Source organism: Micromonospora sp. NBC_01699 (genome assembly GCF_036250065.1).
GTDB lineage: Bacteria > Actinomycetota > Actinomycetes > Mycobacteriales > Micromonosporaceae > Micromonospora_G.
Genome location: NZ_CP109199.1, coordinates 1,324,110 through 1,380,953, shown reverse-complemented (window position 1 = coordinate 1,380,953; position 56,844 = coordinate 1,324,110). Strand labels below are relative to the sequence as shown.

Annotated in this window: 56 protein-coding genes and 1 riboswitch (2 of these 57 running past the window's edge); of the genes, 17 read left to right on the top strand and 39 right to left on the bottom strand. The window is 71.1% G+C overall.

Features of this window, described 5'->3' with window-relative positions:
* Positions 1-73, bottom strand: partial view of a putative bifunctional diguanylate cyclase/phosphodiesterase gene (locus OG792_RS06245; protein ID WP_442932385.1) — the 5' end (the start) only. It extends 2,231 nt beyond the left edge of the window; the window shows 73 of its 2,304 coding nt (coding positions 1-73); the start codon lies at positions 71-73; its stop codon lies beyond the left edge, outside the window.
* A 209-nt stretch (positions 74-282) separates the two neighbouring features.
* Between OG792_RS06245 and ilvD the strand changes: the two genes are divergently transcribed.
* Positions 283-2,130, top strand: coding sequence for a dihydroxy-acid dehydratase (ilvD, locus tag OG792_RS06240; protein WP_329108214.1), 1,848 nt, complete (start codon positions 283-285; stop codon positions 2,128-2,130).
* 123 nt (positions 2,131-2,253) lie between these two features.
* On the opposite strand, the gene OG792_RS34625 is transcribed toward ilvD, so the two are convergent.
* From OG792_RS34625 to OG792_RS06235, 3 genes are all read right to left on the bottom strand, one after another.
* Complete coding sequence (locus OG792_RS34625; RefSeq protein WP_442932444.1) at positions 2,254-2,403, bottom strand: Imm1 family immunity protein; 150 nt, start codon at positions 2,401-2,403, stop codon at positions 2,254-2,256.
* Between the two features lie 139 nt (positions 2,404-2,542).
* Positions 2,543-2,788, bottom strand: a complete 246-nt coding sequence (locus OG792_RS34620) for a DddA-like double-stranded DNA deaminase toxin (protein ID WP_442932384.1) — start codon at positions 2,786-2,788, stop codon at positions 2,543-2,545.
* A 57-nt stretch (positions 2,789-2,845) separates the two neighbouring features.
* Complete coding sequence (locus tag OG792_RS06235) at positions 2,846-3,595, bottom strand: SDR family oxidoreductase (RefSeq protein ID WP_329108212.1); 750 nt, start codon at positions 3,593-3,595, stop codon at positions 2,846-2,848.
* A gap of 110 nt (positions 3,596-3,705) precedes the next feature.
* Here OG792_RS06235 and OG792_RS06230 point away from each other — a divergent pair, with 110 nt between their 5' ends.
* A complete protein-coding gene (locus OG792_RS06230; protein WP_329108210.1) occupies positions 3,706-4,314 on the top strand; it encodes a TetR/AcrR family transcriptional regulator in 609 nt (202 codons plus the stop codon).
* 12 nt (positions 4,315-4,326) lie between these two features.
* Here OG792_RS06230 and OG792_RS06225 read toward each other — a convergent pair whose 3' ends face one another.
* Positions 4,327-4,779: a MarR family transcriptional regulator gene (locus tag OG792_RS06225; protein WP_329108208.1), complete on the bottom strand. Its 453-nt coding sequence runs from the start codon at positions 4,777-4,779 to the stop codon at positions 4,327-4,329.
* Positions 4,780-4,847: 68 nt separating this feature from the next.
* Here OG792_RS06225 and OG792_RS06220 point away from each other — a divergent pair, with 68 nt between their 5' ends.
* Positions 4,848-5,234, top strand: a complete 387-nt coding sequence (locus OG792_RS06220) for a hypothetical protein (protein WP_329108206.1) — start codon at positions 4,848-4,850, stop codon at positions 5,232-5,234.
* Between the two features lie 49 nt (positions 5,235-5,283).
* Here OG792_RS06220 and OG792_RS06215 read toward each other — a convergent pair whose 3' ends face one another.
* The 6 genes from OG792_RS06215 to OG792_RS06190 form a co-directional block, all read right to left on the bottom strand.
* Positions 5,284-5,862 carry a hypothetical protein gene (locus OG792_RS06215; protein WP_329108204.1) on the bottom strand — a complete coding sequence of 193 codons (579 nt, stop codon included), beginning with the start codon at positions 5,860-5,862 and terminating at the stop codon, positions 5,284-5,286.
* Positions 5,863-6,013: 151 nt separating this feature from the next.
* Positions 6,014-6,187 (bottom strand): hypothetical protein, encoded by a 174-nt coding sequence (locus OG792_RS06210; RefSeq protein WP_329108203.1) that lies wholly within the window; start codon positions 6,185-6,187, stop codon positions 6,014-6,016.
* A gap of 114 nt (positions 6,188-6,301) precedes the next feature.
* Positions 6,302-8,800 (bottom strand): glycoside hydrolase family 2 protein, encoded by a 2,499-nt coding sequence (locus OG792_RS06205; protein WP_329108201.1) that lies wholly within the window; start codon positions 8,798-8,800, stop codon positions 6,302-6,304.
* Positions 8,797-9,702, bottom strand: coding sequence for a carbohydrate ABC transporter permease (locus OG792_RS06200; protein ID WP_329108199.1), 906 nt, complete (start codon positions 9,700-9,702; stop codon positions 8,797-8,799). Before OG792_RS06200 ends, OG792_RS06205 begins: the two co-directional genes overlap by 4 nt.
* Positions 9,699-10,706 (bottom strand): carbohydrate ABC transporter permease, encoded by a 1,008-nt coding sequence (locus OG792_RS06195; protein ID WP_329108197.1) that lies wholly within the window; start codon positions 10,704-10,706, stop codon positions 9,699-9,701. Before OG792_RS06195 ends, OG792_RS06200 begins: the two co-directional genes overlap by 4 nt.
* 20 nt (positions 10,707-10,726) lie before the next feature.
* A complete protein-coding gene (locus tag OG792_RS06190; RefSeq protein WP_329108195.1) occupies positions 10,727-12,013 on the bottom strand; it encodes an ABC transporter substrate-binding protein in 1,287 nt (428 codons plus the stop codon).
* Positions 12,014-12,290: 277 nt separating this feature from the next.
* Here OG792_RS06190 and OG792_RS06185 point away from each other — a divergent pair, with 277 nt between their 5' ends.
* Together OG792_RS06185 and glyA are read left to right on the top strand one after the other, a co-directional pair.
* Complete coding sequence (locus OG792_RS06185; protein ID WP_329108193.1) at positions 12,291-13,310, top strand: LacI family DNA-binding transcriptional regulator; 1,020 nt, start codon at positions 12,291-12,293, stop codon at positions 13,308-13,310.
* Positions 13,311-13,619: 309 nt separating this feature from the next.
* A riboswitch (ZMP/ZTP riboswitch) is annotated at positions 13,620-13,704 on the top strand.
* Positions 13,705-13,814: 110 nt separating this feature from the next.
* Entirely contained in the window at positions 13,815-15,083 is a 1,269-nt protein-coding gene (glyA, locus tag OG792_RS06180) for a serine hydroxymethyltransferase (RefSeq protein ID WP_329108191.1), read from the top strand.
* A 108-nt stretch (positions 15,084-15,191) separates the two neighbouring features.
* Here the strand turns inward: glyA and OG792_RS06175 are convergent, their stop codons facing one another.
* Positions 15,192-16,064, bottom strand: a complete 873-nt coding sequence (locus tag OG792_RS06175; protein ID WP_329108189.1) for an EAL domain-containing protein — start codon at positions 16,062-16,064, stop codon at positions 15,192-15,194.
* A gap of 212 nt (positions 16,065-16,276) precedes the next feature.
* Between OG792_RS06175 and OG792_RS06170 the strand changes: the two genes are divergently transcribed.
* On the top strand, positions 16,277-16,675 hold the full coding sequence (locus OG792_RS06170) for a PH domain-containing protein (RefSeq protein ID WP_329108187.1): 399 nt from the start codon (positions 16,277-16,279) through the stop codon (positions 16,673-16,675).
* A gap of 34 nt (positions 16,676-16,709) precedes the next feature.
* Here OG792_RS06170 and OG792_RS06165 read toward each other — a convergent pair whose 3' ends face one another.
* Entirely contained in the window at positions 16,710-17,636 is a 927-nt protein-coding gene (locus OG792_RS06165) for a 2-hydroxyacid dehydrogenase (protein WP_329108185.1), read from the bottom strand.
* Positions 17,637-17,664: 28 nt separating this feature from the next.
* A complete protein-coding gene (locus OG792_RS06160) occupies positions 17,665-19,254 on the bottom strand; it encodes a hypothetical protein (RefSeq protein WP_329108183.1) in 1,590 nt (529 codons plus the stop codon).
* A 124-nt stretch (positions 19,255-19,378) separates the two neighbouring features.
* Between OG792_RS06160 and OG792_RS06155 the strand changes: the two genes are divergently transcribed.
* Complete coding sequence (locus OG792_RS06155) at positions 19,379-20,566, top strand: PQQ-dependent sugar dehydrogenase (RefSeq protein WP_329108181.1); 1,188 nt, start codon at positions 19,379-19,381, stop codon at positions 20,564-20,566.
* 85 nt (positions 20,567-20,651) lie between these two features.
* Complete coding sequence (locus OG792_RS06150) at positions 20,652-22,337, top strand: metallophosphoesterase family protein (RefSeq protein WP_329108179.1); 1,686 nt, start codon at positions 20,652-20,654, stop codon at positions 22,335-22,337.
* A gap of 276 nt (positions 22,338-22,613) precedes the next feature.
* Here OG792_RS06150 and gatB read toward each other — a convergent pair whose 3' ends face one another.
* The 5 genes from gatB to ligA form a co-directional block, all read right to left on the bottom strand.
* Positions 22,614-24,107 (bottom strand): Asp-tRNA(Asn)/Glu-tRNA(Gln) amidotransferase subunit GatB, encoded by a 1,494-nt coding sequence (gatB, locus tag OG792_RS06145; RefSeq protein ID WP_329108177.1) that lies wholly within the window; start codon positions 24,105-24,107, stop codon positions 22,614-22,616.
* 50 nt (positions 24,108-24,157) lie between these two features.
* Positions 24,158-25,633 (bottom strand): Asp-tRNA(Asn)/Glu-tRNA(Gln) amidotransferase subunit GatA, encoded by a 1,476-nt coding sequence (gene gatA / locus OG792_RS06140; protein WP_329108175.1) that lies wholly within the window; start codon positions 25,631-25,633, stop codon positions 24,158-24,160.
* Positions 25,634-25,638: 5 nt separating this feature from the next.
* Positions 25,639-25,938: an Asp-tRNA(Asn)/Glu-tRNA(Gln) amidotransferase subunit GatC gene (gene gatC, locus OG792_RS06135; RefSeq protein ID WP_329108173.1), complete on the bottom strand. Its 300-nt coding sequence runs from the start codon at positions 25,936-25,938 to the stop codon at positions 25,639-25,641.
* A 69-nt stretch (positions 25,939-26,007) separates the two neighbouring features.
* Positions 26,008-28,425, bottom strand: a complete 2,418-nt coding sequence (locus OG792_RS06130) for a putative bifunctional diguanylate cyclase/phosphodiesterase (protein ID WP_329108171.1) — start codon at positions 28,423-28,425, stop codon at positions 26,008-26,010.
* A gap of 176 nt (positions 28,426-28,601) precedes the next feature.
* The gene (gene ligA, locus OG792_RS06125) at positions 28,602-30,752 is read right to left on the bottom strand and encodes an NAD-dependent DNA ligase LigA (protein WP_329108169.1); all 2,151 of its coding nucleotides are present in this window, start codon (positions 30,750-30,752) and stop codon (positions 28,602-28,604) included.
* 203 nt (positions 30,753-30,955) lie between these two features.
* Here ligA and OG792_RS06120 point away from each other — a divergent pair, with 203 nt between their 5' ends.
* Entirely contained in the window at positions 30,956-31,474 is a 519-nt protein-coding gene (locus tag OG792_RS06120) for a type II toxin-antitoxin system PemK/MazF family toxin (RefSeq protein WP_329108167.1), read from the top strand.
* 26 nt (positions 31,475-31,500) lie between these two features.
* Here OG792_RS06120 and OG792_RS06115 read toward each other — a convergent pair whose 3' ends face one another.
* The 11 genes from OG792_RS06115 to OG792_RS06065 form a co-directional block, all read right to left on the bottom strand.
* Positions 31,501-31,794: a hypothetical protein gene (locus tag OG792_RS06115; RefSeq protein WP_329108165.1), complete on the bottom strand. Its 294-nt coding sequence runs from the start codon at positions 31,792-31,794 to the stop codon at positions 31,501-31,503.
* Between the two features lie 294 nt (positions 31,795-32,088).
* Entirely contained in the window at positions 32,089-33,105 is a 1,017-nt protein-coding gene (locus tag OG792_RS06110) for an ADP-ribosylglycohydrolase family protein (protein ID WP_329108163.1), read from the bottom strand.
* Positions 33,106-33,187: 82 nt separating this feature from the next.
* Positions 33,188-33,709, bottom strand: coding sequence for a Pycsar system effector family protein (locus tag OG792_RS06105; protein ID WP_329108161.1), 522 nt, complete (start codon positions 33,707-33,709; stop codon positions 33,188-33,190).
* Between the two features lie 123 nt (positions 33,710-33,832).
* Complete coding sequence (locus OG792_RS06100; RefSeq protein WP_329108159.1) at positions 33,833-34,192, bottom strand: VOC family protein; 360 nt, start codon at positions 34,190-34,192, stop codon at positions 33,833-33,835.
* Positions 34,193-34,436: 244 nt separating this feature from the next.
* The gene (locus OG792_RS06095; protein WP_329108158.1) at positions 34,437-35,444 is read right to left on the bottom strand and encodes a methionine synthase; all 1,008 of its coding nucleotides are present in this window, start codon (positions 35,442-35,444) and stop codon (positions 34,437-34,439) included.
* Positions 35,445-35,475: 31 nt separating this feature from the next.
* A complete protein-coding gene (mnmA, locus tag OG792_RS06090; RefSeq protein WP_329108156.1) occupies positions 35,476-36,549 on the bottom strand; it encodes a tRNA 2-thiouridine(34) synthase MnmA in 1,074 nt (357 codons plus the stop codon).
* 70 nt (positions 36,550-36,619) lie between these two features.
* Positions 36,620-37,798 (bottom strand): cysteine desulfurase family protein, encoded by a 1,179-nt coding sequence (locus tag OG792_RS06085; RefSeq protein ID WP_329108154.1) that lies wholly within the window; start codon positions 37,796-37,798, stop codon positions 36,620-36,622.
* A gap of 245 nt (positions 37,799-38,043) precedes the next feature.
* Complete coding sequence (locus tag OG792_RS06080; protein ID WP_329108152.1) at positions 38,044-39,003, bottom strand: electron transfer flavoprotein subunit alpha/FixB family protein; 960 nt, start codon at positions 39,001-39,003, stop codon at positions 38,044-38,046.
* A gap of 26 nt (positions 39,004-39,029) precedes the next feature.
* Positions 39,030-39,821, bottom strand: coding sequence for an electron transfer flavoprotein subunit beta/FixA family protein (locus OG792_RS06075; protein ID WP_329108150.1), 792 nt, complete (start codon positions 39,819-39,821; stop codon positions 39,030-39,032).
* Positions 39,822-40,021: 200 nt separating this feature from the next.
* Entirely contained in the window at positions 40,022-40,411 is a 390-nt protein-coding gene (locus tag OG792_RS06070) for a hypothetical protein (protein ID WP_329108149.1), read from the bottom strand.
* Positions 40,412-40,443: 32 nt separating this feature from the next.
* Positions 40,444-41,295, bottom strand: coding sequence for a GNAT family N-acetyltransferase (locus OG792_RS06065; protein WP_329108147.1), 852 nt, complete (start codon positions 41,293-41,295; stop codon positions 40,444-40,446).
* A gap of 41 nt (positions 41,296-41,336) precedes the next feature.
* On the opposite strand from OG792_RS06065, the gene OG792_RS06060 reads away from it, so the two are divergent.
* From OG792_RS06060 to OG792_RS06045, 4 genes are all read left to right on the top strand, one after another.
* Complete coding sequence (locus tag OG792_RS06060) at positions 41,337-41,729, top strand: YidH family protein (protein WP_329108146.1); 393 nt, start codon at positions 41,337-41,339, stop codon at positions 41,727-41,729.
* The gene (locus OG792_RS06055; protein WP_329108144.1) at positions 41,726-42,058 is read left to right on the top strand and encodes a DUF202 domain-containing protein; all 333 of its coding nucleotides are present in this window, start codon (positions 41,726-41,728) and stop codon (positions 42,056-42,058) included. Before OG792_RS06060 ends, OG792_RS06055 begins: the two co-directional genes overlap by 4 nt.
* 28 nt (positions 42,059-42,086) lie before the next feature.
* A complete protein-coding gene (locus tag OG792_RS06050) occupies positions 42,087-42,491 on the top strand; it encodes a PLDc N-terminal domain-containing protein (RefSeq protein ID WP_329108142.1) in 405 nt (134 codons plus the stop codon).
* 138 nt (positions 42,492-42,629) lie between these two features.
* Positions 42,630-44,147, top strand: a complete 1,518-nt coding sequence (locus OG792_RS06045) for a DUF6020 family protein (protein ID WP_329108140.1) — start codon at positions 42,630-42,632, stop codon at positions 44,145-44,147.
* Here the strand turns inward: OG792_RS06045 and OG792_RS06040 are convergent.
* The gene (locus OG792_RS06040) at positions 44,130-45,776 is read right to left on the bottom strand and encodes an acetolactate synthase (RefSeq protein ID WP_329108138.1); all 1,647 of its coding nucleotides are present in this window, start codon (positions 45,774-45,776) and stop codon (positions 44,130-44,132) included. The genes OG792_RS06045 and OG792_RS06040 overlap by 18 nt on opposite strands.
* A gap of 93 nt (positions 45,777-45,869) precedes the next feature.
* Entirely contained in the window at positions 45,870-46,643 is a 774-nt protein-coding gene (locus tag OG792_RS06035) for an enoyl-CoA hydratase-related protein (protein ID WP_329108136.1), read from the bottom strand.
* A gap of 92 nt (positions 46,644-46,735) precedes the next feature.
* Here OG792_RS06035 and OG792_RS06030 point away from each other — a divergent pair, with 92 nt between their 5' ends.
* Entirely contained in the window at positions 46,736-47,209 is a 474-nt protein-coding gene (locus OG792_RS06030) for a DUF6232 family protein (protein ID WP_329108134.1), read from the top strand.
* A gap of 57 nt (positions 47,210-47,266) precedes the next feature.
* Here OG792_RS06030 and OG792_RS06025 read toward each other — a convergent pair whose 3' ends face one another.
* Both OG792_RS06025 and OG792_RS06020 read right to left on the bottom strand, forming a co-directional pair.
* Positions 47,267-49,354: a PrsW family intramembrane metalloprotease gene (locus tag OG792_RS06025; protein WP_329108132.1), complete on the bottom strand. Its 2,088-nt coding sequence runs from the start codon at positions 49,352-49,354 to the stop codon at positions 47,267-47,269.
* Positions 49,351-49,908 (bottom strand): hypothetical protein, encoded by a 558-nt coding sequence (locus OG792_RS06020; RefSeq protein WP_329108130.1) that lies wholly within the window; start codon positions 49,906-49,908, stop codon positions 49,351-49,353. The genes OG792_RS06025 and OG792_RS06020 overlap by 4 nt, the downstream gene beginning before the upstream one ends.
* Before the next feature lie 225 nt (positions 49,909-50,133).
* Here OG792_RS06020 and OG792_RS06015 point away from each other — a divergent pair, with 225 nt between their 5' ends.
* Positions 50,134-50,616 carry a DUF6232 family protein gene (locus OG792_RS06015; RefSeq protein ID WP_329108128.1) on the top strand — a complete coding sequence of 161 codons (483 nt, stop codon included), beginning with the start codon at positions 50,134-50,136 and terminating at the stop codon, positions 50,614-50,616.
* Between the two features lie 100 nt (positions 50,617-50,716).
* Positions 50,717-51,421 (top strand): hypothetical protein, encoded by a 705-nt coding sequence (locus OG792_RS06010; RefSeq protein ID WP_329108126.1) that lies wholly within the window; start codon positions 50,717-50,719, stop codon positions 51,419-51,421.
* Between the two features lie 32 nt (positions 51,422-51,453).
* On the opposite strand, the gene OG792_RS06005 is transcribed toward OG792_RS06010, so the two are convergent.
* The 3 genes from OG792_RS06005 to OG792_RS05995 form a co-directional block, all read right to left on the bottom strand.
* Positions 51,454-52,320, bottom strand: a complete 867-nt coding sequence (locus tag OG792_RS06005) for a polysaccharide deacetylase family protein (RefSeq protein WP_329108124.1) — start codon at positions 52,318-52,320, stop codon at positions 51,454-51,456.
* A gap of 64 nt (positions 52,321-52,384) precedes the next feature.
* Positions 52,385-52,792, bottom strand: a complete 408-nt coding sequence (locus OG792_RS06000) for a YccF domain-containing protein (protein WP_329108123.1) — start codon at positions 52,790-52,792, stop codon at positions 52,385-52,387.
* A 22-nt stretch (positions 52,793-52,814) separates the two neighbouring features.
* Positions 52,815-53,732, bottom strand: a complete 918-nt coding sequence (locus tag OG792_RS05995) for a ribokinase (RefSeq protein ID WP_329108121.1) — start codon at positions 53,730-53,732, stop codon at positions 52,815-52,817.
* Between the two features lie 169 nt (positions 53,733-53,901).
* Between OG792_RS05995 and OG792_RS05990 the strand changes: the two genes are divergently transcribed.
* The gene (locus tag OG792_RS05990) at positions 53,902-54,876 is read left to right on the top strand and encodes an LLM class flavin-dependent oxidoreductase (RefSeq protein WP_329108119.1); all 975 of its coding nucleotides are present in this window, start codon (positions 53,902-53,904) and stop codon (positions 54,874-54,876) included.
* Between the two features lie 114 nt (positions 54,877-54,990).
* On the opposite strand, the gene OG792_RS05985 is transcribed toward OG792_RS05990, so the two are convergent.
* The gene (locus OG792_RS05985) at positions 54,991-56,622 is read right to left on the bottom strand and encodes a cellulase family glycosylhydrolase (protein WP_329108118.1); all 1,632 of its coding nucleotides are present in this window, start codon (positions 56,620-56,622) and stop codon (positions 54,991-54,993) included.
* Positions 56,623-56,766: 144 nt separating this feature from the next.
* Positions 56,767-56,844 carry the 3' end of an ABC transporter ATP-binding protein gene (locus OG792_RS05980; RefSeq protein WP_329108116.1) on the bottom strand. The gene runs 849 nt beyond the window's last position, so 78 of the gene's 927 nt are visible here — the last part of the coding sequence; the start codon falls outside the window, past its right edge — the gene reads right to left on this strand; it ends in the stop codon at positions 56,767-56,769.

The following is a 56,844-nucleotide window of genomic DNA, read 5'->3' as shown; positions in this document are numbered from 1 at the left end:
ACACCGACGCACCCGCGACCGTCGCGAGCCCACTCGCCACCGCGACGATCACCACGCCCGAGGGGAGCTGCACCCATCCACTGTGCCGGATACGAACCGTGCCGTGGGGGACGGGGTGTGCAGGATTGACCAGCCGGACGTACCGGATTCTGCCCCGAACCGACCCGGTGGGGCCCCCGGTGGCCCCACCGGCCGCCCGCCGGCCGGTCCGGGGCATCCCGCTTTCTGGACGCGGCGGCGCCGAGCAGGCCGGTGGCGCCGCGACGGTGTAACACTGGTGCAATGCCTGACCTGCGGTCCAAGACCTCCACTCATGGCCGGACGATGGCCGGGGCCCGTGCACTCTGGCGCGCCACCGGGATGACCGACGACGACTTCGGCAAGCCGATCGTGGCCATCGCCAACAGCTTCACCCAGTTCGTACCCGGTCACGTACACCTCAAGGACCTCGGCGGCCTGGTCGCCGACTCGGTGTACGAGGCCGGCGGCGTCGGCCGGGAGTTCAACACCATCGCCGTGGACGACGGGATCGCGATGGGCCACGGCGGCATGCTCTACTCGCTGCCCAGTCGCGAGTTGATCGCCGACGCGGTCGAGTACATGGTCAACGCGCACTGCGCGGACGCCCTGGTCTGCATCTCGAACTGCGACAAGATCACCCCCGGCATGCTGCTGGCGGCGCTCCGGCTCAACATCCCCACCGTCTTCGTCTCCGGCGGCCCGATGGAGGCCGGCAAGACGATCGCGATCGAGGGCATCGTGCACGACAAGATCGACCTGATCGACGCCATGATCGCCTCGTCCAACGACGCGGTCACCGACGCCCAGCTCGGCGAGATCGAACGCTCCGCCTGCCCGACCTGCGGATCCTGCTCCGGCATGTTCACCGCCAACTCGATGAACTGCCTCACCGAGGCGATCGGCCTGGCCCTGCCGGGCAATGGCTCGGTCCTGGCCACCCACGCCGCGCGCAAGGCACTCTTCGAGGAGGCCGGCCGGACCATCGTGGAGATCTCCAAGCGCTGGTACGACGGCGACGACGACTCCGTCCTGCCCCGCTCGGTGGCCTCCCGCGCCGCCTTCGACAACGCCGTCGCGTTGGACGTGGCGATGGGCGGCTCGACCAACACCGTGCTACACCTGCTCGCCGCCGCCCGCGAAGCCGAGCTGGACTTCACCGTCGCCGACATCGACGCCATCTCCCGCCGGGTGCCCTGCCTGGCCAAGGTCGCCCCGAACTCCCCGAAATACCACATGGAGGACGTGCACCGGGCCGGCGGCATCCCGGCGATCATGGGCGAGCTGGACCGCGCCGGCCTGCTCCGCCGCGACGTGCACGCGGTGCACTCCCCCACCCTCGACCAGTGGCTCGCCGACTGGGACATCCGGGGCGGCAGCCCCACCCCCGTGGCGGTCGAGCTGTTCCACGCCGCCCCCGGCGGAGTACGCACCACCGAGGCGTTCTCCACCACCAACCGCTGGGCGACCCTGGACACCGACGCCGCCGACGGCTGCCTGCGGGACCGGGAGCACGCGTACACGGTCGACGGCGGGCTCGCCATCCTGCACGGCAACCTGGCCCCGGAGGGATCCGTGGTCAAGACCGCCGGGGTCGCCGCCGACCGGCTCAGCTTCCGTGGCCCGGCCAAGGTGTACGAGTCGCAGGACGACGCGGTCACCGCGATCCTGGCCAAGGAGGTCGTCGCCGGTGACGTGGTGGTGATCCGGTACGAGGGCCCCAAGGGCGGGCCGGGCATGCAGGAGATGCTCTACCCCACCTCCTTCCTCAAGGGCCGTGGCCTCGGCCGCGACTGCGCGCTGATCACCGACGGCCGGTTCTCCGGCGGCACCTCCGGCCTGTCCATCGGGCACATCTCCCCCGAGGCGGCCGGCGGCGGGCTGATCGCCCTGGTCGAGCCCGGCGACGAGATCGTGATCGACATCCCGACCCGGTCGATCGAGCTGAACGTGCCGGCCGACGTGCTGGACGCCCGACGGGTGGCACAGGAGAAGCGCGACAAGCCGTACACGCCGGTGGACCGGCAGCGCCCGGTGTCGGCGGCGCTGCGCGCGTACGCCTCGATGGCGACCTCGGCCAGCGACGGCGCGTACCGCCGCGTACCGGAGTAGCACGACGAAGCGACAGAACGAAGAACCGGCCCGGACCGCGATGGTCCGGGCCGGTCCTTGTCCTACCCTGTTCAGCTGATCGGGTTCACTCGCCGTCCTGCTCGGCACGCTCCGGAACTCCGTTCACGAGACACCGCCGGCAACCCAGGCCGGGAGGGTGGGTTGCGTCCCGGTGTGAACGCAGTCGTGGGCGGCCCGTCGGGCCTGTTCCGTGGTGACACGGGTGCGCTCGGGTGGCATCTCGGTCCAGTCGCCGTAGAAGTCGAACGCGATCGCTTGTGATGTGAGTGGTAGGTCCGGGTCGAGTGGACGCGGTCGAGCACCGCGTCCAGTTCCTCGGGTGTCGACACCGGGACCTCGTTGCCGCGTTCGGGTTCCTCAGCTGATGGGCCGTCCCATGACACGGTGTAGCTCACGATGCGATGCCCTCTCCGGTGCCGGTGTACACCTTCAGCGGTTTGGTGGTAGTCCCGTCGGACACATATACCGTCAGGCGGCTACCCGGCGGCAACATTCCGGGTGGTGCCTCGTCGCAGCCGATGTACTCGCCTCTGCTCACGCAGCTCGGTTTGTTCACCACCAGTATCGCTTCCCGGGGTGCACCGGGCTTGCGCAGCAGTGCCGCCCTCGACCCACGTCGACGACAAAGACCCGGCATTTCCAGGGCGTACTGCCGAACTACCAGGCTGGCGCGCGTCGATGATGGGCCTCCGAGTCAGATCTGGTTGAGTCCGCCGTCGGCGAACAGTTCGGCGCCGGTGACGAAGCTGGCCTGTTCGGAGGCGAGGAAGAGGACCGCGTTCGCGATCTCCGCCGGCCGGGCCATCCGGCCCAGCGGTACCTGCCCGGCGAGGAAGCCCCGGAGCTGTCCGGCCTGTTCCTCATCGGGGGCCAGGCCGGTGATGCCGGGGGTGTCGGTCGGGCCGGGCGTGATCGTGTTGACCCGAATTCCACGGCCACGCAGCTCGTTGGCCCAGGTACGGGCGAACGACCGGATGGCCGCCTTGGAGGCCGCGTAGACGCCGAACGCCTCGGCGCCACTGGTGGCGGCGGTGGAGCCACTGAGGATGATCGACGCACCATCGTTGAGCAGCGGCAACGCCTTCTGCACGGTGAACAGGGTGCCCTTGACGTTGACGTCGAAGGTCTGGTCGAAGTGCTGCTCGGTGACCTGCTCCAGGGAGGCGAACGCGCCCCCACCCGCGTTGGCGAACAGTACGTCCACCCGGCGTCCCTGCTGCGCCACCGCTTCGTACAGTCGGTCCAGGTCAGCGAGGTCCGACACGTCGCCGGCCAGCGCGGTGACGTCGCCGTCGAGCTGTTCGACGGCCGCGTCGAGCTGCTCCTTGCGCCGTCCGGTGATGAAGACGTGTGCGCCCTCGGTGGCGAACCGCTGAGCCACGGCGAGGCCGATGCCGCTCGTCGCCCCGGTCACGACCGCGGTCTTGCCAGTCAGTTGTCCCATCGAAGTTCCGTCCCGGATCCTGTTCGGTACCGATCGGTACTGAAGTAGACCGTAGCACGCCCCGGCGAAGTTGTGTACCGATCGGTTTTGGGGCGAACTAGGATGGGTGCATGAGCGCTACCCAGCCAACCTCCGTCGGCCGACCCCGTGGCTTCGACGCCGACCGGGCACTCGACCGCGCCCTGGAGGTCTTCTGGCGACAGGGCTACGAGGGAGCCTCACTCCATGACCTCACCGAGGCAATGGAGATCAACAAAACAAGCCTGTACGCCGCGTTCGGCAACAAACGGGACCTCTTCGACAAGGCGCTCGCCCGGTACGCCGAAGTCGACATGGCGTACGCCCGTACCGCGCTCGCCGCACCCACGGCCCGGCAGGTCGCCGAGACCTTTCTCCGCGAAAACGCCAAGGCGGTGACCACCCCGGGGCGGCCCGCCGGCTGCTTCTCCATCCAGAGCGGCCTGGCCTGCGGCCCGGCGAACGCCGACGTGACCGCGACCCTGGCCCGCGCCCGCAAGGCGGGAGAACTGGCCATGCGTGACCGGTTCCAGCGCGCGGTCGACGAGGGCGACCTCTCCCCCACCAACAGCCCGGACGACCTCGCCCGGTACGTCATGACCGTGTCCGAGGGGCTCGCCGTCCACGCCTCCGCCGGCGCCACCCGACAGGACCTGGAGCGCGTGGTCGACCTGGCCCTACGCGCCCTACCCGGCCAGTAGGACGACCACCGCCTATGTCGCGTGGGAGAAGGCCGCCTCGTACCTGAGCAACGTGTCGACGAACGTCCGCTGTTGCGCCGGGCTCAGCGGCATCAGCGCGTGCCGCCACGCATGGGCGCCCGGGGACAGCCAGGCAGCGATGGCGGGGCGGCTCTCCGGGCTGATGTCGATGATGCGCCGGCGACGATCGGCGTCGTCCTCGCGCCGTACCAAGACTCCCTTGCGGCTCAGGTCGCTCACGATCAAGCTCACCGTGGTCGGCGCGACAGCCAGCATTCCGGCCAGTTGAGAGACGGTCAGCGGACCGTCGAGCAGGAGCAGGGACAGCATCGACAGATGCCTCGGCGCCAGATCGAGTGATCGCAGTTGTTCCGGCAACGGCAGGCGTTTGACCCTGCCGACGAGCCTCGGCATCACCAGGAGCAACTCCCTGACCGAGTCGTCCGTGGCGTCAGGCGTTGACATCCGCCCACCTCCCAAATACCTTTGTTATCAAAGATGTTTTGAAGCCAAACTTGTTCACGGAGGATCGTATGCCCCACCTCAGCGTCCACGTCCTGGAGAGCGACCTGGCCGGCCGGGAGACCGCGCTGATCGAGAAACTGACCGATGCGGTTGTCGAGGTCTACGGGGACTGGGCCCGCGGCATCGCGGTCGTGCAATTGATCGGCTTGCCGCCCAACCGATGGGGCATCGGCGGCGTGCCAGCACAAGCGCCCTCGCCCAGCGTTACGTTCGGCATCAGGGAAGCCGCGTTCGGCCGACCCGACGCCGACGAGATCGTCGCCCGCCTCGTCTCCGGAGTCACGGACGCCATCGTCGATGTCTTCGGGGAGCACGTCCGCGCTGGCGTGACGGTCGAGCTGGTGGGCACTCCGGCCGGCCGCACAGGCATTGGCGGCGTCGTCGTGACGTCATAGCAAGTGTTCGACGTACCCTGCATCCACCTCGGCGCATTCGCCGGCCCCGTCATACCGAGGACGAGGCACTTTGTTCAACTTCGGGCCGCCCCCTCATCCACTTGGCCATCTGCCACTCGGAGGGCTCGGACAGGTCGCCAAACTTCACACCGAGATCCTTGCGCACCGCCGTGTAGAAACGGCCTCGTGCTTGACCGGTGGACCCTACAGCCTCGTCCCAGGTAAGATCACTAGCCTCCCCGACGGCCAAGCGCATGAGGCGGAGGGTCCCCTGATGCCACTCCCGCGCAGCCGCGACAACCGCATCGTCGCCCAGCATCAGCACCGCCTCCCACTTCGTCGTACGCTCTTCCTCGGCCAGGATCAGTTCGCCGTCGCTCGTCTCCCCACCAAACCAGAAATTGTCGTGGTAGACGCCGCGCTTCGCGGCGAGACGGACCGCGATCGAGGTAACCCTCTTAATCGCGTGTGCGTAGTCGGAGTAGGCGGCAAACCGCCGCTCATCCCAGCGAACCGACTGTTGCCGACGCCAGCGGCCCCGCTCCTGCGCTGTCGTTGCGACGTATGTGGCCACGGCGCCGACGAGCACACCGACGAGCGCCGGCAACTGAAGCAATAACGGGTGCATGCTGATTCCAATCCGGAGGGCTGCGCCGCACGGTCACTCACCTTGCCAGAGCGACGCAAGTGCTTGCCCCGGTCAGGGGCTACAGATTGACTGGGCCACGATTCCAAGAGGTGGAATCGCGGCCCAGCGTTCCGCCGACAGGTCGGAGGGTCTACGGATCGGGTTTGCCCTTCGTCGTCGTGCCACGCAATACCGGCACCGACCAACCGACAACGCGCTCCCACGTCGTACGCGCGTCCGGTGGCTGACCGGTGTCCAGCCGCGCGAAGGCCGTCAGCAGGTCGACCCAGCAGGACGCCAGGTACAGGGCCAGCGAAAGCGGCATCCCGGCGTACTGGTCGGTCAGTTCGGCCTGCGCGGCAGGACACGGCCACGGCCTGCCGCAGGCGCGGCAGTCGTAGAGCGGCGCCCGAAAGCCATGCTCAAGCTCTCCGTCTTCTCAGACGCCCCAGCGGTCGTTGACGCATCGCAGTACGGGTGAACTGGCCAACGCGGCTCTGTCCAACGGACCAGCGGCGTAGACCTTGAACACGGCCGTCTCGCCTGGCAAGAGGGTGACCAGGGCGTCGTCCACCACGGCGGTCGGATCGAGTCGGTCGGCGGCAAGCACCAGGTCCCGCAGAATCGTCCGAGCGGTCACTCGTACGCGCGTGACGTGGCCGGTGGCGTCGGCCGACGACTCGATCTCCGTGTCGTACGCGGCGGGCGGGTACGCGACATCGCGGTCCTCGGCGAAGAACCAGAAGGTGCGCTCGCCCGTACCGACTGCTTCGGCTAGCAGTAGTTCGTGGCGGGGGCGGTCGGTGGTGGAGAGGTCGGACGGGAGCGGGACGGTGGTTGCCGAGTGGGGCGATACGTCCAGGTCGAGGGCTGTCTTCGCGGCTGGTTCCCCGGCCAGGGTCAGCCGGGTCACGGTTACCGAGGTGCGCCACGGCTCACCCCCGTCGTTGACCGCGACCAGGTTCAACCCACCACCGTCAGCCGGCTGTACGGTCAGCAGCCGGTCGGCGTAGACCCGGCGCAGCGCGTACCAGAGGGGTTTGCGACGGCCGTCGCCGTCGACGGCGGCCCACGAGGTGACCGGCCAGCAGTCGTTGAGCTGCCAGACGATGGTGCCCATGCAGAGTGGGCGCAGGGCCCGGAAGTGTTCCACGCCGAGCGTGATCGCGCGGGCCTGGTTGAGCTGGGTCAGGTAGTGCCAGTCGTCGAAGTCGGCCGGGGCGGGCAGGTGGGCGTCGAGTCCCCGTTGCAGTTTCGCGTCCCCGTCGCGGGCCTTCTGGTGGTGGGCCATGCCGGGCGAGTCGTGGGCCAGGGGTTCGTCGCTCAGCGCCCGGCGCAGCGTCGCGTACGCCGGTGGGGCCTGGTAGCCGAACTCGGCCACGAACCGGGGCCGGTACTCCCGGTACTTCGTGTAGTCCTCCCGGTTCCACACGTCCCAGATGTGCGTGCTGCCGTACGCGGGATCGTTCGGGTGTACGTCGGTGCGCCCCGACCACGGGCTGCCCGGCCAGTACGGTCGGGTCGGATCCAGCTCCGCCACGATCGCCGGCAACAGCTCGAAGTAGTAACCGGCGCCCCAGGTGCGCCCGGCCAGCGGCTCCTGCCAGTTCCAGTCGTGCCAGCCCCAGATGTTCTCGTTGTTGCCGGTCCAGAGCACCAGGCTCGGGTGGCTGGCGAGCCGGACCACCTGCTCACGGGCCTCGGCTTCCACCTCGGCGGCGAACGGTTCCTCCTCCGGGTACGCCGCACAGGCAAACAGGAAGTCCTGCTGGACCAGCAGTCCCAGTTCGTCGGCGAGGTCGTAGAAGTCGTCGGACTCGTACCGGCCGCCGCCCCAGATCCGGAGCAGGTTGACGTTCGCGTCGACAGCCTGGCCGAGCCGGGCGGCGTAACGCTCGCGGGTGACCCGGGTGACGAAGACGTCGTCGGGGATCCAGTTGACGCCGCGTACCAGGATCGGGGTCTCGTTGACCACGATGGTGAACGCCGAGCCGTGTTCGTCCTCGCTGGTGTCGAGCCGGGTCGACCGGAAGCCGATCCGGCGCTGCCAGGTGTCGAGCGCGCTCCCGTCGGCGCCGCGCAGGGTCACGTCGAGCGGGTAGCGGCTCTGTTCGCCGTAACCGCGCGGCCACCACAGCTCCGGGTCGGGCACGTCGACGGTCAGCGTCGTACTCGTAACGCCTGCCGGGATGACCGCTTCGGTGCGTACGCCGGCGATTGCGACACTGACGGTCAGCGGCTCGGCGGTGGCGCGATCGACGGTGACCCGCGCCTGCACCCGGCCGGTGTTGTCGGTGACCGTGACCAGCGGGCGGACCTCGGCCAGCCGGGCGACCGACCAGGTGTGCAGCTCGATCGGCTGCCAGATGCCGGCGGTGACCAGCGTCGGACCCCAGTCCCAACCGAAGTTGCAGGCCATCTTTCGGATGAAGTTGAACGGCTCCGGGTACGCGTTCGGCCGGTCCCCGAGCCGGTCCCGCTGCTCCTGGGCGTAGCGGTACGCCGAGTCGAACCGGACCACGAGGGTGTTCTCCCCCGGCAGCAACAGCGAGCGTACGCCGAACCGGTAGCTCCGGTGCATGTTGGCGGTACGCCCCACCTCGACCCCGTTGAGCTGGATCGTCGCCACCGTGTCCAGCCCACCGCAGACCAGGTCCACCCGCGCCGCCGTCTCGTCGTCCCACTCGAAAGTGGTCCGGTAGACCCAGTCGGTCCGCCCGATCCAGGCCACCGCCAGCTCGTTGGCGTCCAGGTACGGGTCCGGGATCAGCCCGGCGGCCAGCAGGTCGGTGTGCACACAACCGGGGATCGACGCCGGCACCGGCTGGTCCGGCATCGACGTGGGAACCCCGGAATCGGGTACGGGCCGGACCGACCAGCCGTCGTGCAACGGTCGCCGGGTGGGGATCGTCGCCGGCTCGGATGAACGAAACGTCATGACTTGATCGCGCCTTCCATGATTCCTCGAACAATTTGCCGGCCGCCGATGAAGAGCATGATGAGCAACGGGATCGTCGCCACCAGTGCACCGGCCAGGACCCGTCGATAGAGCACGTAGTTTCCGCTGGCCAGGTCGGAGAGGGCCACCATCGAGGTCGGGTAGTCGGTCCCGTTCAGGGTGATCAACGGCCACTGGAAGTCGTTCCAGGTCCCCACGAAGGTGAGCAGCCCGAGTACGGCCAGCGCCGGCCGTACCGCCGGCAGCACGACGCTGGCGTAGATGCGCATGGTGGTGGCGCCGTCGATCCTGGCCGCCTCGACCAGCTCGTCCGGCACCGCCTCCAGGATGAACTGCCGCATGTAGAAGACCCCGAACGCGCTGACCAGGCCGGGCACGATGACGGCGAGCAGGGTCCCGTTCCAACCGATTTTGCCCATCACTATGTAGAGCGCGACCACGCCGAGCTGGTTCGGCACGGTCAGGGTGAGAATCACGATGACCATCAGCGCGTTGCGGCCCTTGAACCGCAGCTTGGCGAAGGCGAACCCGGCCAGCGAGCAGAAGAACAGCACCGCCACGGTGACGACCGACGACACGATGGCGCTGTTCGCCAGCGACTGGACGAAGTACACGTCCTGCATCGAGAAGACCTCGCGCAGGTTGGTCAGTAGCTGATCACCCGGCACCACCTGCGGTGGGATCCTGGCCAGTGCCGCGTCGGTGCTGGTGGCGATCACCAGCATCCAGTAGAGCGGGAACGCGGAGAACAGGATGACCAGCGAAAGGAAGAGGTAGTTCCACACGCTGCCGGGGGTGTCCGCCGGGGCCCGCCCGCTCAGCGCACCCCGTCGGCGGTTGCGGCGGCGCGGGGCCTGCGGGGTGATGGTCGTGCCACTCATCGCTTCCCCCCGCCGAGCCGGTTGGTGATCAGCGCGTTCAGCGCGGAGACGACCACGATGATCAGGAACAGACCCCAGGACATGGCGGCGGCATAGCCGAGGTTGAGGTCCTTCCAGCCGACCTTGTAGATGAGCTGGGCGATGGTCTGCCACTCACCGTTGGCGCCGCCCGTGGCCGCCTGCGCGTTCTGCTCCAGCAGCATCGGCTCGGTGAACAGTTGCAGCCCACCGATGGTCGACAGCACCACCGTGAAGATCACAACAGGCCGGATCATCGGTACGGTGATCCGCCAGAGCTGCCGCCAGACACCTGCCCCGTCGACGGCCGCCGCCTCGTAGATGTCCCGCGGAATCGACTGCATAGCGGCCAGGTAGAGCAACGCGTTGTAGCCGATCCACTTCCAGTTGACCATCGTGGCCAGCACCGTCCAGGACGACCACTTCGCGCTGCGCCAGTCGATCGGCTCGTCACCGGCCAGGTGCAGCACCGACAGCACCCAGTTGGCCACACCCGTGTCCCGGGCGAAGACCACCGCGAAGACCAGCGTCGAGGCGGTGATCGGGGTGACGTACGGCAGCAGCACGCCGACCCGGAACCAGGTCTGGGCCCGCAGCCTGCGGTTGAGCACCGACGCGATGACCAGCGCCAGGGTCAGCTGAGGCACGGTGGAGAGCAGGAAGATGCCGAACGTGTTGTAGAGCGCGTTCCAGAAGTCGTCGTCGGTGAGCAGTTTCTCGAAGTTCGCCGCGCCGGCCCAGCCGGTCAGGGTCGGATCGTCCAGCCGCCAGTGCCGCAGCGCGACCACGCCGTTGAAGATGATCGGGAACAGCCCGAACACCAGGAACAGCAGGAAGAACGGGGCGACGAGCAGGTACGGCGTGTAGCGCATGTCGAAGCGGTGCAGCCGGTTGCGCCAGCGGTGCCGGTCGGGTTCGCCCCGACCGGCGGGGCGCCCGGCCGGTCCGCCGGGCGGGGCCGCCGGGGTGGCACGGGTGGTGGACATCGGACCTCCAGGAGCACTGGTCAGGACGTGGACGCCTTCTGGGCTTCCTTCGTCGCCTCGGTCCACGCCTGTCCCAGCGGCTTGCCCTTGAGGTCACCGTTCTGCATCCGGTTCAGTACGTTCTCCACCGCGACCCGGGTCGGACCGTTCTTCTTGCCCAGGTACTGCGGGGTCAGGCCCTCCGCCGTCTTCGAGAAGATCTGGCCGACCGGGGCGTTGTTGAAGAACGGGTTGGTGAAGTCCCGGATCGCCGGGTCCTGGTAGAGCGCCGGCTGGGACGGCAGGTTGCCGACCTTCTTGAAGATCTCGATCTGCTGCTCCGGCTGGATCAGCCACTCCAGCAGCTTGTACGCCTCGTCCACGTGCCTGCCCTGCTTGGGAATGGTGAGAAACGAGCCGCCCCAGTTGCCGCCGCCGCCGGGAACCGCGGCGACATCCCACTTGCCGGCGGTGTCCGGTGCGGTGTTCTTGATGTGCCCCTGCATCCACGCCGGGCAGGCGAGTACGGCAAAGTCGCCCTTGACGAAGGCGGCGTTCCATTCGGGCTGGAAGGCCGGCAGGTTGGCGGAGAGGTCCGCCTGGATCGCCTTGGCCGCCACCTCGAACGCGACCTTCGGTCCGCCCTCCATCAGCAGCGCCTCGCTCGGGTCATAGAAGCCGACCGCCTGCTGACCGAGTACGGGGTTGAAGATGTTGGTGCCGGAGTCGATGAACTTCTTGCCCATTGCCCTGGTGTAGGTCTCGCCGGTCGCGATGAACTGGTCCCAGGTCGACCAGAGCGCCGAAACCTTGTCCCGCTCGGTGGGCAGGCCGGCGGCCTGGAACAGGTCGGTCCGGTAGCACATGGCCAGGCCGCCGACGTCGGTGCCGAGCCCGATCTGGGCCTTGCCGTCCGGGGTCAGCGACTGCTTCCACTTCCACGGCAGGTACTTGCTCTCGTACTGGCCGGCGCCGGAGTCGAGCAGGTTGACGAACTTGTCGGCCTGGCCGCGGAACTGGATGACAAAGCCCTCGTCGATGGCGGCGATGTCGGGGGCACCATCCCCGGCGATCAGCTTCTTTTGCAGGTCCTCGTGCTGGGCGTTGTACTCGCCGGTGTTCAGGCTGATCTTGACGTTCGGGTTCGCGGCCTCGTACCTGCTCTTCAGCTCGTCCAGCCCGAAGTCGCCCCAGTACGCGATCTTCAGCGTGACGCCGCCACCCGACTCGGAATCGCCGCCGCTGTTGCCACTGCAACCCGCGACCAGAAGCACCCCGGCCGCACTCGCGGCGACCAGCCGGACCCAACGGGCCCCGGACCCTGCCATGTCATCCTCCACTGATGGGAACGCTCCCGACATCGAGGAACGTCGACTGAACCGGATAAGTGAAGCCACCGTACGGTTGCCTTTCATCGGTGTCAATGGCGTGTTAACAGCGTGGGCATCACGTGATCACCCCGCCCCGGTCGCTATGCTTAACCGGACAAGCGGACCGCGTTGGTGATGGCATCGCGGCCCGATCCGCCACGACCCGCTCCGAGCCCGTCCGGCCGAGTCGACGACCAGCCCGGAACCCCTTCCGGCCGACCAGTGAGGAGCGCCGGTGAAGCGGCCCACCATCGCCGACATCGCCCGCCAGGCCGGGGTCTCCAAGGGCGCAGTGTCGTACGCCCTCAACGGCCAGCCCGGCGTCTCCGAGACCACCCGGCAGCGCATCATCGCCATCGCCCGGGAGATCGGCTTCAACCCGAACAGCGCCGCCCGCGCCCTGAGTGGCGCCACCGCCAACGCGGTCGGGCTGGCCCTGCGTCGACCGGCCCGGATCCTCGGCATCGAACCGTTCTTCATGGAGCTGATCAGCGGCGTCGAGGCCGAACTCTCCGCCCGCTCGTACGCGCTGACCTTGCAGATCGTCGCCGACCCGGAAACCGAGATCGCCGTCTACCGTCGCTGGTGGGGTGAACGGCGCATCGACGGTGTCCTCCTCTGCGACCTGCGGGTCGATGACCAACGGGTGCCCGCCCTGGAGGAGATGCAACTACCCACCGTGGTGATCGGCGGTCCCGGCCACACCGGGCGACTCACCAGCGTCTGGTCCGACGACGCGGCGGCCCTGGTCGAGACGGTGGAATACCTGGTGGCGCTGGGCCACCGACGGATCACCCGGATCGGTGGCCTACCCGGCCTGCTGCACACCGAGATCCGTACGGCGGCGTTCACCGAGGTCTGCCGGCAACTCGGGCTGGACCGGACCCGGACCGTCGGCTCGGACTACACCGGCGAGGAGGGCGCGCGGGTCACCCGCCGACTGCTCAGTTCCGCCGAACGCCCGACCGCCCTGATCTACGACAACGACGTGATGGCGATCGCCGGACTGTCGGTCGCCCAGGAGATGGGCCTGTCCGTCCCCACCGACCTCTCCATCGTGGCCTGGGACGACTCACCCCTCTGCCAGCTCGTACACCCCTCGCTCACCGCACTCAGCCGGGACATCCCCGCGTACGGCGCCCACGCCGCCCGCCACCTCCTGTCCGCCATCGCCGGCACCCCCATCACCTCCTACCAAGACGAAACCCCCCACCTAACCCCCCGAGGCAGCACCGCCCCACCCCAAACCCCCTAAACCCCTCTCCCCTCTCCCCCTCCTCCCCCTCCTCCCCCCGCGCCCCCTCCTCCCGCCCCCCTCCTCGTCGATCTAGGGCAAATGGTGGCGAGTTGATCTCTAATCACACGTATTTGCCCTAGATCGACGGGGCTAGGGCGGGGGAGGGCGCGGCGCGGGAGGGGGGAGGAGGGAGGAGGGGGAGGAGGGGGAGGAGGGGGAGGAGGGGGGAGGCGGGAGGCGGGAGGCGGGAGGGAGGGGGTTAAGCGGTTAAGGGGGTGGGTGGGTGGTGGGGTATGTGGGGGTGAGGGTGGGGGCCGGTACGATCGGGGTGGTTAAGGCGACTGGCGCGGTGAGGTGGAAGAGACCACCGGGGAGCGACCGAGATAGTGCGCCGCGCGCCTGGGTGCACGTCAACCGGGACCGTCCGGTACGGCCATGGCCGGACCGAGGGCGGGACCGGCAGAGCCTTGTCCGGTCGCACTCCGCAGCCGGGCGAGTGCCGAACCCAGCAGGAGGACCCTCGTGCACGTACCGCCCATTCCCGCCCTGACCGCCGCCGATCCGCAGTTGGCCGCGCTGATCGAGTCCGAGTCACAGCGCCAGCACGACAAGCTGCGCATGATCGCCTCGGAGAACTACGTCTCCACCGCCGTACTTGAGGCGAGCGGGACCGTGCTGACCAACAAGTATTCCGAGGGCTACGCCGGCAAGCGGTACTACGAGGGCCAGCAGTTCATCGACCCGATCGAGACGCTGGCCATCGAGCGGGCCCGCGCGCTGTTCGGCGTCGACCACGCCAACGTGCAGCCGTACTCCGGGTCGCCGGCGAACCTTGCCGTCTACCTGGCGTTCCTGTCGCCGGGTGACAAGGTGATGGGGATGGCGCTGCCGATGGGCGGCCACCTGACCCACGGTTGGTCGGTGTCGGCCACCGGCAAGTGGTTCACCCCGGTGCGCTACCAGGTTTCCCGGGAGACCGGCCGGATCGACCTGGACGAGGTACGCGACATCGCCCTGCGCGAGCGCCCCAAGGTGATCTTCTGCGGTGGCACCGCGGTCCCCCGGACGATCGACTTCCCCGGTTTCGCCGCCATCGCCCGCGAGGTCGGCGCGATCCTGGTCGCCGACATCGCGCACATCGCCGGCCTGGTCGCGGGCGGGGCGCACCCGTCGCCGGTCGGTCACGCCGACGTCATCACCACCACCACCCACAAGACCCTGCGCGGCCCGCGCGGCGCCATGATCATGACAACTTCCGAGTACGCCGGCCCGATCGACAAGGCGGTCTTCCCCGGCCTTCAGGGCGGCCCGCACAACCACACCACCGCCGCCATCGCGGTCGCCCTGAAGGAAGCCTCGACCGACGACTTCCGGCGGTACGCCCACCAGGTGGTCGCCAACGCCCAGGCGCTGGCCGCCGCCCTGGTCGAGCGCGGCTTCGCGCTCTCCTCCGGTGGCACCGACAACCACCTGATCCTGGCCGACCTGACCAGCAAGGGCATCGCCGGCAAGCCGGCCGCGCAGGCGCTGGACCGGGCCGGCATCGAGCTGAACTACAACACGGTGCCGTACGACACCCGCAAGCCGTTCGACCCGTCCGGGATCCGGTTGGGTGCGGCGGCGCTGACCACCCGTGGGCTGACCGAGCAGCAGATGCCGCAGGTGGCGACCTGGATGGACGAGGCGGTCACCGCCGCTCTGAAGGACGACGAGGGCGCCCTGGACCGGATCGCGGGCGAGGTCAGCGACCTGCTGGCCGCGTACCCGATGCCGGGTTACAGCGCCGCCTGACGCCGCTACCGGCCCGGCGCGGACCCCGCGCCGGGTCGGACCGGCCCGGTCCATCGGGAGTCCCGTTCACAAGCGGGCGGCCGGGCGTCGTCCACAATCGAGCGTGGCTCAGCGGTACGGGGTCGGGAACTCCTCCAGGTACGCCTCCACCCGCTCGGCGGTGGCGGGACGGGCCAGTACGTAGCCCTGGCCGAACCGGCAGCCCGCCAGCCATGCCTGCTCGACCTGGTCGGCGGATTCCAGTCCGCCGGCGACGATCTGCACGCCGAGGCGGCGGCCGAGACTCACCACCACGGCGATGACGGGCTGGCCCCGACCCTGCCGGCCGTCCGGCTCGGCAACCAGCCGACGGTTGATCTTCAGGATGTCGACCGGCATCCGGCGCAGTTGGGCCAGGGACATGGGTCCCAGGCCGAAGTCGTCCAGGGCGGTACGCACCCCGAGCGCCCGCAACCGGCCGAGCTGGTTGACCACCGCGCGCAGGTCGCCCTCCCCGCTCGGTTCGGCGATCTCGATCAACAGCCGGTCCGGCGCGATCCCGTGGAGGGTGAGCGCCGCCGCGACCCGGCCGACGAACTCCGGTCCGGTCAGCTCGGCCACCGACACGTTGATCGACATCCACAGCCGGCGCCCGCCGCGGGACCACTCGGCGAGTCGGCGGCAGGCCCGGTGCAGCACCCACCTGCCCAGCTCGTCGATGAGCCCGAGGTCCTCGGCCACCGGCACCAGCTCGGCCGGCAGCACCGTACCGAGCACCGGGCTGCGCCAGCGCACCAGTGCCTCGGTGCCGACCGGGCACTGGTCGTCCAGGTCGAGCACCGGCTGGTAGACCAGGTCGAACTCACCCCGTCCGGCGGCGCCGGGCAGTTCCCGTTCGAGGTCCATCCGGCGTATGAGCTGCTCCTCCGGGTAGCGGTCGTACCACTCGATCCGGTTCCGCTCGGGTTGCCGGGCCGGCTCGGCGCGACGCAGCACGTCCACGTCGCTGCCGCCGGCCGGCGTCGGTCGGGCCGATGCCGGCCGACAGCGAGCTTGGGGACGGGTCGATACGGGTCCGGGGTGGTGTGGGGGGCGGTGCGGGAGGCGGGTTCGGCTGAGGGTTGCGGCGTACCCATCAACCGTCAACGAGGGATTCGGGGCATGGTTACGCCCCGGCCGGCGGCGCGGGACCGGACGGGTGCGAAACTAGGGAGGTGAGCAGCACCGACACCGTCCACTTCCGGTACAGCCAGGCGATCTGGGTGGCCGCCGTGATCGCGTTCATCAGCGCCCTGCCGCTGGCCAGCGCCGGCTGGTACCTCACTCCCATACTGGTCGTCCCGCTGCTGATCGGCGTCTGGGCCTGGCGTGCCGGCACCGACGCGGACCGGGCCGGGATGAAGGTCCGGGCCCTGTTCGGGCAGCGGCTGATCCCCTGGCACGAGGTGGTCCAGCTCGGCGTCGACGACCGGCGCCGGGTGATCGCGTCGCTCACCGGCGGTCGGTTCGTCCAACTGCCGGCGGTGCCGGCCGCCGACCTGCACCGGCTGGTCGCCGCGAGCGGTCAACACCTCCTGGGTACGGACGACCAGGAGCCCTCGACCGCCGCGTGACCGGGCCGGCGGCGTGTGATCGGGCCGGCTCGACTCAGTAGCCGTCGACCACCTCGTTGAGCAGCGGCTCCCCGGCGACGAAGCGGCGCAACTGCGCACCGGCGAGCCGGTAGCCGCGCGGATGCAGCCCGCGTACGGTGCCGCCGACGTGCGGGGTGAGCAGGACGTTCGGCAGGTCCCAGAGCGGATGGCCGGGCGGCAGCGGCTCCGGGTCGGTCACGTCGAGCGCCGCGCTCAGCCGACCGGTCTGCAACTCCGCCACCAGCGCCTCGGTGTCGGCCACCGGCCCACGGGCGGCGTTCACCAGCAGCGCGCCGTCCGCCATCGCGGCCAGGAAACGCGCGTCGACCATCCCCCGCGTCGCGTCGGTGAGCGGCACCAGCAGCACCACGATGTCGGCCGCCGGAAGCAACTCCGGCAGGTCCGCCACCCCGCGTACGCCCTGTTCGGGACGGGCGGTCCGGGCGACCAGGGTCAGCTCGACCTCGAACGGCAGCAGGCGGGCAACCAACGCCGCCCCGATCGACCCGGCGCCGACGACCAGCACCCGCTTGCCGGCCAGCTCGTCGGTCGGCGTCGCGCTGGCGTACGACCACTCGTGCCGGGACTGGGCGCGGGCGAAGAACGGGAACGCGCGCAACTGGGCGAGGATCGCGGTCACCACCCACTCGGCGGTCGGCGAGTCGTGCACACCCCGCGCGTCGCAGAGCACCACCCCGTCGGGCAGCCGACCGGCCCAGGCATCCGCGCCGGCGGTGAGCAACTGCACCACCCGCAGGTCGGGCAGGTCGGCGGCGAGGCGTACGGTCTCGGACCGGGCGAGGAACGGCGGCACCCAGAACCCCACCCCGGACGGGTCGGAGGGCAGCCGGTCCGGTTCCGGGGCGATCTCGACGCGTACCCCGTCGGGGACGGGTCCGAGCATCGACCGGCCGTGCTCGTGCGGGATCCAAGCCTTCACAGCCGCCGACCCTAGCCGCCGGGCGGGTTCAGCGCAGGGGCAGGTCGACCCGCGCCGCCGGCAGGTAGATGTCGTACCCGGCGACGGTGGTGGCGGTCACCGGCACCCCGGCCCCGGCAAGATGCCCGGCCACCGAGGCGCTCAACGCCGTCCCGGCCGGCAGGACGTACGCCGGTCGCCCGGCCCGCCCGACCTCGTCCCGGTACGGCAGGTACCGGTCCCAACCGGCCTCCAGGTCGTCCCGGATCACCGCGCAGACCAGTCGTTCGCGGGTCAGGAAGGTGATGTTGTTGCAGGTCCAGTACTCGCCGTAGAACCGGTCGACGCCGAGCCGGTCCAACGCCACGACCAGGTCCCGCCGCTGGTCCGCCACCCCGGCCGCCTCCGGTGCCCGGACGACCAGTTGCCCGGTGGCCACCAGCATGCTCGCCACCAGCCCGGCCAGCAGACCCAGCGCCGGCCGGCGCAGCCGCCCCGCCGCCGACCAGAGCGGCCAGAGCAGTGCCGGGAACGAGATCAGCAGGCAGGACAGGTAACGGGAACTCTCCACCGGGGTGTTGCCGGCGGCGCTGCTGCTCGCGTACGCGATCAGGCTCAGCGCGGCACCGACCACCAGGACCAGCCGACCACCCTGGCGGACCCGCTCGACGCCGGTGGCGACCCGCAGCGCCCTGACCGCCAGCAGCCCGGCCACGACCAGCAGCACCGGACCGGCCACGCCCCACCAGAGCTGCCACGGCTCACACCGGTCCGGCGCGCAGAACCCGGTGCCCATCGGCATCCCGAACAGGATCCCGCCGTGCAGCCGGTCCGCCCACGACGCGCCCGGACCGCCGCCGAGGGTGGCGTAGATGGCCAGCGAGCGGTTCGCCGGCACGGTGGTCAGATTGTGCAGCACGATCGGCACCAGCCCGACCAGCAGCCCGCCGCCGAGCGCCAGACCGGCCCGGCCGCGCAGCTCCCGCCAACCGACGGCCAGCAGCAGTACGCCGGCCGCCCCGACGTACGGCAGCACCAGCCAGTCGTCCCAGAGCGTGAGCCCGGCGACCAGCCCGAATCCGGCGTACGCGAACAGCCGGCGGCGGCCCACCGTGACGCCGAGACCGAGGTTGACCGCGAGCAACACCAGCAGCACCCCGGCCGGATTCATCTCCGGGTAGCCACCGGCGGCAACAAGCTGGTTCTTCAGCACCCGGTCGGAGCCGAGCGCCAGCAGGCCCACCGTGACGGTGGCCAGCCACGGGCTGTAGAGCCGGCTGGCGAGTCGCCAGAGCAGGACCAGAAACGCGGCGTAGAGCAGCAGGTTCGGCAACCGCAGGGCAAGGGTGGACGGGCTGAACAGTACGAACAACGGCGCCGCGAGGTACGACTCCAGCGCGCCCATGTAGTGCTGGCCGTAGAAGAACAGCGGAAACCTTCGGCCCTGTGCGACGTGCGTCGCCACCAGGCCGCTCGTCGCCTCGTCACTGTTCGTCGGCGGCACCTCGACCAGCAGCAGAACCAGCCGGTACACGACTCCGACCAGGCCGAATCCGACCGCCACCGGCACGACCAGGCGTTGGTACCGGCCGCCGGCCGCCTCGAATTCCGCCGGCTGCGTCACTGCCCCGATCGCCACGGCCGCGAGTCTCGCACGCTTGCCGGGATATGTCCGGTTGTCGTCCCGCGCGTCGGCGGCGGGGTGCGCCGGATTGGTCGAGCGGCACATCGGGCAACCGCGCGGTCCGGCTAGGGTGGGCCGGGTGAAGGTTCGCCACCCGTACTCCCGCCGCACCCGGACCCGGGCGGCGGTCGCGCTCTGCGCGGCGGCCGTCCTCGCCACCAGCGGATGCGCCTTCGGCGATCCGGAACCGGATCCCGCCGGCGAACCACCAACCTTCCCCACCCCGTCGGTCACCGCGACCGCCCGCCCCGGCGGCGTCGAACAGCAGGTCGCGGCCACCGTGCTGGCCACCGGACTGCGGGTGCCGTGGGGGATCGCCTTCCTACCCGACGGCGGTGCCCTGGTCACCGAACGGGACACCGCCAAGATCCTCAAGGTCGGGCCGGAGTCCGACACGGACGGCCTCAGGGTCACCGCCCTGCAAACCCTGCCCGAGGTGGACGCGGCCGGCGAGGGCGGGCTGATGGGAATCGCCGTCTCCCCGGCGTACGACCGGGACAAGACCCTCTTCGTCTACTACTCGACCGGCGAGGACAACCGGATCGCCAAGCTCGTCATCGGCGGAAACCCGACGCCGATCGTCACCGGCATCCCGCTGTCCGGCATCCACAACGGCGGCCGGCTCGCGTTCGGCCCGGACGGCTACCTCTACGCGACCACCGGCGACGCCTCCCAGCGCGGCCTGTCCCAGGATCCGAAGAGCCTCGGCGGCAAGATCCTGCGGATGACGGCCGACGGCAAACCGGCCCCCGGCAACCCGTTCCCCAACTCGCTGGTCTGGTCGCTGGGCCACCGCAACGTGCAGGGCATCGCCTGGGATGCGAACAAGCGGCTGTACGCCAGCGAGTTCGGCCAGAACACCTGGGACGAGATCAACCTGATCGAACCCGGCAAGAACTACGGCTGGCCCGACGTCGAGGGACAGGGCGACGCCGAAACCGACCCGAAGTTCACCAAGCCGCTGGCGGTCTGGCGCACCGCCGACGCCTCCTGCTCCGGGGTCGCCGTCGTGGAGAACCTGCTCGCCGCGGCCTGCCTGCGCGGCGAACGGGTCTGGCTGCTGGAACCGACCGCCGCCGGTGGCGTACTCGGCCAGCCCCGCTCGATCCTCACCGGCGAGTACGGCCGCCTGCGTACCGCCGTCACCGCCCCCGACGGTTCGCTGTGGGTTTCCACCTCCAACCACGACGGGCGGGGTGACCCCGCCCCGACCGACGACCGGATCGTCCGGCTCGTCTTCTCCGGCGGCGGCGCCGGCCGAAGCTGACCAACAGACGGACACCACACGATGTCAACCGACCGGCCTGACCGGGTTTCCCGGGAACCCGCACCGGGCAGGGAATGATTTGCGCATGGACAGGCAAGGAAGCGACGAGGAACAGACCGCCGGCACCGGACGGACCCGGGCGGTCCGGCGTGGGCTGCGCCCGGTCGGCCGGGCCCTGCGCCTGCTCGCCCGCCCGGTACGGCCGGCGCTACGCCTCACCGGCCGGGCCCTGACCTCCACCATCGCCCGCCGGACCGGCATGGGCCTGGGCATCGTCGCGGTCGCGCTCGCCGGAGTCGTCGGCGGGGTGCTGCTCGCCGGCCCGATGAACGTCGACATCGGCCCGTTCCGCGCCCAGATGGCGATCACCCCCGCCGCCGGCGGCGGCACCTCGGTCGACATCCCGCCGCTGGGCGCACTCCAGATCGACAGCCACGCCGGCCCGGCCCACCTGTCGATCCAGCTCGGCGCCCTCGACCTGCGTCGCACCGAGGCGCTGATCGGCGACCCGGCCGGTATCGCCCGCGCCAGTCAGTCCGCCGTCTCCGACGTCACCGACGGTGTCATCCGGGTCGGGCTGCGTACGGTCGCGGTCGCCGTACTGGCCACGCTGGTCCTCGCCTTCCTGGTGTTCCGCAACACCCGCCGGGTCGCCTGGGCCGGCGGGCTCTCGCTACTGATCACCGGAGGCAGTCTCGGCGTCGCCGCGCTGACCATCCGGCCGGAGGCGATCGAGGAACCCCGCTACGAAGGACTGCTGGTCAACGCGCCCGCCGTCGTCGGCGACGCCCGACGCATAGCCAACGACTACGGCAAGTACGCCGACCAGGTACAACGCCTCGTCGGCAACGTCAGCAAGCTCTACACCACCGTCTCCGCGCTCCCGGTCTTCGAACCGGCCCAGGGCACCACCCGGGTGCTGCACGTCTCCGACATCCACCTCAACCCGACCGGGTGGCAGGTGATGCGCACCGTCGTGGAGCAGTTCGACATCGACGTGGTGATCGACACCGGCGACATCACCGACTGGGGCAGCGAACCGGAGGCGTCCTTCCTCGGCTCGATCGGCGTGCTCAAGGTGCCGTACGTCTTCATCCGCGGCAACCACGACTCCGCCGCCACCGCCGCCGCCGTGGCCCGGCAACCGAACGCGATCGTGCTCGACAACACCGTACGGACCGTCGCCGGGTTGACCATCGCCGGCATCGGCGACCCACGGTTCACCCCGGACAAGGAGACCTCGCCGAACGGCTCCGGCGCCACCCCGCAGGTGCTGGAACAGGTCACCGGCGCCGGGGTGAAACTCGCCACCACCGTACGCGCGGCGAATCCGCCGGTCGACATAGCGCTCGTCCACGACCCTGCGTCCGGCGGCGCGCTCAACGGCGCCTGCCCGCTGGTGCTGGCCGGTCACGTACACCACCGGGAGATCGACCCGCTGCCCCAACTGCCCGGCCAACCGCCCACCCTGATGCTGGTGGAGGGCTCCACCGGCGGCGCCGGCCTACGCGGCCTGGAGGGCGAGAAGCCGCTGCCCCTGGCCCTGTCCGTCCTCTACTTCGACCAGCAGCGGATGCTCCAGGCGTACGACGACATCGAGGTCGGCGGCACCGGCCAGGCCCAGGTGAGCCTGGAACGCCACCTGGTCCAACCCCCACAGCCCACCCCCACCACCAGCGCCACCCCCACCCCCGGCACCACCACCCCCGCCCCCAACCTCCCCGGCACCCCACCCCCCGTAATCCCCCCCACCCCCACCCCCACCCGCTAACCCCCTCCCCCCACCCCTCTCCTCGTGGATCTAGGGCAAATGGTGGCGATCAGAGATCAACGCGCCCCCATTTGCCCTAGATCCACGAAGCAACAACACCCACCCACCCCGAGTCACGGCCGCGAGCACGGGGCAGGGCAGGGGCCTCATGTAGAGAAGGAGTGGTTACCCCTTCAGGGGTAACCACTCCTTCTCTACATCTGCGTGAACCTCCGCCGCAGCCCACCCGCGCGGGTCGAGCGGGTGGGGCGGAGGGGGTGAGTCAGCCGAGGTCAGTTAGCTCAGGCGGGTCAGGATCAGGTCGCGTACGGTTTTGGCGTCGGCCTGGCCTCGGGTGGTCTTCATGACGGCGCCTACCAGGGCGCCGGCGGCGGCGAGCTTGCCCTCGCGGATCTTGGCGGCGATGTCCGGGTTGGCGGCGATCGCCTCGTCGACGGCGGCGGTGAGCGCACCGGTGTCGGAGACGACGCCGAGCCCACGGGCGGCCATGATCTCGGTCGGGCTGCCCTCGCCGGCCGCCACGCCTTCGAGCACGGTACGGGCGAGCTTGTCGTTGAGCTTGCCCTCGTCCACCAGGCGCTGGAGTTCGGCGACCTGGGCCGGGGTGGCCCCGATCGCGGCGAGGTCGACGCCGGCCTCGTTGGCCCGGCGGGACAGCTCGCCCAGCCACCACTTGCGGGCGCTGGCCGGGGTGGTGCCGGCGGCGACGGTCTGCTCGATCAGCTCGACCGCACCGGCGTTGAGTACGGACTGCATGTCGAGGTCGGACAGCCCCCACTGTTCCTGGAGCCGCTGGCGGTGTACGCGCGGCAGCTCGGGCAGGGCGGCCTTCAGCTCGGCGACCCAGGCCCGGTCCGGTGCGATCGGCACCAGGTCCGGCTCGGGGAAGTAGCGGTAGTCGGTGGCGGTTTCCTTGGACCGGCCGGGACGGGTGCCGCCGGTGTCCTCCTGGAAGTGCCGGGTCTCCTGGATGATCTTCGTACCGGCGTCGAGCAGGGCGGCTTGCCGCAGCATCTCGGAGCGGACGGCCCGTTCGACGGAACGCAGCGAGTTGACGTTCTTCGTCTCGGTACGGGTGCCCCACTCGTCGCCCGGCAGGTTGAGGGAGGTGTTCACATCGCAGCGCAGTGAACCCTCCTCCATCCGTACGTCGGAGACGCCGAGCGAGCGGAGTACGTCGCGCAGTTCGGTGACGTACGCGCGGGCGGTCTCGGGGGCGAGCGCACCGGTGCCGGGGATCGGCTTGGTGACGATCTCGACCAGCGGGATGCCGGCCCGGTTGTAGTCGACCAGGGACTCGGTGGCACCGTGGATGCGTCCGGTGGCGCCGCCGACGTGCAGCGACTTACCGGTGTCCTCCTCCATGTGCACCCGTTCGATGCCGATCCTGACGGTCTTGCCCTGCACCTCGACGTCGAGGTAACCGTCGACGCAGAGCGGTTCGTCGTACTGGCTGATCTGGAAGTTCTTCGGCATGTCCGGGTAGAAGTAGTTCTTCCGGGCGAACCGGCACCAGTCGGCGATGCTGCAATTGAGCGCGAGGCCGATCCGGATGGTGGCCTCGATCGCCGCCTTGTTGGCCACCGGCAGCGAGCCGGGCAGGCCGAGGCAGACCGGGCAGGTCCGGGTGTTCGGCTCGCCGCCGAAGTCGGTCGGGCAGCCACAGAACATCTTGGTGTTCGTGCCCAGCTCGACGTGGGTCTCCAGGCCGACCACCGGCTCGTACCGCTCGACGACGTCGTCGTACGAGGGCAGGACGATCGCGCTCATCAATACTCCAGCTCTCGTGCGACATCCAGACAAAGCATGTTCAAGCGTACTCAGAGTGCCGGCGGGGTGAAGGTGCCGACCGCCGACTCCAGGGCGGCGGCGACCCGGTACATCCGGTCGTCGGCCATGGTCGGGGCCATGATCTGGAGGCCGACCGGCAGCCCCTCGGACAGGCCGCAGGGCACCGAGATCGCCGGGCCGCCGTACAGGTTGGTCGGGATCGTGTAGAGGTCGGCCAGGTACATCTGGTACGGGTCCCCGGTGCGCGACCCGAACGGGAACGCCACGAACGGGGTGGTCGGCGAGATCAGCACGTCGACCTGCTCGAACGCGGCGGTGAAGTCGCGGGTGATCAGGGTACGGACCTTCTGCGCCTGCCCGTAGTAGGCGTCGTAGTAGCCGGACGACAGCGCGTACGTGCCGAGGATGATCCGCCGCTTGACCTCGGGGCCGAAGCCCTGGTCACGGGTGAGGGACATGACCTCTTCGAGCGACTTGACCCCGTCGTCGCCGACCCGCAGGCCGAACCGGACCCCGTCGAACCGGGCCAGGTTGGACGAGCACTCGCTCGGCGCGATCAGGTAGTACGCCGGCAGCGCGTACTCGAAGTGCGGGCAGGAGACCTCGACGACCTCGGCACCGAGCTTGGTGAGCGTGTCGACCGACTCGCGGAACGCGGCCAGCACACCCGGTTCGGCACCCTCGCCGGAGAACTGGGTGACGATGCCGAGCCGTACGCCGGTCAGGTCGCCGGTGGCGCCGAGCCGGGCGGCGGCGACCACGTCCGGGACCGGCGCCGGGATGCTGGTGGAGTCGCGCGGGTCGTGGCCGCCGATGACCGCGTGCAGCAGGGCGGCGTCTTCGACCGTACGGGCGCACGGGCCGGGGGTGTCCAGCGACGACGAGAAGGCGATCAGCCCGTAGCGGGAGGTGCCGCCGTAGGTGGGCTTGGCGCCGACGGTGCCGGTGACGGCGCCGGGCTGGCGGATCGAGCCGCCGGTGTCGGAGCCGATCGCCAGCGGCGCCTCGTACGCGGCGAGCGCGGCGGCGCTTCCGCCACCGGAGCCGCCGGGGATCCGGCCCAGGTCCCACGGGTTGTTGGTGGGCCCGTAGGCGGAGTATTCGGTGGAGGAGCCCATCGCGAACTCGTCCATGTTGGTCTTGCCGATCGGCACCGTACCGGCGGCGCGCAGCCGGGTGACGATGGTCGAGTCGTACGGTGGGCGCCAGTTTTCGAGGATCTTGGAGCCGGCGGTGGTCGGCACCCCCCTGGTGGTCAGCACGTCCTTGACGGCGACCGGCACACCGGCGAGCGGGCCGAGCGGTTCTCCGGCGGCGCGGCGGGCGTCGACGTCGCGGGCGGCGGCGAGCGCCCCCTCGGTGTCGACATGCAGGAAGGCGTGCACCCGGTCGTCGACCTCGGCGATCCGGTCGAGGTGCGCTCGGGTCACCTCGACCGCGGACGCCTCGCCACCGGCGACAAGGGCCGCGACCTCCGTCGCGGTCATCCTGGTCACGTCACTCATGCCGGTCAGGCCTCCTCGTCCAGGATCCGCGGTACGCGGAAGCGTTGTTCCTCAACATCCGGTGCACCGGACAGCGCCTCGGCCGGGGTCAGGCACGGCACCACGACATCCTCGCGGAGCACGTTGGTCAGCGGCACGGAGTGCGAGGTGGGCGGGATGTCGGCCGCGGTGACCTCGCCTACCCGGGCCACCGACTGGAGGATCACGTCGAGCTGGCCGGCGAAGGTCTGCAACTCCTCCTCGGTGACGGCGAGCCGCGACAGTCGCGCCAGGTGCGCGACCTCCTCGCGGGAGATGGCGGCCATCGGTGCCCCCTTCGTGCGTGGACGTGCTTACCGGCGCAGCGTGACACGCGCGCCGTGACCCGAGCGAGTCTATTTGCCGGCCGGAGGCGTGCTCTCCCCGACTCCCCCCGCGTCGGCAGGCTCGGCCGGGTCGGCGCTCGGCGGCTCGGGCAGGAACGAACCGTCGTCCTCGACCTGAACGGTCAGGGACGCCCCGTCGCCGCCGACCCCGTGCAGCACGTACGTCCCGGGGGCCCGGACCGGTTCGGCCGGCGCGCCGGCGACGGCCGTCTCGGCGACGGGCGTCTCGGCGACCGCCGGGTCGGCGGTGGGCGGTGCGGTGTCGGTGGTCGGCGGCGGTTCGGCGGTGGGCGTCTCGACGGCGGTCGGCGGCTTGGACCGGTGCCGGCCGCTGCTGTCCTGGATCGGGCCGGGCACCAGCGGTCGGTAGCGGGCCAGCCAGGCGACCAGTTCCTCGGCCGGCATCGGCCGGGCGTAGAACCAGCCCTGGGCGACGTCGCAGCCGGCGGCGTGCAGCAGCCGCCAGGTACGGGCGTCCTCGACGCCCTCGGCGACCACCCGCAGGCCGAGCGCGCCGGCCAGTTCGATCACCGAGCGGACGATGGCGGCGTCGTCGGCGTCGGTCGCCATTCCGAGTACGAACGAACGGTCGACCTTGACCTCGGCCAGCGGCAGCCGGCGCAGGTGCTGCATGGAGGAGTAGCCGGTGCCGAAGTCGTCCAGCGCGATCGCCACGCCGATCTTGTCGAGCCGGGCGATGGTGGCGAGCACCCGGTGCGGGTCGGCCATCAGGGCACCCTCGGTGATCTCCAGCTGGATCCAGGACGGCGGTACGGCGTACCGGGTCAGCCGGTCGGCTAGCTGGTCGGCGATCTCCCCGGTGTGCAGGTCGCGGACGCTGACGTTGACCGCGGCCCGCAGGGCGAGGCCGGCCGCCGACCACTTCGCGAGCTGTTCGACCACGTCGTCGATGACCCGCCGGGTGAGCAGGCGCATCACCGCGCTCTGTTCGGCGACCCGGATCAGTTCCTCCGGGTCGACCATGCCCCGTACGGGGTGGCGCCAGCGCAGCAGCGCCTCGACCCCGACCACCTCGCCGGTGGAGATCGCTATCTGCGGCTGGTAGTACATGGTGATCTCACCGGCGTCGGCTCCGCCGCCCCGGTCGAGGACCCGGCGCAGGTCGGCCAGGAGGTTGAGCCGCTCGGGCGAGTTGTGGTCGGACTCGGGCGCGTACACGGCGACGGTGTCGCCCCGGTTCTTGGCGTCGTACATGGCGACTTCGGCGTGGCGCATCAGGGTGGCGAAGTCCTCGCCGTGCTCGGGGTAGAGCGCTACGCCGACCGAACCGCTGACGTCGAGCGGCAACCCGTCGAGCGCGACCGGCTCGACCAGCGCCTCGACCACGCGTTCGGCCAGGCCACGGGCCTCGTCCACGTCCCGCAGCCCGGTCGCCAGTACGGCGAACTCGTCGCCGCCGAGCCGGGCGACCAGGTCGGCGCGGCGGACCGTACCGTCGGCGGGGCGGACCGTGGCGGTGAGCCGTTCGCCGACCCGGACCAGCAGCCGGTCCCCGACCTGGTGGCCGAGGGCGTCGTTGACGTGCTTGAACCGGTCCAGGTCGAGCAGGAGCAGGGCCAGGCGCCGGCCGGCGGCGCCCTTCGCGGCCTGCTCGGCGTGGACGGTGAGCTGGTCGCCGACCTCGGCGAGCAGGGCCTTGCGGTTGGCCAGGCCGGTGAGCGGGTCGAGCCGGGCCAGTTGTTCCTGTTCGGTGGAGAGCCGGGCCATCCGGTAGACCGCGTAGAGCGGCACCAGGACCAGCGGGATCAGCGCGGGACTGACCCGGCCGGCGGCCACCACCACCGGTCCGAGCAGCAGCAACGAGCCGGTGGAGAGCAGTTCGAAGCCGAGTCCGTGCCGGAACGCCGGCCACCACGGGCTGCCGAACCGCAGCCGTACGGCGTACGTGATGACGCCGTAGTTGATCGCGAACCAGGTGGCGGCGGCACCGGCGACGATGGCGACGTCGGTCCAGCGCGGCTGTGGCGGGGTGCCGAAGGCAGCCGCGGAGCCGAGCCGGGTGACCGCGTGTGCGGCGGCCAGCGCGCAGGCGTACTGGGCGATGTTGAAGGCGGTGCGCCAGGGGGCGTACCGCAGCCGGAATCCGGAGACCAGTACGGCGACGGCCTGCACGGCGATCGCCGGGGCGAGTCCCCAGCCGAGCAGGATGGCGAAGGTGAAGCAGATGCTCGGGAACACCGCCGCGCTCTGCCGTCGGCCGGGCGGGGTGAACGGTCGCGCGTCGGATACGGCGGCGAGCGCGGCCATGACCCAGAATGCCGGCGGTAGTTGGGGAATCTGGTCGGGCAACGACATCAGCGGTACGGCGGAGAGCAGGGCGGCCGACCCGACGATCGCCCAGACGAAGCCGTAGAACGCGGTCGCCCGCCCAGGAGGAACGGAGTTCCGCAGTGCTGCGGCCTCCATGTGACCTCCCGACCCGTGGTCCCGGGCGCGGCCACCTGCCGCGCTGGTGCACCCATCAAACGCCTTCTTCTGGCGGATGCGGGGGGCGACAGACGCGAATCGGTTGTAGTCGTGACTAACTTGAAATACGCGGCATCTCGCCGGGCCACGACTTTAACTCAGAGCTGATCCGATGCTTACTCTTCGTTAGCTTGCGCTGCCTCGGCGGCCGCCTCGACCGCCGCTTCCGGGCCCTCGGCCAGCAGAATCTCGAATCCGGCCTCGTCCAGGATCGGCACCTTGAGTGACGTCGCCTTGTCAGCCTTGCTGCCGGGGTTGTCGCCCACCACCACGAAATGGGTTTTCTTCGAAACCGAACCGCTGACCTTTCCGCCACGTGACTGCACCGCCTCCGCCGCCCGATCGCGGGAGTACGAGGCCAGGGTCCCGGTGACCACCACGGTGATCCCCTCCAATGGACGCGGCCCCTGCTCGACCCGCTCCTCCACCATCCGGACCCCGGCATCGGTCCACTTGCGTACGACCTCGTGGTGCCAGTCGACCGCGAACCACTCGCGCAGGCTGGCCGCGATCGTCGGGCCGACCCCGTCCACCGAGGAGAGTTCCTCCTCACCGGCGGCCGCGATCCGCTCCATCGAGCCGAAGTGCCGGGCCAGCGCCTGTGCCGCCGTCGGCCCGACGTGCCGGATGGAGAGCGCCACCAGCACCCGCCAGAGTGGGCGCTGCCGGGCCTCGACCAGGTTGTCGAGCAGTTTGACCGCGTTGCTGCCCAGGCTGCCGTCCTTGTTGACGAACAGCGGCACCGACATCAGCTTCTCCGCGTCGAGCGAGAACAGGTCCCCCTCGTCGACGATCGCGTGCGCGTCGAGCAGGGCACCGGCCGCCTTCTCCCCCAGCACCTCGATGTCGAGCGCGTTCCGGCCGGCCAGGGCGAAGACCCGCTCCCGAAGCTGCGCCGGGCAGGCGCGGGTGTTCGGGCAGCGGATGTCGATGTCGCCCTCCTTGGCCGGCGCCAGCGGGGTGCCGCAGGCCGGACAGTGGGTCGGCATCTCGAACGCGCGGGCGTCGGGCGGGCGCAGGTCGACCACCGGGCCGAGTACCTCGGGGATGACGTCACCGGCCTTGCGGATGACAACCGTGTCGCCGATCAACACCCCCTTGCGCACCACCTCCTGGGCGTTGTGCAGGGTCGCCTTCGCCACCGTGGAGCCGGCGACCCGGACCGGTTCCAGCACCGCGAACGGGGTGACCCTCCCGGTACGCCCGACGTTGACCTCGATGTCGAGCAGCTTGGTGGTCACCTCCTCGGGCGGGTACTTGAAGGCGATCGCCCAGCGCGGGGCGCGGCTGGTGGAGCCGAGCCGACCCTGGATGGCGACCGGGTCGACCTTCACCACCACCCCGTCGATCTCGTGCTCGACGTCGTGCCGGTGCTCGTTGTAGTGGTCGATGTAGTCGCGTACGGCGGCCAGGTCCGGCACCACCCGCCAGCGGTCGCTGGTCGGCAGCCCCCAGGCGCGCAGGGTCGCGTACGACTCGGACTGGGCAACCGGCTCGAAGCCGCGCCGGGCGCCGATGCCGTGCACCACCATCCGCAGCGGACGGGACGCGGTGATCTTCGGATCCTTCTGCCGGAGACTGCCGGCGGCGGCGTTGCGTGGGTTGGCGAACGGCGGCTTGCCCTGCTCGACCTGGGCCGCGTTCACGTCGGCGAACGCCGCGATCGGGAAGTAGATCTCGCCCCGGACCTCCAGCAACTCCGGCAGGGCCACCCCGTCGGGGCCGTCGGTCAGCCGCTCCGGGATCCCCCGGATCGTCCGTACGTTGGCGGTGACGTCCTCGCCGGTGCGGCCGTCGCCCCTGGTCGCGGCCCGGACCAGCCGGCCGTTCTCGTAGGTCAGGTTGATCGCCAGCCCGTCGACCTTCAGCTCGCACAGGTAGCTGACCGCGCCACCGGCGTCCCGCTCCACCCGCTCCGCCCAGGCGGCCAACTCGTCGGGGTCGAAGGCGTTGTCCAGCGACATCATCCGCTCGGCGTGGCTGACCGGCGCGAACAGGGTGGAGAAGGTGCCGCCGACCCGCTGGGTGGGCGACTCGGGGGTACGCAGGGACGGGAACCGTTCCTCCAGCGCCGCCAGCTCCCGCAGCAGCCGGTCGAAGTCGGCGTCCGGGATCGTCGGCGCGTCCAGGTTGTAGTAGCGGTACTGGTGCTCGCCGATCTCGGTGCTGAGGGCGCCGTGCCGCTCCCGGTCGGCCGCGCTCGGATCAGCGCCGGCCGCCGCCTCCTGAGCGGCGGTGACCTGCTGCGGGATCGCTTCCTCTGACACCGGTTGACCTCCGTGCTCGCGTTACCCTCGCACGCTATCGGTCCGGGCGGACATCGGACGGCGGGGGCGCCGGACCCACCGGCACCGGATGCCCGCCGCGCCGTCGCATGCGAGGATCGCCACGGCCGGCGCGAGCACCGGCGCGGACAGCGGGCGGACCAGCCACGGTACGAGTTTGCCGGCCCGGCGACGATGGAGGACGGATGCCCACCTGGCTGCTCTGGCTGATCGGGATCGGGCTGGTCGCGGGCGCGACCGGCTGGTCCGTACGCCGGTTTCGTCGGAGTCCGGGCCGCGCGTCCGGTCCGGGCCGCGCCCCGCGGCGGCCCCGGGGTCGTCCCACCGCGCCGCCGCGCCCGAGGTCCGGCCCCGCGACCAAGCCGGCGCGGGAGCGGGTACGCCCTCAGCCGGGCGAGATCTGGTGGGCCGACGTGCCGTTCGAGGACGGAACCGGTTCGAAGGTACGCCCGTGCCTGGTGTTGCGCGGGGGGCGCCGCGGCGCGGACGTCCTGAAGATCACCAGTCAGGACAAGAGCGAGCGCGACGACCATGTACGGATCCCGACCGGAAGCTGGGACCGGACCGCCGGACGGGACAGTTGGCTCGACCTGTCGGAGCCGATCCGGGTGTCGCTGGACTCGTTCGACAACCGGGCCGGCAGTTGCGACACCGACCTGTGGCGCCGGGTCGGCCAACTACACCGGGTACGCCGCACCCGCTGACCAGGGGCGGGCCGGGCGAACAGCCGTCACACGGCGTCGCCGGCCTGGGGCGTGACCTGCCGACCCACCCGTACGGCGCCGACCGCGACGGCCCGGCAGCCACCGGCGAGCAGCAGGCCGAGCCCGCCGGCGAGCAGGGGCAGCCCGATGTTCACCGGCAGATCGGTGATGTAGTTCGTGTTCGTCTGCTCGGGTATCGAGGCGAAGCTGGCGGCCACCACGGCGAGGGCGAAGAAGCCCGCGCCGACCGCACCGACGATGCCGGCCATCGCGGCGGCAACGCTCCGCCCCGCCCACAGACTGGCAAGAATCGCGAGCACCAGCCACCCGAACGTCAAGAGCGTCCAGCCGCCGCCATTACTCAAACTGGCATATCCCCACCCGGAATACGACCAGCTATAGGAGGCACTCTGCTTGAACCAGGGCAACAAATACCCCACCAACGCAACCAGTGCCCCCACGACCATGACCCCATCAGCCCCCGGCCGCAAACCCCCACCCTCATCCACCCCCCGCACTCTACCCACCCCCACCAAAGCCCGTTGATCATGAAGTTAGCGACCGATTTTCGCCGTTGGCGGTGCGCTAACTTCATGATCAACAGGCTTGTGGGGTCAGTTCCAGGTGGTGCCGAGGGTGGTTAGTTGGTCGGCGTACTCGATCTGGTCTCGCCAGGTCGCGGGGAAGATGTTCAGGCCGCCGGTGGTGCCCAGGAGGGCGCCGGTGAGGGCGGCTATCGAGTCGGAGTCGCCGGCGGTGGTCGCGGCTCTGGCCAGAGCGGACACCGGGTCGTCGGGGTGCCGCAGGGCGCAGAGCAGCGCGGTGGCCAGTGCCTGCTCGGCGATCCAGCCGTCGCCGGTGGCCAGACACGGGTCGCCACCGTCGTCCGGCCCGGACAGCGCCGCGTCGAGCCGGTCGAGCGCGGCCAGGCACTCGTCCCAGCCACGGGCGATGAAGTCCGCCGGTTCACCGACGCCGGAGCGCCGCCACAGGTCGCCCAGCCAGTCGATCCGGTAGACGGTCCGCTGGCCGAGGGCCCGCTGCCGGAGCAACGCCGGCAGGTCGGCCAGCGCCGCGCCGTCGCGCAACACCCGCACCGCGTACGCGGTCAGCTCGCTCGCCGCGAGCGCGGTCGGGTGGCCGTGCGTGAGCCCCGCCTGGAGCTGGGCAATCCCGGCGAGCGTGTCCAGGTCGTACGCCGGCACCAGCCCGACCGGGGTGACCCGCATGTTGGCGCCGCAGCCTTTCGAACCGGCCACGGTCGCCGCCTGCCAGCGCCCGCCCTTGGCCAGTTCACCGCAGGCCCGCAGGCAGGTCATGCCCGGTGCCCGGTTGTTGTCCGGGCTGACCGCCCAGTCCAGGAACCGGGCCCGCAGCAGCGGTTCGAGCACCTCCGGTGTTGCCGCCGGTGCCTCGTACAGCGCCCAGCCGACCGCCAGCGCCATCTGGGTGTCGTCGGTGACCAGCGCCGGAACCCCGGTCAACGTACGCGGGCCGCCGGGCCCGTAGGTCGCCACGATCTGCGGCACGGTCATGAATTCGGTCGGTTTGCCCAGTGCATCCCCGTACGCCAGCCCGAACAGCGATCCTGACGCACTCAACGCCGGCCGACCCGATTCCGTCCACGCCATGGCGTGATCATGCCCGGCCCGGTCAACCCGATCCGGCGCGCGGTCACCCCCCTCACGCCCCGGAGGTGCTCCTGACAACGGTCTAGCGCGCGACGGCAAACAGACACGCAACGAAGACCAGTGTGACGAAGCCGCCCACCAGGAAATGGGTGGCGAGCCGGATCCGGCGCGCTTTCCGCTTGGCGATCCCGGAGACCGTCATCAGACGGGCGGCGAGCAGCCGCGCTCTCTGCGCCTCGTCCACCTGGACGTCACGTCGGATGATCTCCACCAACTCGTCGGCGGTGCGTACCACCGCGTACCGGGACCATCCGGTGCCGGTCAGTTGGGTGCGCACCACGTACATCAACTCGACCACGGCAATGGTCATCAGTCCGGCGCCGACCCAACCGCCGGCGAGCGCCACGGTCACTCCGACGTTGGCTCCCTGCCCGCCGGACGCCAGGATGGCCACCACCAGCACCAACACCGCGCCTACCCAGCTCAGCAGCGCTGAGGCTTTGGTATCCGCGTGCTTGATGGTGGCTCGAATATCGTCGATCTCGGCAATCAGCCGATTCTCTACGGATGACCATGAAGGGTCGCGGGGCTCATCGGTTTCCAAGGCGTCTCCGGCAGCGGCGGCACGGGAAGGATCTTCCACTGTAGAGACGGACGACAAGCCGTGGACTCGGTCGAGGGTCGACCGGTCAGCTGTCCCGGACCAGCTCGGTCGAGGGTTGACCGGTCAGCTGTCCCAGACCAGGCAGAACGGGTGGCCCGCCGGGTCGGCGTAGACCCGGAAGTCCGCTCCGCCGCCGGGCAGCCGGGTGGCGCCGAGCGCGAGCACCTTCGCCTCGGCCACCTCGATGTCGTCCACCGTCACGTCAAGGTGGAACTGCTGCGGCCGCTCCGGGTCCGGCCACCGAGGTTCGCGCAGCCCAGCGGCCAGCTGAAAAGCCACCCGAGGCTGCCCCGCGCCTCCCCCGAGCGTCACCCAGTCATCACTGTCATGAACAACCGTCCGCCCCAGCAACTCCCCATAGAAGCCAGCCAGCCCCCGAGGATCCGGACAGTCGACCACCACACTGCGCAACTCACCAATCATGCCCCCACCCTGCCCACCCACCCCACCCCCAAACCCCCCACCCCCACCCCCACCCGCCACCCGCCACCCCACCCAGCGCGGCGATCTTGCAGTTGTGGCGGCGCACAAATCCGCACCAACGCCACTATTCAGGCGCCACAAGTGCAAGATCGCCGGGGCGGGGGCGGGGGCGGGGACGGGGGCGGGGACGGGGGCGGGGGCGGGGGCGGGGCGGGGCGGGGACGGGGCGGGGCGGGGCGGGGGGTTAGACCTCGTGGAGGCGGCGGGCGGTTTCGCGGGCTGTGGTGAGGGCGGTACGGGCGTAGTCCGGGGTGGCGCCGGCCAGGCCGCAGGTGGGTGTGACCACCACCTGCCGGGCCAACTGCGGGCGGGGGAAGCCGAGGCGGTCCCACAGGGTGCGGATCCGGTCGGCGACCCGTTCCGCCGAGGGATCCGGGCCGGACGCGGGCGGCGTACCCGGAATGGCTCCGACCAGCAGGCCGAGCCCGGACTCGATCGCCTCGCCCAGCGGGTCGAGCTGCGTGATCAGGTCGAGGTCGAACGAGACGGCGACGGCACCGGCGGTACGGAACAGTTCCATCGGCACGTCCGGGGCGCAGCAGTGCACCACCAGCGGCGTGTCGGCCGCGTCCACCACTATCCGCAGCAGGTCCCGGGCGGCACTCGTCTCGACCGCGCGGTACGCGCCGAAGCCGCTCTCGGTCGGCACGTGGCCGGCGAGTACCGCCGGCAGCGACGGCTCGTCGAGTTGGAGCAGTACGGTGGCGCCCGGCAGCCGTCGGCGTACGTCGGCGACGTGGGTACGCAGCCCCTCGGCGAGCGAGTCGGTCAGGTCCCGTACGGCTCCGGGGTCGCGCAGCAGCCGGCCGCCGATGGCGAGGTCGACGCCGGCGGCGAGGGTCAGCGGTCCGGCCGCGGAGATCTTGACCGTGCCGGTGAAGCCCTCGGCCTGCTCGGTGAGCTGGTCGAGGTCACGTTCCAGCAGGTCATGGGCGCGGCGCAGGTCCTTGCCGGGGCGCGCGGCGACCCGCCACCGACCGGTGTACAGCTCCACCGGCAGGTCGACCAGGAAACCGGCGGTACGGCCGATCAGGTCGGCACCGGGCCCCCGGCCGGGCAGTTCCGCGAGGTGCGGCAGCGCGGGCAGTTCACCCAGCACGATCCGCTGCACCTCGACGATGTCCGTGCCGGGCATGGAGCCGATACCGGTGGCCGTACCGGCGGGCCAGGGCCATGACTGATCGTGGTTCACAGGCCGAAGGCTAGTGCACCGAACGTCAGGATCAGCCGGTGATGGTCGCGGAGCCGAGCACCACGTCGCCGGCCGGGTCGGGCCGGTACGCGACGATCGCCTGACCGGCGGCGACGCCCCGGACCGGCTTGCCCAACTCCGCGTGCAGGGTGTCGCCGGTCACCCGGACCGTGGCCGGCACCACCTCACCGTGGGCGCGCAACTGCACCTGGCACGGCGTGGCCTCGGTCGGCAGCGCCCCGCCGGTCCACACCGGACGTCGGGCGGCGACCTCGCTGGCCTCCAGCGCCTCGACCGGGCCGACCGTCACGGTGTTGGTCTTGGGGGTGATCGAGAGCACGTACCGGGGCTTGCCATCCGGCGCGGGCACGCCCAGGGAGAGCCCCTTGCGCTGCCCGACGGTGTAGGCGTAGGCGCCGGCGTGGGCGCCGACGACGGCACCGGTGCGGGCGTCGACGATGTCGCCGGGGGCCTCACCGAGCCGGTCGGCGAGAAACTTTCGGGTGTCGCCGTCGGCGATGAAGCAGATGTCGTGCGAGTCGGGCTTGTCGGCGACGGAGAGGCCGCGCTGCGCCGCCTCGGTCCGGACCTGGGCCTTGGTCGAGTCGCCGAGCGGGAAGACCGACCGGTCGAGCTGCTCGCGGGTCAGCACGGCGAGGACGTACGACTGGTCCTTGGCCAGGTCGACGCTGCGCCGCAGCAGACCGTCGTCGCCCCGCCGGGCGTGGTGGCCGGTCACCACGGCGTCGAAGCCGAGGGCGATGGCCCGGTCCAGCACCGCCGAAAACTTGATCTTCTCGTTGCAGCGCAGGCAGGGGTTCGGCGTACGGCCGGCGGCGTACTCGGCGACGAAGTCGTCCACCACGTCCTCATGGAACCGGTCCGCCATGTCCCAGACGTAGAACGGGATGCCGATCACGTCGGCGGCTCGCCGGGCGTCCCGGGAGTCCTCCAGGGTGCAGCAGCCGCGCGCACCCGTCCGGTACGTCTGCGGGTTGCGCGACAGCGCCAGGTGTACGCCGGTCACCTCGTGCCCCGCCTCGACCGCCCGCGCGGCGGCGACCGCCGAGTCGACCCCGCCGGACATAGCTGCCAGAACCCTCACCGGAAAACCCCCTTCACCGTGTTCGAGGGTAGCTCCGCGCCCCGCACGGGTTGCCCTGCGCCCCGCACCGTCAGCGCCGGGCGGACCGGGTGCCGCCGGCCCGACGGGCCCGCTCCACCGCGGCGGGCAGCGCGGCGATCAACGCGTCGACGTCCTGCGCGGTCGAGGTGTGCCCGAGCGCGAACCGCAGCGATGAGCGGGCCCGGTCGTCGTCGGCCCCCATGGCGAGCAGTACGTGCGACGGCTGAGCCACCCCGGCGGAGCAGGCCGAACCGGTCGAGCAGGCGATCCCCTGGGCGTCGAGCAGCATCAGCAGGGCGTCGCCCTCGCAGCCGGGGAAGGAGAAGTGGGCGTTGCCGGGCAGCCGGTCGGCCGGGTCGCCGTTGCAGACCACCTCCGGGACCACCTCGACCAGGCGCTTGGTCAGGTCGTCGCGGAGGGTGGCGACCCTCGCCGCGTACTCGCGCTGGGCGTTGACGGCGGCCTCGACGGCGACCGCGAAGGCCACGATGCCGGCCGCGTCGAGGGTGCCGGAGCGGACGTCGCGTTCCTGGCCGCCGCCGTGCAGCAGCGGGGCGCAGGGCACGTCCCGGCCGAGCAGCAGGGCGCCGACGCCGACCGGGCCGCCGAGCTTGTGCCCGGTCAGGGTGAGCGCGGCGACGCCGCTGGCGGCGAAGTCGACCGGCACCTGGCCGACGGCCTGGACCGCGTCGGTGTGCACCGGGATGCCGTACCCGGCGGCGACCTCGGCCAGCGCGGCGATCGGCTGGACGGTGCCGACCTCGTTGTTGGCCCACATGACGCTGACCAGGGTGGTCCGGTCGCCGTGTTCGTGCAGCTGGGCGGCGAGCGTGGCCGGGTCGACCCGACCGGTGGCGTCGACCGCCAGCAGCCCGACCTCGGCTGCCTCGTGCTGTTCCAACCAGTGCACCGAGTCGAGTACGGCGTGGTGCTCGACCGCGCTGACCACCACCCGGTTCCGGGTCGGTTCGGCCGCGCGCCGACCCCAGTGGATGCCCTTGAGGGCGAGGTTGTCGCTCTCCGTACCGCCGCCGGTGAAGATCACCTCGGAGGGGCGGGCGCCGAGTACGGCGGCCACCCGTTCGCGGGACTCCTCCACCCGGCGGCGGGCCCACCGGCCGGCCGCGTGCAGCGACGAGGCGTTGCCGACCTCGCGGGCCGTGGCGACGTACGCCTCCAGCGCCGATTCGAGCATCGGTGTGGTCGCGGCGTGATCCAGATAAGTCATCGCGCCAAGCCTATCCGGACCCGTAAGGGGTGCACCGGCGGCCGGTCCGGTTATCTCGGTCCGATTCGAGGTGATCTGCCCCTCGCCCGGTTCGACATGGATTGCGAAGACCAACCCGGACGGCCACCACTGCACCCCAGCTCACACGTACGCCAAAAGTGGCCGTCCGGATCCGGACGGCCACCCTGTCGTACGGCTCGCCGCTCCTTACCGGCCCATACCGGGTCGGTCACGCGGCGGGGTACCTACTTGCGCTTGCGGATCTCCTCGGCGGCCTGCGGGACCACCTTGAACAGGTCACCGACCACGCCGAAGTCGGCGAGTTCGAAGATCGGCGCCTCGCCGTCCTTGTTCACCGCGACAATGGTCTTCGAGGTCTGCATGCCGGCCCGGTGCTGGATCGCGCCGGAGATGCCGAGCGCCACATAGAGCTGCGGCGAGACCGTCTTGCCGGTCTGTCCGACCTGGAACTGGTGCGGGTAGAAGCCGGAGTCGACCGCGGCCCGGGACGCTCCGACCGCGCCGCCGAGCAGGTCGGCCAGCTCCTCGACCAGCTTGAAGTTGTCCGCGTTGCCGACACCGCGCCCACCGGAGACGACCACCGACGCCTCGGTCAGCTCGGGCCGGGAGCCCTTCTGCTCGGCGACCCGCTGGACCACCCGGGTCAGTCTGTCGGCCGCGCCGAGCTCGACGGTGAGCCGCTCCACCTCGGGGGTGGCCGGGGCCGGGCTCGGGGTGACCGAGTTCGGCCGCAGGGTGACCAGCGGCAGCCCGCGGGTCACCTTCGACTTCACGATGGCGGAACCGGCGAAGGCGACCTGGGTGGCGGTGCCGTCGGCGGCCAGTTCGACCACGTCGGTGAGGATGCCGTTGTCCAGCTTGACCGCCAGCCGGCCGGCGATCTCCTTGCCCTCCTGGGTCGATCCGAGCAGCACAGCCGCCGGCTGCACCCGCTTGACCAGCTCGGCGAGCACGGTGGCCTTGGGGGCCACCAGGTGTCCGTCGATCTCCTCGCTCTCCGCGGCGTAGATCTTGGCCGCGCCGTACTCGCCCAGTTTCTCGGCGAGCGCGTCGGCGGCACCGGGGCCACCGAGCACCACGGCCGACGGCGTACCCAGCTCGCGGGCCAGGGTGAGCAGTTCGAGGGTGACCTTCTTGACACCGAACGTTGTGGTGGCCTCGACCACGACAAGCACTTCAGCCATGACCGTCTCTTCTCTCTCGAACCTGCTCAGACGAACTTCTCGGCGGCGAGGTATTCCACCAGCGCGACGCCGCCGGAGCCCCCGTCGGTGACCTTGGCGCCACCGGAACGCGGCGGGCGCTTGCTGTGCTCCAGCACGACACTGGTCGCGCCGGCGCTGCCCACCTCGGCCGCGGGCACGCCCAGATCGGCGAGTGACAGGGTCTGCACCGGCTTTTTCTTCGCCGCCATGATCCCCTTGAATGAGGGGTAGCGCGGCTCGTTGATGGTGTCCCAGACCGAGACGATCGCGGGGGTGTTGGCGCTGACCACCTCGTAGCCCTCCTCGGTCTGCCGCTCCGCGGTCAGCACCGTGCCGTCGGCGCCCGGCTCGACGGTGAGCTTGCGGGCACCGGTCAGGGCGGCGACGCCGAGCCGTTCGGCGAGCATGTGCGGCAGCACCTGGACCCGGCCGTCGGTGGACTCGGCACCGCAGATCACCAGGTCGGCGTCGAGGGTGCGGAGGGCGTCCGCGATCACCCGGGAGGTGGCGACGGCGCAGGATCCGTGCAGCGCGTCGTCGAGCACGTGTACGGCCTTGTCCGGCCCCATCGACAGCGCCTTGCGGATCGACTCGGTGGCCCGGTCCGGGCCCATGGTCAGCACGGTCACCTCGCCGCCGTGCGCTTCCTTGATCCGCAACGCCTCTTCGATGGCGTACTCGTCCATCTCGTTGATGACGTTGTTTGCCGACCCCCGGTCGGTGGTGTTGTCGTCACTGCGCAGGCTGCGGTCCGCGCCCGAGTCGGGCACCTGCTTGACGAGTACGACGATGTTCATCGCGCTTCGACGACCCTCCTGTTGGTGTTGCCGGCCTCGCCCGGTTCCGGGGCGGAGCGTCCCGCGTTCCTTAACGATCGGTCAACTGCGGCACGCTGTGGGGTTGCCCACCGGCTATGTTACCTATCAGTAGCATTGCTTTCCCGGACACTCAGCGTGACACAGCTCACCGGTGCCGGGCCGCGCCGGGTCGGGGCCGCTCAGGAGACGGACAGGGCGTCCCTGATCTTGTCGAGCATCGCCGCCTCGGCCTCGCTCACACCGTCCGAGGCCCGCGCCACCTCGTCACCGGCGCGCAGCACCGTACGCCGGTAGTTTTCCAACTCGTCCGGCGCCTTCGCGCGCAGGATCCGGATCGCGCTGCGCAACGCCGGCAACGCCACCGACTCCACCTCGTCCGGCTTCAGCTCGCCCGGATGGTCCGCCGAGAAGCGGGGCAGGGCGCCACTGGTCAACACCTCCCGGACCAGACCGGTGCTGCCGGCGATCGCGGTGGAGGCGGCGAAGCTCTCCTTGACCATGGAGAGGACGCCGGGATCGGCGTTGGAGACCAGGAAGACCGCGCCGAACGCCGCCCTCTTGAGGGTCATCCTCTCCTCATCGCTGAGCGGATCGGACACGGTTAAGGAGTGTAGACGTACGGGGTGGTCGAGGTGACGGCGACGAACCCGAGTCGCTCCAGGATCGGCCGACTGTCCGACGAGGCGTCCACCTGCAACAGGGTGAAACCACGGGCGTCGGCGAGTCGCGCCCGGTAGACGACCAACGAACGGTAGATGCCCCGGTTGCGCCAGTCCGGCAGCGTCGACCCGCCCCACAGGGTGGCGAAACCGGTACCGGCGACGTACCGGACCCAGCCGGCGCTCACCACCCGGCCCGAGTCGACCTCCTCCGCCACCACCACGGTCAGCGACTGCGGCCAGACCTCCGAACCGTCCGCACCCGACCCGCCGTGCGAGACCGCCGGGTCGACCGCCAGCTCCCGCTCCAGCGCGTCGGCCAGCCAGTCGCGCGGCTCACCCCAGACGATCGACTCCATCTCCGCGATCCGGTCCAGGTCCGCGCGGGCGGTCACCTCACGCAGCCGTACGCCGGGAGGTGGCACCGGAAGCGCGGCCGACAGCGCCGCGACCGGGCCGATCACGACGGTCTCCTCGTCCTCGGGCACGAACCCGGCGGCCCGCAGCCGATCCGGCAGGTCCACCGGCTCGTCGTGCCCGTGCAGCTTCCACTCCACCGACTCGTCGCGCGCCGCGAAGATGTCCCGCTGCCGGTTGATCAGGTCGTCCAGCGCCGCACCGGTCAACCCGTCGAGGTCCCGGTAACCGAGGAAGCCCCCGTGATCGAGACCGAGAAACCGCAACAGCGGCCCGTCCCGCTCCACCGTCGCCCCGGCCGGCATCGGGTCCGGCACCCGGGCCCGCAACTGGTTGTCGTACGCGGTCCGCAGCGTGAAAACGTCCAGATCAGTCACCCACCCAGGCTACGGTCGACGTCGACCGGATAATTCGGGTCGTGCGCGAAACGATCAAACAGTGGTGGAACCCGGAACGGCTGCACCTCGTCGGCACCCGGCCCGACTACCGGTTCTCCCTGGCCAACGAGCGCACCTTCCTGGCCTGGCTGCGTACCGGGCTGGCGCTGATCGCCGGCGGGCTGGCGATCGCCCAGTTCCTGCCCCCGCTGCCGCTGACCCACCTGCGCGAGGCGATCTCGGTGGCACTGCTGGTGCTCGGCGGCGCGGTCGCGCTGCACGCCGTCGACCGCTGGGTACGCACCGAGCGGGCCATCCGGCTCGGCACCGAACTGCCCCCGTCCCGGTTCCCCGCCCTGCTCGCCCTCGCGGTCGCCATCGGCGCGCTGCTGCTGGTCGCGACCGTGCTGCTGAAGGTGATCCGGGGCGAGTGAACCGGGACCCCTGGCCGCCGGAACGGATGGACCGGGACCCCGGCCTGCAACCGGAACGAACCCGGCTCGCCCGGCGGCGTACCGGGTTGGCGCTGGCCGCCGTCGCCGTGCTCGCCGTACGGCTGGCCGTGACCCACGGTGGTGCCGCCACGGTGGTCCTCGCCACCGCCGTGGCGACCGGGCTACTGGCGGTCGGCGGCGCGATCACCCGGCGGGCGAGCCGGACCCCGTCGAGACCGTCGGGCGGCCGAACCATGCCGCTGCTCACCCTGGTCACCGTCGGCTACGCCGGACTCGGTGTGCTGCTGGTCCTGCGCGCACTAGGATGAGGTGACCCGGTGGGTCATCATTGCCCCTATGGTTCGCCTGATGTTATTTGCCTTTGTCGCGCACGTCGTCCTCGCCGCTTGCGCATTGATCAGCTGCCTCAGCGCGGACAAGGCAGACATCCGCGCCCTGCCCCGATTCGCCTGGGTGCCGATCATCCTCATCCCGCTGATCGGACCGATCACCTGGTTCTTCGCCGGCCGCCCGATCCGCGCCGCCCGCCGTGGCGCCCCCGGCGGCCGCGGCGCCGAACGACGCCGGCCGGTCGCCCCGGACGACAACCCGGAATTCCTCACCTCGCTCGCCTCCGAACAGGCGAAGAAGGACCGGGAACTCTTCGAACGCTGGGAGGAGGACCTGCGCCGCCGCGAGGGTGAGATCCGGCGCCGGGAGGGCGACGAACCGCCGGTGGAGGAGAAGCGACCCGAGGCGTAACCGGCCGCTTGTCCGGATCGGCCGCTCCGATTCCTCCGGCGGCGCCGGTCGGTCGTACCATGGCGCCTTGGCTCACGCCCGGCACCGGCCGCGCGTGGGTCCCGGTGCCCGCGCGAGACGCTCGGAGAGACGGCGGAGATGGACGACGACACCTCGGGCGAGACTGCCAGCCGCCCCGCCGCCGAATCGCCCGCCCCGACCCGGCGGCGACTGCTCCGCCGCGACCGGCTGCCGGCGTACGCGCTGGTCAGTTTCGCGGCAACCCAGCTCGTGCTGCTGTTCTGGTGGGTCGCCTACTACCCCGGCCTGTTCAGCCCCGACTCGCTCAACTACATGTGGCAGTCGACCACCGGCAACTGGAACACCCACCACCCGATCACGTACACCTCGCTGGTGTGGCTGTCGCTCCAGCTCACCGGCGGGGTCGCCGCGCTCACCCTGCTCCAGACGGTGGCCCTGGCCGCCGGGCTGACGTACGCGGTGACCGGGCTGCGCCGGCTCGGCGGCCCCGGCTGGGCGTGGACCACCGCCGCCGTCGTCCTGGTCGCCCTGCCACCGGTCGGCTCGTTCGTGCTGGCCGTGTGGAAGGACGTGCCGTTCGTCGTCGTACACGTCTTCCTGCTCGGTACGGTCGCCCGCCTGGTCGCCCGCCGCCGGGCCGGCGACACCCCCGCGTTCCCGCGCAGCCTGTTCCTCGCCCTGCTGGCCGAACTGACCCTGCTCTGCCTGTTCCGGCAGAACGGGTTCATCGTCACCGCGGTCCTGATCGCGGTCTGCCTGCTGGTGCTGCGCGCCACGGCGGTCCGGATGATCGTCGCCGGCCTCACCGCGATCACCGTCGCGCTGCTGACCAACTGGCTGCTGCTGCCCGCCCTCGGCGTACGCGACGCCGGCTCCCTGGTCGCGCTGGAGACGCTCTTCGGTGACATAGCGGTCGGTTACGCCGACGACCCGGCCGGCTTCTCCGCCACCGACACGGCGGTGATGGCCCAGGTGGCACCGCTGAGCCACTGGCGGGAGTCGGCGGACTGCTACTCGGTCGACCCGACCGTCTGGGCCCCCGCCTTCGACCGCGACGCCGCCGCCGTACACAAGTCGGAGCTGGTGTCGATCTGGGGGCGGCTGCTGAAGCGCTCACCGGGCGGGGTGATCGGCGGCCGGCTCTGCCGCAGCTCGATCGGCTGGAACCCGGCATCGACCGGGAACGTCGCCCGCAACCCGAACCCGTGGTCGGTCAAGGCGTACGTCGCGCGGGACCCGCTGTTCCGGGCCAGTCCCGCCCGGTACGACGCCTACTCCGCCCCGCGCAGCCAAGCCGCCTACGACCTCGCGGTGCAGCTCAACGCCCGTACGGTGAACCCGGAGTGGCTGTGGTGGCGCGGCGCCAACTGGGCGTACGCGGCGTACCTGGTGGTCGGGCTGGTCGCCTGGCGACGCCGGGAGCCGGCCGTGCTCGCCCTGGCCAGTCTCACCGCCGGAAACCAGCTCTCGGTGCTGGCGATCAACAACATGCAGGGCGCCCGCTACATGTTCGCCCCGTACGTGCTGGGCATCCTGCTGCTCCCGCTGCTGCTGACCGCCCGCCGCCCGACCGGATCCGCACCGGAGCGGGACCCGGTCGAGGCGGCACCGGCCGAATCAGGCCAGGTTGGATGAGCGCGGGTACGCGTCCGCCGGATCGGTCAGCACGTTGACCAGGTACGGCACCCCGGAATCGAAGGCCCGCTGCAACGCCGGACGCAGGTCACCGGCCTTCGCCACCGTCTCGCCCGCCCCGCCGAGCGCGGTCACCACGTCGTCGTAGCGCAGTTCGGGTTGCAGGTCGGCGGCGACGTCGTAGCCGTACATGGCGTTCATCGGGTGCTTCTCCAGCCCCCAGATGCCGTTGTTGCCCACCACGATCACCACCGGCAGCTTCTGCCGGGCCAGCGACTCGACGTCCATCAGCGAGAAGCCGGCCGCCCCGTCGCCCATCAGCACGCAGACCTGGCGGTCGGGGTGGGTGACCCTGGCTCCCATCGCGTAACCCATGCCGGTGCCGAGGCAGCCGTACGGGCCGGGGTCGAGCCAGGTGCCGGGCATCGACGGTTCGAGGTAGCGGCCGGCGTACGAGACGAAGTCGCCGCCGTCGCCGATGGTGATCGCGTCCGGGTCCAGTGCCCGGCGCAGCTCGCCGTAGACCCGGGCCGGTCGGATCGGGTCGGACTCGGCCGCCATCTCGTCCGCGTCCCGCTTCTTCGCGGCGTTCTCCACCGACCGCAGGTCGGCGATCCAGGCGGCATGGTCCTCGCGGTCGCCCCGGTGGTCGGCCAGCGCGGAGAGGATCAGCCGCAGGTCACCGGCGGGGCTGGCGGCCGGCTGGACGTGCCCGGCCCGCTGGGTGGGCGCGTCCACGATGTGTACGAGCTGGGCGTCGCCGAAGTCGCCGAAGCCCAGCCGGAAGTCGAGCGGGGTGCCGACCACCACGATCACGTCCGCGCCGTTGAGCGCGGTCCGGCGGGCCTTGGCGAAGGCGAGCGGGTGCTCCGGCGGGAGCGAGCCGCGTCCCATGCCGTTGGCGAAGACCGGGATCTGCAACGCCTCGGCGGCCTCGCGCAGGGCGGCGGTGGCGTCACCGGCGTACACGTCCGACCCGGCGATGATCATGGGTCGCTGGGCACCGGCGATCAGCCGGGCGGCCCGGTCGACCTCCTCCGGGTCCGGTTCGAGCGGGGCGATCGCCGCCGCGGTCGGCGCGACCGCCTCGCCGACCGAGAAGACCACCTCCAGCGGCAGGTCGAGGAAGACCGGACCTCGGTGCGGGCTGAGCGCGGCGGTGAGCGCGGTCTCGATCGCGCCGGGGATCTCGTCGGTGTCGAACACGGTGGCGGCGTGCTTGGTGACCGGGGTGACCAGCGGCAGGTGGTCGATCTCCTGGAGGCTGCCCGAACCCCAGCGGAAGGCCGGTGCCCTGCCCCCGATCACCAGCACCGGTGAACCGTTGAAGTGGGCGCTGGTCAGCCCGGAGATGCCGTTGGTGACGCCGGGGCCGGCGGTGAGCACGGCGAGTCCCGGACGGCGGCGCAGCTTGGCCACCGCCTCGGCGGCGAAGACCGCAGACTGCTCGTGTCGTACGTCGACTATCCGCATCGGCGGTCGCCCGGCGGCGTCGACCTCGCTGCGGTGGGCGGCGTCGTAGAGCGGAAAGACGTGGCCACCGGAGAGGGTGAACATCTCGGTGATGCCGTACGCCCGCAGCGCCGCCACCGCCAAGTCGCCGCCGTGACCTTCGATCCGCTCCGTCATCGCCGCTCCCTCATCGTCACCGTGGGTGCCCAGGTTATCGGCCGACCCGGAAAAGGTGAAGAAGACTCGCCTCTCTCCGGAGCAGTCTGCGGGTCAGCGCCCGGTGAAGTCCGGTTTCCGCTTCGCCACGAAGGCGGCCATGCCCTCGCGCCGGTCGTCGGTGGCGAACAGCGCCGCGAAGAGCTGGCTCTCCCAGGCCAGACCGGAGGCCAGATCCATGTCCAGGCCGCCGTCGACCGCCAGCTTCGCCGCCCGCAGCGCCTGGGCCGGACCCGAAACGTACGGCGAGACCAGCGCGACCGCCTCCGCGTACACCCGATCGGCCGGAACCACCCGATCGACCAGCCCGATCGCCAGCGCCTCGGCGGCGTCGACCATCCGCCCCGACATGATCAGATCCTTGGCCCGCGCCGGGCCGACCAGCCGCGCCAACCGCTGGGTGCCACCCGCGCCCGGGATGATGCCGAGCCTGATCTCCGGCTGACCGAGCTTCGCGTCGTCGGCGGCGACCCGCCAGTCACAGGCGAGCGCCAGTTCGCAGCCGCCGCCGAGGGCGTAACCGGTGATCGCCGCGACCACCGGCTTGGGGATCCGGGCGATGGCGCCGAGCGCGCTGGACAGTTCGACCGCTCGGGCCGCCATGTCCACGTACGACATGTCGGCCATCTCCTTGATGTCCGCGCCGGCGGCGAACACCTTCTCGCCGCCGTAGACTATGACCGCACGGACGTCGGGGTCCGTGGTGACGGCGGCGGCAGCGGCCCGCAACTCCTCCTGCACCGTGGTGTTCAGCGCGTTCATCGGCGGCCGCTCCAGCCGGATCGTGCCGATACCGTCGCTGATCTCCAGCCGGACGAAGTCGCCCACACTCCACCTCCACATCGAAGTCGCACACCCACACTACGACGCCACTCGTTGGGTACGTTGTCTGGTGTCCCCGTGACCAGGACGTGAAGCACATGATCACCTATTACGACGACCGGTCCGTACGGGTCACCTCCGAGGCGATCCGGGTCGGCGAACGCGCCTATCCCCTGCCCGAACTGGCCGAAATCTGGCACCAGCGTGGCAGCCGCTCCTGGCGCGTACTGGCCGGACGGGGTGCGCTCGGTTTCGGGTTGATCGGTCCGGTGGTCGCCGCCGTACTCGGCATCGGCCTCGCTATCCGCTTCCACACCTCGTTCACCGTCACGCTCGCCATCGTCGGCGCATCGTGCCTGGTCGGGCTCGCCGTCGCCCCGGTCGCCGACCTGCTGCTCGAATTCCTGGACCGGTCCTACACCCGGGGTTCGCACCGGCTGGAGATCTGGGTGCGCTGGCACGGCCAGCCGATCCGGGTCCTCCAGACCCACGACGCGCTGAAGTTCGGTCAGATCTACCGGGCGCTGCAACGGGCCGTGGAGCAGCGGCAGCGAGCCCCCCGCCCCCGCTGATCACAGGCCCCGTCCCGGCCGGACCGGTTCGGAACGACCCGGCGCGGCCGGACCGGCTCAGACCACGTCGGGGAAGAGCGCGAGCGCCAGCACGCTGGCCAGCCAGCAGTATCCGCTGGCCAGCACCGCTATCGTCGCCAGCCGCAGGCCGCGGGGCACCGACCGGTGCCGCCGCGCGGCTCCGACCAGCGGCACCGCCACCAGCAGCCCGGCAACCGGGACCACCGGCCACACCATCAGCCCGACCGCGGACAACCAGACCGCCGTACTGGTCGACCAGCTCGGCGCCGACGCCGGTACGGCCGCATCGGCCGGCACGGCGGGTGCTCCGGTCAGCTCCGCCAGCGCCGTCCTGGCCCGAGCCAGTTCGGCCGTACGCCGCTGGACCGCCGTCACCTTCGGCACCGGCGGGTTCGGCGGTGCCCAGCCACCCGTAGCCGTCCCGTACGCCCACGCCGGAGGCATTCCCCCCGGCGCCCCGGCCCGTGGCGGAGACGGCGGCATGCCTCCCGGCACTCCCGGCCAGGGCGGGGGCGGCGGCCCGACCCACGGGGTGGGCTGGGCACCCCACGGGGTGGGCTGGGCACCGCCCCGGCCACCGAGCGGCGGCCAGCCCCACGGCGGCGGCGAGCCTGCGGGCGCAACCCCGTGCCACGGCGACGGCGGTGGCGGTGGCGTGTTCGGTGCCGGTGGCACACCGGGCCGCGGCTCCGCCCACGGCGGCGGCGCCCACGGCGCCGGACCGGTCCAGGGCGGCGGCACCGGTGAGGCCCACTGGACCCACAGAAGCGGCGGGACCGGCGGGACCGGCAGCGCGGTCGGGCTCGGCGCGGCGGGCTGCACCGGCGTAACGGGCGAGAGCGGTGCGGCGGGCAAGCGCGGCGCAGCAGGCGGAAGCGGCGCAGCAGGCGGAAGCGGCGCAGCAGGCGGAAGCGGCGCAGCAGGCGGAAGCGGCGCAGCAGGCGGAAGCGGCGCAGCAGGCGAGCGCGGAGCAGCAGGCGGGACGGGTGCGGGTGGTTGGTAGGAGGGGGCCGGCCAGGGATGGGTCGGTGGCTGGGCGTACCCGATCGGTTGGGGGACGACCGGCGGCTGCGGCGGCAGGTCGGCGAGCCGCAACTGGGCCCGTTGGACCCGGCGGGCCGCGCGACCGGCCCGCCGGCCGTGGACCCGGCCGACCGACCTCGCCGCCCGACCCCGACCGCCGAGGGTGGTCACCGCGTCGGCTTCGTCGGCCGTGGCCAGCTCCGGATCGGCGGCACGGAGCCGGTCGGCGAGCCGTTCGGCGTCCGCCCGGCGGAGCGCGGCGAGCCAGTGGAACGAGGCCGCGCCGGGGATGCCGATCACGAGCAGGTAGCCGGTCAGCGCGGCGAACCCGGGCAACTGGTCGAGCGCGTCGGACACCACGAACGCCACCGGCGAGTTGACCGCCGCGTGGGTCAGCCAGGCGAGCGCCTGGGCGCCGACGAAGACGCCCACCCGCCGTATCCGGGTCCGGTCGGTACGCACGACCAGGTAGGCGACCCCGGCACCGGCGACGGCGGTGAAGAGCGGATGGCCGACCACACCGGGCAGGGTGAACCGCAACACGAGCATCCGCAGCGCCTCGCCGACCGCGTCCGGCAGCGTCTCGTCCGCCGCCATCACGGCGTACCCGAGGTCCTCGACGACGGCGAAGCCCAGGCCGACGACCGCGCCGTAGACCGCACCCGCGAAGACCGTACGCAGGTAGGGGCGGGCGGCCAGGAACAGGAACACGACCCCGGCGACCTTGGCCAACTCCTCGCCCGGCGGCGCGACGATCATGGCGCCCCAGACACCCGCGAACTCGGGCGAGAACAGCCGCCCGAGCAACTGGTCGATGGTGAAGCCGGCGCTCCCGCCGACCAGCACGGACATGGTGGCGCCCCAGAGCAGCGCCAACCCGACCAGCCACCAGGGCCGGGTGCCCAACCGATCGAGCTGCCGGATCAGCAGCAGGGCCAGTGCCGCGTACGCGGTCACCAGCAGCACGCCGACCAGCGTCGACCACGGGGCGGCCACGGCGAGGAACAGCCCGCCGACGAGCGTGACCGCGGTGGCGATCCCGGTAACCCCGAGCAGAATCCAGAAGCTCGGCGTACGGACCAACGACCACGGCCGGTTCACTGTGCCGCCGCCGGGTCGATCTCGATGCTGGTCACCGCTGCCCAGACCGATGCCGGCAGTTCGGTGCAGTCCTTCGCCGGAGTCGCCAGCACGACCACGCCGACCGATCGCGCGGTGAAGATCGCGTAGCAGGCGGGGTCGACGCCGGCGGAGTCGTCGCTGCGCAGCGAACCGCGTTCGCCGGACACCCCGGAGGTGGTGGCAACCCGCTCGGGGCCGCCGACCGGGCGCAGCCACTCGTCCCGATCGAGCTTGTGGCGGGCATGCGCGACGTACGGACCGACGTCGCCGCGGAACTGCTGGGCGGTCAGCCGCAGCCGTACCTCGCCGGCCCGCAGGCTCACCGCACCCGTGCCCGGCCGGGAGGCGTCCAGGTCGAGCCGGGCGCCCGATGGCGGGGCGATGGTGGCACCGAAGCCGATGTCGACCCGCTCGCCGGACAGCGGCTTACCCTCGCCGGGCAGCGGCAACGCCAGCAGCGCCGGCACCGCGACCAGGGCGGCGAGGCCGGCTAGCAACAGCACGGCGTACCACGCGTTCTTCCAGCCCGTCACGCGTCTCTCCAGCCCGTCACGCCCACCGACCCCTGTCGTACGCGTCCCCGGGGGTGCGGACCGGTCGGCCCGTACCCGGCACAGCGTGCGCCCACGCTACCGATCACGGTCAATACCGGGAAATCCGATCCGCCAACCCGATCGACCATGGTCATTACGCCGGTCGCCGGGTCGCACTGTCGGCGCACCCGAACGTGCTGTTGACAGGCACGCTTTGCTTAAGTGGTGACGGTCTATTACCGGGACGACACGGTGCAGGTAACCTCCGAGTTGGTCCAGGCCGGCGGTCACCGGGTTCCGGTCGCCGAACTGACGTACGTCTGGCACACCCGCGGTCCTGGCTCGCTGCGGTCCCGCTCCCGGCTGCTCGGCCGCGGCGCGCTCATCTTCCTGCTCTCGGTTCCGCCGCTGATCGCGACGGTCTGCGTGGTGTCGCTCGCCTACGCCGCCCAGGACCGGGGAAACTGGCTGCTCGCGGGCGCGATCCTCGGCGTCTGCGCGGTGGGCGCGCTGGCCCTGACGCCGTTCCTGGAGGTCCCGCTCGGCTGGCTGGACCGCTCCTACGACCGGGGTTCGGGTGTCTACGAGCTCTGGGTGCAGCGCCAGGGGCAGGAGCTGATGCTGTTGCAGATCTCCGACGCGCTGCGGTTCGGCCAGATCTACCGGGCCGTGCAACGCGCCGTCGAACAGCACGGCGACCGCCCCTGAGGCGTACCACCGCTACGCCCGCCGGAGATCGCCCACGGGTCGCACCGGCCGGGCGTCACTCGATCCGGCGTCGCTCGATCGGACGACGCACAATTGCGGCATGGTGCTCCCCCTCCCCCGGCCCGCCGCCCTGCTCGCCCTGACCAGATTCGCCGTCGGTCAGGCCGCCGACGCCGCGACCACCCTCGTCGGCCTACCCGCCCGCGCGATCGGCGTGCTCGACGGTGCCGAGGAGCTGGTACGCCGGGTCGGCACCGTGCTGGACCGGGTGGAGACGGCGCTGGACCGGATGGAGTCGACGCTGGAACGTACCGAGCGGATCGTCGGCTCGGCCGAGAAGACCGTCGAGCAGGTCCAGACGCTCAGCGCCCGCGCCGCCGCCCCGATCGAGGAGGCGACCCGGGTCGCGGCGGCGGCGGCCGTGCTGGTCGCCGAGGCGGAACTCGTCGCCGGCCGGGCGGCGGCCACGATGGCCCGAGCCGAGGTCACCATGGGTACCGCCGACGAACTGCTCACCGCGTACGCGGTGACGCTGCGCAAGGGTGCGCCGATGGCGAGCCGGTTTGTCGAGCAGCTCACCGCGGAGGAGGTCGACGCGGCGATCCGCCTGGTTGACGAGCTGCCCAAGCTGACCGGGCACCTGACCGCCGACGTACTGCCGATCCTCGCCACCCTGGACCGGGTCGGCCCGGACATCCACGACCTGCTCAACGTGACCCGCGACCTCAAGCTCGCCATCGCCGGCATCCCGGGCCTGGCCATGCTCCGCCGACGGGGCGAGGGCCGGTCGTCCGACGAGGGCTGAGCCAGGGCTGATCACATCGCTGCGCGGCCGTGTCAGCGGATGTAGTCGCCGAGGACGGCCGGGGTCAGCCCGGCGGCGTGGATGGCGTTCAGCGCGGCGATGAAGTCGTCGACGAACCGTTCCCGGAAGTGCATCAGGATGATGTCGCCGGGGTGGATCCTGTGTTCACCCTGGTAGCGCACCTTGCCCTTGTCCACCGACTCGGTCCAGAAGAACGCCGCCTTCAGCCCGCAGTCGTGGGTGGCCCGCAGGGTGGTGGCGTCCTTCTCGCCGAACGGTGGCCGGAACAGTAGCGGGCGGCGGCCGTACAGGCTGGCGAGCTGGTCGGCCGAGCCGCAGATTTCGCGCCGCTGGGTCGCGTACGACTTGCCCCGCAGCCCCTGGTGGGTCAGGGTGTGCGCCTCGATCGCCAGGTTCGGGGCGGCGAGTTGGAGTTGCCGGAAGTAGTCCGGGTTGTCCTTGATCGCGTTGACGGTGAGGAACAGGGTCGCCGGCACCCGCGCCTCGGCGAGCAGTTGGCGTGCCTCCGGCCGCTTGATCCAGCCGTCGTCGATGGTGATGAACGCGACCGGCTGGGTGGTGGGGATGCGCGAGTACCAGCCGGCCGAGGCACCGGTCGGCACGGTCACCGGTTCCGGCGTCGGCGCTGCCGGGAAGCGCGGCAGCCGGGCCGCGTAGACGCCGGCCGGGGTGGGCGAGGTGGTGGGCTGGGCGGTCGCCGGGACCGTCGGTACGGCGTTTCGGGCCAGCCGGGCGGTCGCCGGGCTCGGTCTGCCGGTCGGTCCCGCCACCGCGACGACGATCCCCACCGCGACCAGCGCCACGACCGCGACCAGTACGACCGTCCACTGTGGCCTACCCCGGCCCGGCGCCCGCTCGGGTCCGCCACCATCGCTCATGACGCGCGAGCGTACGCCGGGGTTGTCAGGGGTTTGCCGGCCCCCGCGACGTCACGGATCGCGACTAGGCCGCCACGGTCGGACGCCGCAGGTCGTCGATCTCGACCACCTCACGCCCGAGCGGCCAGAACGCCGCCGGTACGAGCTTGAAGTTGGCGATCCCGAACGGGATCCCGATGATGGTCACGCAGAGCGCCGCGCCGGCCACGATGTGCATCAGCGCCAGCCACCAACCGGCCAGCACGACCCAGAGGACGTTCGCCAGGCCCGATCCCAGCCCCGCGCCGGGCTTCGGGGTGAGCGTCCGACCGAACGGCCAGAGGGAGTAGTAGGCCAGCCGCAGCGACGCCACCCCGAACGGGATCGTCACGACCAGCGCGAAGCAGATCAGCGCCGCGATGCCGTACCCGATGGCGAGCACGAAACCGCTGCCGAAGATGAGCCAGAGGATATTGAGGATGAAACGCACCATGCCCTCATAGTGCCCACCGTACTCAAGCCGTCGGATCTGACCCCGCGCCAGTGGCGTACAGGGTGTCGATCTCGTCCCGGCGGGGCAGCGAGGCGGAGGCGCCGACCTGACGGGCGCAGGCCGCACCGGCGGCACAGGCCCAGCGGACCGCGTCGACCAGGTCCCGCCCCTCGCCCCAGGCCACGGCGAGCGCGCCGGTGAAGGCGTCCCCGGCCCCGGTCGAGTCGACCGCGTCGATCGGGAACGCCGGGATGCGGGCGTCGGTGCCGTCCCGGTCGCCGTACCAGGCACCGGCCGCGCCGAGGGTCAGGACCGCCCGGGGTACGGCAGCCAGCAGCGCTCCCGGATCCTCCCGCCCGACCCCGCTGATCGCCAGCGCCTCACCCTCGTTGACCACGAGCAGGTCCACCAGCCCGAGCAGCTCGGCCGGGAGTTCCCGGGCCGGGGCGGCGTTCAGCACCACCCGGGTGCCGGCCGCACGGGCCGCACGGGCCGCTTCGAGCACCGTTTCGAGCGGGATCTCCAGCTGCGCGACCAGCACGTCCGCCCGGCGTACGGCGGAAAGCTCCGGTTCGGTCAGCCCGGTGAACGCGGCGTTCGCGCCCGGCGCGACCACCACCGTGTTCTCCCCGGCGGCGTCGACGGTGACCACCGCGACACCGGAGGCGCCGTACACCACGCGCAGTTGACCTGTGTCGACGCCGGAGGCGGCGATCCGGGCCTTGAGCGTCACGCCGAACGAGTCCGAGCCGATCGCGCCGAGGAAGACGCCGGACGCACCGGCACGGGTGGCGGCGATCGCCTGGTTGGCGCCCTTGCCGCCGGGCACCATCACAAAATCGGTGCCGAGCACCGTCTCCCCGGCGGCGGGCAGCACCGGCGTCATGGCGACCAGATCCATGTTGGCGCTGCCGACGACGACAACCCGGGGCCGGTTCATACACACCTCCTGGCAGCGTCGGGCACGCCCGGTCGGGCACGGGCCCGCTCGACTCCGGTCCGGTCGCTCCGGATCCGGCTCGTCCGACTCCGGTCCGCTCGACCCCGGATCCCGAGTCTAGATGCGGCGGGTGGGACCGTTTTCTGGCAGGCTGCCGGGGATGGGAAACATGGCAATCGGAGTGATGTACCGCTGCGACAGCCCACCGGAGCAGCTTCCGGCGTACGCCCGGCTGGTGGAACGGCTCGGCTACGACGAGCTCTGGGTGGTCGAGGACTGCTTCTTCACCGGGGCGGTGTCGGCCGCCGCGGTCGCCGCCTCGGTCACCGAGACGCTCAGGATCGGCATCGGCATCCTGCCCGCCGCGTTCCGTAATCCCGCCCTGGCCGCGATGGAGCTGAGCAACCTGGAACGGCTCTTCCCCGGCCGGATCCTGCCCGGCTTCGGCCACGGCATGCCGGACTGGGTACGCCAGGTCGGCGCCCACCACCCGTCCTCACTGGCGGTGCTCGGCGAGACGGTCACCGCCGTACGCGCCCTGCTGGCCGGCGAGACGGTCACCGTCGACGGTCAGTACGCCAAGCTGGACAACGTCAAGCTCGCGTTCCCGCCGACCGAACCGCCCCCGATCTCGACCGGCGTACGCGGTGCCCGGTCACTGCGACTGTCCGGGCAGGTGGCCGACGGCACGATCCTGGCCGAGTGCGCGAGCCCGGCGTACCTGCGCTGGGCGCGGGACCTGATCGACGCCGGCCGTACCGACGCCGGCCGGCAGGACGACCCGCACCGGCTGACCGTCTACGGTTTCCTCGACTACGACTCCGACCGGTCGAACGCCCGCCGCGCGATCGCCGGCCGGTTCGTCGGCGGCCCGCCGCTGACCGCCGCCGACGACGACCTGGCCGACGAGATTGCCGCCCTGGTGGCCGCCCACCCCGAGGTGGACGCCCTGGCGCAGGCTCTCCCGGAGAGCTACGTGGACCGCTTCGCGATAGCCGGTACCCCCCAGCAGTGCGCCGCCTCGATAACCGCCCTGGCCAACGCCTCCGCCGACTCGCTCATCCTCATTCCCCCCAACGACCCCCACCTAGCGGTAACCCAAATCACCCTAGCCGCCGAACACCTCCTCCCCCTCCTCCCCTGACCCGCCCGACCCCTCCCCGTTGATCATGAAGTTAGCGACGGTTTCGGGCCCGAAACCGTCGCTAACTTCATGATCAACACCTGGGGTGGGGGGGTGGGGGGGTGGGGGTGGGGGTTAGGTGGTGGGGAAGGTGTCGGGGGTGCGGGTGCGGTCGCGGATCCAGATGCCGGCGGGCTTCAGCACTGTGGTGCCGGTGTAGGTGGTGCCGTTGCAGGTGCCGGTGTTGAAGACGGCGCCGGAGCGGAAGTCGTCGGAGAAGTTCCAGTTCACCCAGCTGATCTGCTTGGTCGCCATCAGGTCGAGGTACGCCTGCGCCTGGGTGAAGTTGTTCGCACCGTCGCCGGAGGCGGTCTGGGTGCCGAACTCGGTGACGAACATCGGGATCCGGTCGGCGGCCCGCGACAGCGCGTTGAGGTACGACGCCCCGTGCGAGGCGGCGTAGAAGTGGAAGGTGTACATGATGTTGGTGGCGTTGACCGGGTTGTTGACCACCTCGGTCTCGCTGGCACCGTCGGAAAGGCCGAGCGAGGACCAGGCACGGGTGCCGACCAGCACCACACCGTCGGGGTCCTGGGCCCGGATCACCGGGATGATCTGCTCGGCGTACGACTTGATCGCCGGCCAGCCGACGCCGTTCGGCTCGTTGGCCACCTCGTACAGGATGTTGGTCTTGTCCTTGTGGCGGCTGGCGATCTCGGTGAAGAAGGTGCGGGCCCGGCTCAGGTTGAAGTTCGGGTCGCCGGGGGTGAGCATGTGCCAGTCGACGATGGCATAGAGGCCACGGGCGGTGGCCCGCTCGATGTAGTCGTGCACCCGGTCGGTGAAGCCGCGCGGGTCGGTCTCGTAACCGTCCTCCTGGATGTACATGGAGATGCGCAGCACGTCGGCGCGCCAGTCGTTGGCGAGCGCGTCGAGGGAGTTGTTGTTGACACACTGGGCGTACCACTGGATGCCGTGGGTGCTCATGCCGCGCAGCTGGATCGGGCGACCGTACCGGTTGCAGAGCTTGGTGCCGCAGACCCGGAGCTGGCCGTTGATCGCCGCCGGGGTGGTGCCGCCGCCACCACCGGGGGCGGTGGTCGCGCTGACCTGGTTGCTCGCCGCCGACAGGTTGCCGGCGGCGTCGCGGGCGCGGACCGTGAAGCTGTACGCGGTCGACGCGGCCAGCCCGCCGACGGTGCCGCTGGTGCCGGTGACCGTGGTCGCGAGGGTCCCGCCCCGGTAGATGTCGTAGCCGGTCACGGCGGTGTTGTCGGTGGCGGCGTTCCAGGCGAGCGAGACGCTGGTCGAGGTGACCGAGGTGCTACGTAGGTTGCCGGGCACGGTCGGTGGCTGGGTGTCGCCGCCGCCACCGCCGCCGGCACAGGAGGTGCCGTTCACCGTGCAGTTGGTCGGGGTGCCGGTGCCGGCGACGGTGAAGCCGAAGGTGGTGCTGGCACCGGCGGCGAGGGTGCCGTTCCAGGACACGTTGCCGAAGCTGTGGTGGTCACCGGAGCTGGTCCGGGTGGCGTCCCAGGAGCTGCCGATGGTGGAGCCGACGGCGAGGTCGAACTCGACCCGCCAACTCGTGATCGCGGTAGCCGTGTTGTTGCGTACGGTGAACAGGGCCTCGTAGCCGCTGCCCCAGTCCTGGGTCTTGGTGAAGCTGGCGGTCGCCGCGTACGCGCCCGGCGCGACGAGTACGGCGCAGGTCACGGCCAGCGCGGTGGCGGACACCAGCGTCACCAGCCGACGGAATCTGTTCATCCTGTTCCCCTGACGATCGGATCGATAGGACGACACGTATCGATGAAGGAACAGTAAATTTAATTAACAGTAGAGTCAACATGACGACACTTGTCCATATTTGGCAAGCGTCGTCGATTCGGCGGGGAAGTCGGCTGTACGGGATCAGGCGGCGCGGGCGGTGAAACGGTCACCGGAGCGCTCGACGGTGAGGTTCAGCCCGAACGTACGAGACAGGTTGTC

Coding starts and splice junctions, on each gene's coding strand:
- ilvD (WP_329108214.1), top strand. CDS start 283: ATGCCTGACCTGCGGTCCAAGACCTCCACTCATGGCCGGACGATGGCC.
- OG792_RS34620 (WP_442932384.1), bottom strand. CDS start 2,788: ATGCCGGGTCTTTGTCGTCGACGTGGGTCGAGGGCGGCACTGCTGCGC.
- OG792_RS06235 (WP_329108212.1), bottom strand. CDS start 3,595: ATGGGACAACTGACTGGCAAGACCGCGGTCGTGACCGGGGCGACGAGC.
- OG792_RS06230 (WP_329108210.1), top strand. CDS start 3,706: ATGAGCGCTACCCAGCCAACCTCCGTCGGCCGACCCCGTGGCTTCGAC.
- OG792_RS06225 (WP_329108208.1), bottom strand. CDS start 4,779: ATGTCAACGCCTGACGCCACGGACGACTCGGTCAGGGAGTTGCTCCTG.
- OG792_RS06220 (WP_329108206.1), top strand. CDS start 4,848: ATGCCCCACCTCAGCGTCCACGTCCTGGAGAGCGACCTGGCCGGCCGG.
- OG792_RS06215 (WP_329108204.1), bottom strand. CDS start 5,862: ATGCACCCGTTATTGCTTCAGTTGCCGGCGCTCGTCGGTGTGCTCGTC.
- OG792_RS06210 (WP_329108203.1), bottom strand. CDS start 6,187: ATGCCGCTTTCGCTGGCCCTGTACCTGGCGTCCTGCTGGGTCGACCTG.
- OG792_RS06205 (WP_329108201.1), bottom strand. CDS start 8,800: ATGACGTTTCGTTCATCCGAGCCGGCGACGATCCCCACCCGGCGACCG.
- OG792_RS06200 (WP_329108199.1), bottom strand. CDS start 9,702: ATGAGTGGCACGACCATCACCCCGCAGGCCCCGCGCCGCCGCAACCGC.
- OG792_RS06195 (WP_329108197.1), bottom strand. CDS start 10,706: ATGTCCACCACCCGTGCCACCCCGGCGGCCCCGCCCGGCGGACCGGCC.
- OG792_RS06190 (WP_329108195.1), bottom strand. CDS start 12,013: ATGGCAGGGTCCGGGGCCCGTTGGGTCCGGCTGGTCGCCGCGAGTGCG.
- OG792_RS06150 (WP_329108179.1), top strand. CDS start 20,652: ATGGACAGGCAAGGAAGCGACGAGGAACAGACCGCCGGCACCGGACGG.
- gatB (WP_329108177.1), bottom strand. CDS start 24,107: ATGAGCGCGATCGTCCTGCCCTCGTACGACGACGTCGTCGAGCGGTAC.
- gatA (WP_329108175.1), bottom strand. CDS start 25,633: ATGAGTGACGTGACCAGGATGACCGCGACGGAGGTCGCGGCCCTTGTC.
- gatC (WP_329108173.1), bottom strand. CDS start 25,938: ATGGCCGCCATCTCCCGCGAGGAGGTCGCGCACCTGGCGCGACTGTCG.
- OG792_RS06130 (WP_329108171.1), bottom strand. CDS start 28,425: ATGGAGGCCGCAGCACTGCGGAACTCCGTTCCTCCTGGGCGGGCGACC.
- OG792_RS06120 (WP_329108167.1), top strand. CDS start 30,956: ATGCCCACCTGGCTGCTCTGGCTGATCGGGATCGGGCTGGTCGCGGGC.
- OG792_RS06110 (WP_329108163.1), bottom strand. CDS start 33,105: ATGGCGTGGACGGAATCGGGTCGGCCGGCGTTGAGTGCGTCAGGATCG.
- OG792_RS06100 (WP_329108159.1), bottom strand. CDS start 34,192: ATGATTGGTGAGTTGCGCAGTGTGGTGGTCGACTGTCCGGATCCTCGG.
- OG792_RS06085 (WP_329108154.1), bottom strand. CDS start 37,798: ATGACTTATCTGGATCACGCCGCGACCACACCGATGCTCGAATCGGCG.
- OG792_RS06080 (WP_329108152.1), bottom strand. CDS start 39,003: ATGGCTGAAGTGCTTGTCGTGGTCGAGGCCACCACAACGTTCGGTGTC.
- OG792_RS06075 (WP_329108150.1), bottom strand. CDS start 39,821: ATGAACATCGTCGTACTCGTCAAGCAGGTGCCCGACTCGGGCGCGGAC.
- OG792_RS06070 (WP_329108149.1), bottom strand. CDS start 40,411: ATGACCCTCAAGAGGGCGGCGTTCGGCGCGGTCTTCCTGGTCTCCAAC.
- OG792_RS06050 (WP_329108142.1), top strand. CDS start 42,087: ATGGTTCGCCTGATGTTATTTGCCTTTGTCGCGCACGTCGTCCTCGCC.
- OG792_RS06045 (WP_329108140.1), top strand. CDS start 42,630: ATGGACGACGACACCTCGGGCGAGACTGCCAGCCGCCCCGCCGCCGAA.
- OG792_RS06040 (WP_329108138.1), bottom strand. CDS start 45,776: ATGACGGAGCGGATCGAAGGTCACGGCGGCGACTTGGCGGTGGCGGCG.
- OG792_RS06030 (WP_329108134.1), top strand. CDS start 46,736: ATGATCACCTATTACGACGACCGGTCCGTACGGGTCACCTCCGAGGCG.
- OG792_RS06010 (WP_329108126.1), top strand. CDS start 50,717: ATGGTGCTCCCCCTCCCCCGGCCCGCCGCCCTGCTCGCCCTGACCAGA.
- OG792_RS06005 (WP_329108124.1), bottom strand. CDS start 52,320: ATGAGCGATGGTGGCGGACCCGAGCGGGCGCCGGGCCGGGGTAGGCCA.
- OG792_RS06000 (WP_329108123.1), bottom strand. CDS start 52,792: ATGGTGCGTTTCATCCTCAATATCCTCTGGCTCATCTTCGGCAGCGGT.
- OG792_RS05995 (WP_329108121.1), bottom strand. CDS start 53,732: ATGAACCGGCCCCGGGTTGTCGTCGTCGGCAGCGCCAACATGGATCTG.
- OG792_RS05990 (WP_329108119.1), top strand. CDS start 53,902: ATGGCAATCGGAGTGATGTACCGCTGCGACAGCCCACCGGAGCAGCTT.
- OG792_RS05985 (WP_329108118.1), bottom strand. CDS start 56,622: ATGAACAGATTCCGTCGGCTGGTGACGCTGGTGTCCGCCACCGCGCTG.